This is a genomic window from Flavobacterium sp. PL02, assembly GCF_035013205.1.
Classification (GTDB): Bacteria; Bacteroidota; Bacteroidia; order Flavobacteriales; family Flavobacteriaceae; genus Flavobacterium.
Map to the genome: position 1 here is coordinate 57,672 of NZ_JAYGJP010000013.1, position 44,413 is coordinate 102,084.

Annotated in this window: 47 protein-coding genes, 1 tRNA gene and 1 riboswitch (1 of these 49 running past the window's edge); of the genes, 20 read left to right on the top strand and 28 right to left on the bottom strand. The window is 32.6% G+C overall.

What is annotated here, in order from left to right; translation table 11 throughout:
* The 3 genes from SHI72_RS22695 to SHI72_RS22705 all read right to left on the bottom strand — a co-directional run.
* Positions 1 to 152, bottom strand: partial view of a group III truncated hemoglobin gene (locus SHI72_RS22695; protein WP_323491494.1) — the beginning only. The gene continues 238 nt to the left of window position 1, outside the view; the window shows 152 of its 390 coding nt (coding positions 1-152); the start codon lies at positions 150 to 152; the stop codon falls past the left edge of the window.
* Between the two features lie 2 nt (positions 153 to 154).
* Positions 155 to 436 (bottom strand): hypothetical protein, encoded by a 282-nt coding sequence (locus SHI72_RS22700; RefSeq protein WP_039111840.1) that lies wholly within the window; start codon positions 434 to 436, stop codon positions 155 to 157.
* Positions 437 to 511: 75 nt separating this feature from the next.
* Positions 512 to 1,108 (bottom strand): Crp/Fnr family transcriptional regulator, encoded by a 597-nt coding sequence (locus SHI72_RS22705; protein WP_323491495.1) that lies wholly within the window; start codon positions 1,106 to 1,108, stop codon positions 512 to 514.
* Between the two features lie 95 nt (positions 1,109 to 1,203).
* Here SHI72_RS22705 and SHI72_RS22710 point away from each other — a divergent pair, with 95 nt between their 5' ends.
* The 5 genes from SHI72_RS22710 (at position 1,204) to SHI72_RS22730 (ending at position 7,527) form a co-directional block, all read left to right on the top strand.
* A complete protein-coding gene (locus SHI72_RS22710) occupies positions 1,204 to 1,932 on the top strand; it encodes a geranylgeranylglyceryl/heptaprenylglyceryl phosphate synthase (protein ID WP_039111842.1) in 729 nt (242 codons plus the stop codon).
* Positions 1,933 to 1,966: 34 nt separating this feature from the next.
* Entirely contained in the window at positions 1,967 to 2,590 is a 624-nt protein-coding gene (pnuC, locus tag SHI72_RS22715) for a nicotinamide riboside transporter PnuC (protein ID WP_323491496.1), read from the top strand.
* Positions 2,551 to 4,659 carry a DUF4301 family protein gene (locus SHI72_RS22720; RefSeq protein ID WP_323491497.1) on the top strand — a complete coding sequence of 703 codons (2,109 nt, stop codon included), beginning with the start codon at positions 2,551 to 2,553 and terminating at the stop codon, positions 4,657 to 4,659. Before pnuC ends, SHI72_RS22720 begins: the two co-directional genes overlap by 40 nt.
* Positions 4,659 to 5,063, top strand: coding sequence for an alternative ribosome rescue aminoacyl-tRNA hydrolase ArfB (arfB, locus tag SHI72_RS22725; RefSeq protein ID WP_323491498.1), 405 nt, complete (start codon positions 4,659 to 4,661; stop codon positions 5,061 to 5,063). Before SHI72_RS22720 ends, arfB begins: the two co-directional genes overlap by 1 nt.
* A gap of 283 nt (positions 5,064 to 5,346) precedes the next feature.
* Entirely contained in the window at positions 5,347 to 7,527 is a 2,181-nt protein-coding gene (locus SHI72_RS22730; RefSeq protein WP_323491499.1) for a TonB-dependent receptor, read from the top strand.
* A 59-nt stretch (positions 7,528 to 7,586) separates the two neighbouring features.
* Here SHI72_RS22730 and SHI72_RS22735 read toward each other — a convergent pair whose 3' ends face one another.
* The gene (locus SHI72_RS22735; RefSeq protein WP_086894860.1) at positions 7,587 to 8,003 is read right to left on the bottom strand and encodes a hypothetical protein; all 417 of its coding nucleotides are present in this window, start codon (positions 8,001 to 8,003) and stop codon (positions 7,587 to 7,589) included.
* Between the two features lie 155 nt (positions 8,004 to 8,158).
* On the opposite strand from SHI72_RS22735, the gene greA reads away from it, so the two are divergent.
* Both greA and SHI72_RS22745 read left to right on the top strand, forming a co-directional pair.
* Positions 8,159 to 8,635: a transcription elongation factor GreA gene (greA, locus tag SHI72_RS22740; protein WP_039111852.1), complete on the top strand. Its 477-nt coding sequence runs from the start codon at positions 8,159 to 8,161 to the stop codon at positions 8,633 to 8,635.
* A gap of 64 nt (positions 8,636 to 8,699) precedes the next feature.
* Entirely contained in the window at positions 8,700 to 9,086 is a 387-nt protein-coding gene (locus SHI72_RS22745) for an HIT family protein (RefSeq protein ID WP_039111853.1), read from the top strand.
* Between the two features lie 70 nt (positions 9,087 to 9,156).
* On the opposite strand, the gene SHI72_RS22750 is transcribed toward SHI72_RS22745, so the two are convergent.
* Positions 9,157 to 10,311 carry a HAMP domain-containing sensor histidine kinase gene (locus SHI72_RS22750; RefSeq protein ID WP_323491500.1) on the bottom strand — a complete coding sequence of 385 codons (1,155 nt, stop codon included), beginning with the start codon at positions 10,309 to 10,311 and terminating at the stop codon, positions 9,157 to 9,159.
* A 157-nt stretch (positions 10,312 to 10,468) separates the two neighbouring features.
* Here SHI72_RS22750 and SHI72_RS22755 point away from each other — a divergent pair, with 157 nt between their 5' ends.
* The 4 genes from SHI72_RS22755 to SHI72_RS22770 all read left to right on the top strand — a co-directional run bounded on the left by SHI72_RS22755 (position 10,469) and on the right by SHI72_RS22770 (position 13,253).
* Positions 10,469 to 11,353 (top strand): flavin reductase family protein, encoded by an 885-nt coding sequence (locus SHI72_RS22755; protein ID WP_323491501.1) that lies wholly within the window; start codon positions 10,469 to 10,471, stop codon positions 11,351 to 11,353.
* A 23-nt stretch (positions 11,354 to 11,376) separates the two neighbouring features.
* Positions 11,377 to 11,748, top strand: a complete 372-nt coding sequence (locus SHI72_RS22760; protein WP_039111856.1) for a DUF3127 domain-containing protein — start codon at positions 11,377 to 11,379, stop codon at positions 11,746 to 11,748.
* Between the two features lie 76 nt (positions 11,749 to 11,824).
* Positions 11,825 to 12,469 carry a leucyl/phenylalanyl-tRNA--protein transferase gene (gene aat / locus SHI72_RS22765; protein ID WP_323491502.1) on the top strand — a complete coding sequence of 215 codons (645 nt, stop codon included), beginning with the start codon at positions 11,825 to 11,827 and terminating at the stop codon, positions 12,467 to 12,469.
* Complete coding sequence (locus SHI72_RS22770) at positions 12,456 to 13,253, top strand: MOSC domain-containing protein (protein ID WP_323491503.1); 798 nt, start codon at positions 12,456 to 12,458, stop codon at positions 13,251 to 13,253. Before aat ends, SHI72_RS22770 begins: the two co-directional genes overlap by 14 nt.
* Here the strand turns inward: SHI72_RS22770 and SHI72_RS22775 are convergent.
* The 12 genes from SHI72_RS22775 to SHI72_RS22830 form a co-directional block, all read right to left on the bottom strand.
* Positions 13,250 to 13,960: a HesA/MoeB/ThiF family protein gene (locus tag SHI72_RS22775; protein WP_323491504.1), complete on the bottom strand. Its 711-nt coding sequence runs from the start codon at positions 13,958 to 13,960 to the stop codon at positions 13,250 to 13,252. The genes SHI72_RS22770 and SHI72_RS22775 overlap by 4 nt on opposite strands.
* A 71-nt stretch (positions 13,961 to 14,031) precedes the next feature.
* A complete protein-coding gene (gene thiH, locus SHI72_RS22780; protein WP_323491505.1) occupies positions 14,032 to 15,153 on the bottom strand; it encodes a 2-iminoacetate synthase ThiH in 1,122 nt (373 codons plus the stop codon).
* A 167-nt stretch (positions 15,154 to 15,320) separates the two neighbouring features.
* A complete protein-coding gene (locus tag SHI72_RS22785; RefSeq protein WP_323491506.1) occupies positions 15,321 to 16,097 on the bottom strand; it encodes a thiazole synthase in 777 nt (258 codons plus the stop codon).
* Complete coding sequence (locus SHI72_RS22790; RefSeq protein ID WP_323491507.1) at positions 16,078 to 16,716, bottom strand: thiamine phosphate synthase; 639 nt, start codon at positions 16,714 to 16,716, stop codon at positions 16,078 to 16,080. The genes SHI72_RS22785 and SHI72_RS22790 overlap by 20 nt, the downstream gene beginning before the upstream one ends.
* On the bottom strand, positions 16,709 to 17,461 hold the full coding sequence (locus SHI72_RS22795; protein ID WP_323491508.1) for a hydroxymethylpyrimidine/phosphomethylpyrimidine kinase: 753 nt from the start codon (positions 17,459 to 17,461) through the stop codon (positions 16,709 to 16,711). The genes SHI72_RS22790 and SHI72_RS22795 overlap by 8 nt, the downstream gene beginning before the upstream one ends.
* Positions 17,428 to 18,042 (bottom strand): thiamine phosphate synthase, encoded by a 615-nt coding sequence (locus tag SHI72_RS22800; RefSeq protein ID WP_323491509.1) that lies wholly within the window; start codon positions 18,040 to 18,042, stop codon positions 17,428 to 17,430. The genes SHI72_RS22795 and SHI72_RS22800 overlap by 34 nt, the downstream gene beginning before the upstream one ends.
* Before the next feature lie 59 nt (positions 18,043 to 18,101).
* On the bottom strand, positions 18,102 to 19,925 hold the full coding sequence (thiC, locus tag SHI72_RS22805) for a phosphomethylpyrimidine synthase ThiC (protein WP_323491510.1): 1,824 nt from the start codon (positions 19,923 to 19,925) through the stop codon (positions 18,102 to 18,104).
* Positions 19,926 to 20,042: 117 nt separating this feature from the next.
* Positions 20,043 to 20,249: a sulfur carrier protein ThiS gene (gene thiS / locus SHI72_RS22810; RefSeq protein ID WP_039117505.1), complete on the bottom strand. Its 207-nt coding sequence runs from the start codon at positions 20,247 to 20,249 to the stop codon at positions 20,043 to 20,045.
* 63 nt (positions 20,250 to 20,312) lie between these two features.
* A riboswitch (TPP riboswitch) is annotated at positions 20,313 to 20,410 on the bottom strand.
* 176 nt (positions 20,411 to 20,586) lie between these two features.
* On the bottom strand, positions 20,587 to 21,147 hold the full coding sequence (locus SHI72_RS22815; protein ID WP_323491511.1) for a DNA-3-methyladenine glycosylase I: 561 nt from the start codon (positions 21,145 to 21,147) through the stop codon (positions 20,587 to 20,589).
* Positions 21,148 to 21,154: 7 nt separating this feature from the next.
* Positions 21,155 to 21,619: a lipocalin family protein gene (locus SHI72_RS22820; RefSeq protein ID WP_323491512.1), complete on the bottom strand. Its 465-nt coding sequence runs from the start codon at positions 21,617 to 21,619 to the stop codon at positions 21,155 to 21,157.
* An 81-nt stretch (positions 21,620 to 21,700) separates the two neighbouring features.
* Positions 21,701 to 22,345 carry a hypothetical protein gene (locus SHI72_RS22825; RefSeq protein WP_323491513.1) on the bottom strand — a complete coding sequence of 215 codons (645 nt, stop codon included), beginning with the start codon at positions 22,343 to 22,345 and terminating at the stop codon, positions 21,701 to 21,703.
* Positions 22,342 to 23,022, bottom strand: coding sequence for a queuosine precursor transporter (locus SHI72_RS22830; RefSeq protein ID WP_323491514.1), 681 nt, complete (start codon positions 23,020 to 23,022; stop codon positions 22,342 to 22,344). Before SHI72_RS22830 ends, SHI72_RS22825 begins: the two co-directional genes overlap by 4 nt.
* Before the next feature lie 166 nt (positions 23,023 to 23,188).
* Between SHI72_RS22830 and SHI72_RS22835 the strand changes: the two genes are divergently transcribed.
* A complete protein-coding gene (locus SHI72_RS22835; RefSeq protein WP_323491515.1) occupies positions 23,189 to 25,318 on the top strand; it encodes a M3 family metallopeptidase in 2,130 nt (709 codons plus the stop codon).
* Positions 25,319 to 25,380: 62 nt separating this feature from the next.
* Here SHI72_RS22835 and tsf read toward each other — a convergent pair whose 3' ends face one another.
* From tsf to SHI72_RS22865, 6 genes are all read right to left on the bottom strand, one after another.
* The gene (gene tsf, locus SHI72_RS22840) at positions 25,381 to 26,343 is read right to left on the bottom strand and encodes a translation elongation factor Ts (RefSeq protein ID WP_039111871.1); all 963 of its coding nucleotides are present in this window, start codon (positions 26,341 to 26,343) and stop codon (positions 25,381 to 25,383) included.
* 137 nt (positions 26,344 to 26,480) lie between these two features.
* Positions 26,481 to 27,263 (bottom strand): 30S ribosomal protein S2, encoded by a 783-nt coding sequence (rpsB, locus tag SHI72_RS22845; RefSeq protein WP_039111872.1) that lies wholly within the window; start codon positions 27,261 to 27,263, stop codon positions 26,481 to 26,483.
* Positions 27,264 to 27,437: 174 nt separating this feature from the next.
* Positions 27,438 to 27,824 carry a 30S ribosomal protein S9 gene (gene rpsI / locus SHI72_RS22850; protein WP_007808909.1) on the bottom strand — a complete coding sequence of 129 codons (387 nt, stop codon included), beginning with the start codon at positions 27,822 to 27,824 and terminating at the stop codon, positions 27,438 to 27,440.
* A complete protein-coding gene (gene rplM / locus SHI72_RS22855) occupies positions 27,824 to 28,279 on the bottom strand; it encodes a 50S ribosomal protein L13 (RefSeq protein WP_039111873.1) in 456 nt (151 codons plus the stop codon). The genes rpsI and rplM overlap by 1 nt, the downstream gene beginning before the upstream one ends.
* Before the next feature lie 192 nt (positions 28,280 to 28,471).
* Entirely contained in the window at positions 28,472 to 29,284 is an 813-nt protein-coding gene (locus tag SHI72_RS22860) for a ferritin-like domain-containing protein (RefSeq protein ID WP_039111874.1), read from the bottom strand.
* 25 nt (positions 29,285 to 29,309) lie between these two features.
* Positions 29,310 to 30,062, bottom strand: a complete 753-nt coding sequence (locus SHI72_RS22865) for a ferritin-like domain-containing protein (protein ID WP_323491516.1) — start codon at positions 30,060 to 30,062, stop codon at positions 29,310 to 29,312.
* Between the two features lie 232 nt (positions 30,063 to 30,294).
* Between SHI72_RS22865 and SHI72_RS22870 the strand changes: the two genes are divergently transcribed.
* On the top strand, positions 30,295 to 31,323 hold the full coding sequence (locus SHI72_RS22870; protein ID WP_039111876.1) for a LacI family DNA-binding transcriptional regulator: 1,029 nt from the start codon (positions 30,295 to 30,297) through the stop codon (positions 31,321 to 31,323).
* A gap of 120 nt (positions 31,324 to 31,443) precedes the next feature.
* On the opposite strand, the gene SHI72_RS22875 is transcribed toward SHI72_RS22870, so the two are convergent.
* The 3 genes from SHI72_RS22875 to polA all read right to left on the bottom strand — a co-directional run bounded on the left by SHI72_RS22875 (position 31,444) and on the right by polA (position 34,989).
* Entirely contained in the window at positions 31,444 to 31,797 is a 354-nt protein-coding gene (locus SHI72_RS22875; RefSeq protein ID WP_039117510.1) for a hypothetical protein, read from the bottom strand.
* 12 nt (positions 31,798 to 31,809) lie between these two features.
* A complete protein-coding gene (locus SHI72_RS22880) occupies positions 31,810 to 32,010 on the bottom strand; it encodes a hypothetical protein (protein WP_123912103.1) in 201 nt (66 codons plus the stop codon).
* 132 nt (positions 32,011 to 32,142) lie between these two features.
* Positions 32,143 to 34,989 (bottom strand): DNA polymerase I, encoded by a 2,847-nt coding sequence (gene polA, locus SHI72_RS22885; RefSeq protein ID WP_323491517.1) that lies wholly within the window; start codon positions 34,987 to 34,989, stop codon positions 32,143 to 32,145.
* A gap of 329 nt (positions 34,990 to 35,318) precedes the next feature.
* Here polA and SHI72_RS22890 point away from each other — a divergent pair, with 329 nt between their 5' ends.
* From SHI72_RS22890 to SHI72_RS22915, 6 genes are all read left to right on the top strand, one after another.
* The gene (locus SHI72_RS22890) at positions 35,319 to 35,513 is read left to right on the top strand and encodes a hypothetical protein (RefSeq protein ID WP_039117512.1); all 195 of its coding nucleotides are present in this window, start codon (positions 35,319 to 35,321) and stop codon (positions 35,511 to 35,513) included.
* Between the two features lie 183 nt (positions 35,514 to 35,696).
* A complete protein-coding gene (locus SHI72_RS22895) occupies positions 35,697 to 36,371 on the top strand; it encodes a response regulator transcription factor (RefSeq protein WP_086894875.1) in 675 nt (224 codons plus the stop codon).
* A 10-nt stretch (positions 36,372 to 36,381) separates the two neighbouring features.
* Positions 36,382 to 37,716 carry a HAMP domain-containing sensor histidine kinase gene (locus SHI72_RS22900; protein WP_323491518.1) on the top strand — a complete coding sequence of 445 codons (1,335 nt, stop codon included), beginning with the start codon at positions 36,382 to 36,384 and terminating at the stop codon, positions 37,714 to 37,716.
* Between the two features lie 109 nt (positions 37,717 to 37,825).
* Positions 37,826 to 38,020, top strand: coding sequence for a hypothetical protein (locus SHI72_RS22905; protein WP_039117514.1), 195 nt, complete (start codon positions 37,826 to 37,828; stop codon positions 38,018 to 38,020).
* 197 nt (positions 38,021 to 38,217) lie between these two features.
* Positions 38,218 to 39,459, top strand: coding sequence for a metallophosphoesterase (locus SHI72_RS22910; RefSeq protein WP_323491519.1), 1,242 nt, complete (start codon positions 38,218 to 38,220; stop codon positions 39,457 to 39,459).
* A 73-nt stretch (positions 39,460 to 39,532) separates the two neighbouring features.
* Positions 39,533 to 39,829, top strand: a complete 297-nt coding sequence (locus SHI72_RS22915; RefSeq protein ID WP_035623602.1) for a thioredoxin family protein — start codon at positions 39,533 to 39,535, stop codon at positions 39,827 to 39,829.
* Between the two features lie 59 nt (positions 39,830 to 39,888).
* Here the strand turns inward: SHI72_RS22915 and SHI72_RS22920 are convergent, their stop codons facing one another.
* Together SHI72_RS22920 and SHI72_RS22925 are read right to left on the bottom strand one after the other, a co-directional pair.
* Entirely contained in the window at positions 39,889 to 40,533 is a 645-nt protein-coding gene (locus tag SHI72_RS22920) for a polysaccharide deacetylase family protein (protein ID WP_323491520.1), read from the bottom strand.
* A gap of 93 nt (positions 40,534 to 40,626) precedes the next feature.
* A complete protein-coding gene (locus tag SHI72_RS22925) occupies positions 40,627 to 43,902 on the bottom strand; it encodes a DUF2723 domain-containing protein (protein WP_323491521.1) in 3,276 nt (1,091 codons plus the stop codon).
* Positions 43,903 to 44,147: 245 nt separating this feature from the next.
* Between SHI72_RS22925 and SHI72_RS22930 the strand changes: the two genes are divergently transcribed.
* A tRNA-Gln gene (locus tag SHI72_RS22930) sits at positions 44,148 to 44,218 on the top strand.
* The last annotated feature ends 195 nt before the right edge of the window (positions 44,219 to 44,413 follow it).

Below are 44,413 nucleotides of genomic sequence, written 5' to 3' on the forward strand. Positions count from 1 at the left end.
TCCCAAAAATCAGTTAGTTTCTCCAGGTGTTCATCCCAATCTTTAATCATATTATTAAAATAAAAGCCAATCTCAGTATTGGCTCTTATTTTTGTATAGAAAGTGTTTACCAGAAGCGATATATCTTCTCTGTTTTCTATTTGTTTTTTCATAACTAAATGTTATTTATAATAATAAACAAGATACTAAAAAAGACGCTTGTTATAATTAGGTTAAAAACCGTTTTATGGCTCATTTGTGCCAGGATAGAAGTATTAGCAATGATATTAGCAAATACAATTATTGCAAGCTGAATCATTTGTGTTACCGATGTTCCATTAGCCAGAACAAACATTGCTGCAGCTGCACCAAGACAGCTTTGTCCAATAATTGCCATAGTTGCAGAGCCAATGTAACTTTTATTAAAATTTTCGAATGTTGAGTTATAAAGTGTCATGATATATAATTTTAGAGTAACAAAGTTACGGTTCACATATATCTTACATTTATGACTCAAATCATAAAGCAAAAACTATCGGTACACTTTCCGGTTTATAATTTTTAATTCGCCTTTCTTCTCCAAGGATTTTATAGCACGTATAACAGTCTCAACTCGAAGCCCAGATAAATCACCAATTTGTTGCCTGGTAAAATTGATGAGGTAACCGTTTGCATCTTTCTTGAAATTAAAATTTGCAATAGCATAGTCAATCAATCGTAATACACGATGTTCGGGTTCATGAGTAGATATTTCGGCAGCCATTACCGATTTGTAATACAACCGTTGTGCTAAGTTTTCGATGATTTTAATACTTATCGCAGGGTTTTCATTTAATAATTTCATGAAACTTTCCTTAGGAACACAAAGTATTTCGGCATCTTCTACAACAACAGCACTAGCGGGATACTTTTGATTTAAGAATAAAGGAGGTTCTCCAAATGATTGACCTTTATAGAAAATTCCCTGAATAAATTCCCGACCATCATCGTTATAATTATTCATTTTTACCTCGCCCGAAAGAATTTGATAATAATACGTTGGCAATTTTCCTTCTTTAAAAATAACAGTCGTTTTTGTGAATTTTTTCTGTATTGCGTCGTATTTTTCAAGTAATTCAATAGCAATCATAGGTTTGTTTCTTTCGTTAGTTAAAGCGAATACACAAATATAATTGATTCGAAATAGTTCTCTTGCATAAAAAAACTTTTACTTTTACGCTCGCTATGGGACAAAAATTACAAAACATATATAAAGAAATACGTTTGGCCAAAGTTGAGAATCGAAAATTACTTGCGATTCTTTTAGATCCAGATAAAATTACTTGGCAAAACCTTGATAGCTTATTGCAAAAAATCAATCAATCACCAGCAACACATATTTTTGTAGGAGGTAGTTTGGTCGAAAGTACTGTTTTGGAAGATTTAGTTTTTCAGTTAAAATTAAAAACTAATTTGCCAGTTATGATTTTTCCTGGAGACCCATCGCAAATTTCACCACAAGCAGATGCAATTTTGTTTTTATCATTATTGTCGGGTAGAAACCCAGATTATTTAATCGAATATCAGGTTCAGGCAGCGCCAATCTTAAAAAAAATGAATCTGGAGATTATTTCAACAGGATATATTTTAATTGAAAGCGGCAATGAAACTGCGGTTGCACGAGTAAGCAAAACAAAACCATTAGATAGAACAAATCTTGATTTGGCATTAGCAACAGCTCTGGCAGGCGAAATGTTAGGGAATAAATTAATTTACTTAGAAGCAGGAAGTGGGGCAAAGCAAGCCGTTCCGTTAGAAATGATTCAGCTGATTTCTCAAAATGTAAATATTCCAGTAATTGTTGGCGGTGGAATTGTAGCTTTGTCACAAATTCAGAAAGTGTATGAAATGGGAGCAGACCTTGTAGTTATAGGAACAGCTTTTGAAAACGATATTCATTTTTTTGAATCCTAAAATTCAATTTAAGTAATAAAAACAGACAAGCTCAATGATTGATTTTTTTCTTAATGCGTATAAAAATGTTCCGCTTTGGCATATTGGCTTGGAATTTCTTGTTTTTGTGTTTGGAATTTTAAGTGTTTGGTTTGCCAAAAAAGAAAATATTTGGGTATATCCTACAGGATTAATAGCCACAGTAATTTCGGTTTATTTGCTTTATATAGCAGGTTATTTAGGCGATATGATGATTAATGGATATTTCTCTATTATGAGTATTTACGGTTGGTACAACTGGGCAAAAGGAACAAATCAAGAAGATAATTTACCAATTACACGTACAAATAATCAAGAAAAAATAATAGGCATAGGCTTATTCTTTATTACAATTTTTGTAGTTTTCGGCATCTATAAATTTTTCGATTACGAGTTACATAAAGATAATTATATTGATATTCTTGCCTCTGGCATATTCTTTACAGGAATGTGGTATATGGCAAAGAAAAAGATAGAAAATTGGACCCTTTGGATTATCGGCGATATTATTGTAGTGCCTTTATATGCTTATCGTGGGTTAGGAATGTTATCATTCCAATATTTAATTTTTACAATTTTGGCTATTTCAGCTTATTTAGAATGGAAGAAAATCTTAAACAACAAGATACAAGAATATTAAAATTTGCTTTGTTCGGTCCGGAGAGTACTGGTAAAACAACTTTAGCCAAGCAACTTGCCTCGTATTATGAAACGGAGTGGGTTCCTGAGTTTGCACGTGATTATCTTCAGGAAAGATGGGAAGAGAATCAGCATATTTGTGTTGAAGAAGATATGATGCCAATTGCTTATGGACAAACAAAATTAGAAAACGAAAAATTAGCTTTAGCAAATAAGTATTTATTTTGCGATACCAATCTTATGGTAACCAAGGTATTCTCAGAGATGTACTATGGTTTTTGTAATCCATTATTAAATGAAGCTGCACTAGAACACGAATACGATTTGTTTTTCCTTACCGATATAGATGTTCCTTGGGAAAAAGATGATATTCGGGATAGTCCAAAAGAACGAGAAAGTGTTTTCTCCGTTTTTAAAGAAACAGTAATCAATACCCAAAAACCGTATATAACCCTATCAGGAAATAAAAAATCACGCTTGGCCAAAGCAATAGAAATAATTAATGATTTGACGATTGCTAAAGAATTAGGTTTTTCTTCGGCCGATTTTGTACAAATTTACGAGCACGGAATTCCTTTTGAAAAAATTAAAAAGCAATTAGCGATTTTTAAAAACGGAATAGGCAAAAGTATTTTAATAAGCCCAGCGACAGTTTTAAACGGGATTTTGAATTTATCAGAGGCTGATTTTGAAACAAAAGCGGCTATGTTTGATGCTAATAAATCGAATTTAAAATTAAAAAAATTCGTTCCGGCTTCTGGGGCAGCAAGCAGAATGTTTAAATTCTTGAATGCATTTCTAAATGATTTTAATATCGAAAAGGAAAGCATTAATGCCTATATCAACAGAAAAAAAGAAAGCCAATTATCTCTTTTTATTATAGGGATGGATAAGTTTCCTTTTTTTGAAGCTGTAGATAAAAAATTAAGGGAAGTATATCCTGATTTTGATTCTTTGAGTACAGATTATAAAAATTATTATTTTATAAAAATGTTATTGGCTTCGGATTGTTTTGATTTTGCAAATAAACCAAAAGCGGTCTTACCTTTTCATCAATATAAAACTCATATTGCAAATCCTATCGAGGAACATTTGCATGAATGTGCTTATTATGCCAGTTCAAATTCTGTTTCTAATTTGCATTTTACAGTTTCAGAAATTCATCAGAGTCAATTTGAAGAGTGTGTTGCTGCTGTTAAAACAAAAATTGAGAAAGAGTCAGGGACAAAAATTGGGATCAGTTATTCTTATCAAAATAAAAGTACCGATTCAATTACAGTTGATTTAGAAAATCAACCAGTAAGAACGGATGACGGACAATTGGTTTTTAGACCAGGCGGACATGGTGCTTTAATAGAAAATTTAAATAATCTGGATGCTGATGTTATTTTTATCAAGAACATCGATAATGTAATCCAAAATCATATAGAGAAAATTGCTTTGTATAAAAAAGCATTAGCAGGTATTTTAATAGAATTGCAAAATAAAGTTTTTGGTTACCTAAATGATATTGAAAATCAACAGATAACTGAAGGAAAAATCGCTGAGGTAGTTTTGTTTTTAAAACAAAATCTAAACATAGAAGTAGCTATTGAAAAACTCACTTTTGAAAATAAAATAAATCGAATAAAAGAAGTTCTGGATAGGCCAATTCGCGTATGCGGAATGGTGAAGAATGAAGGAGAACCAGGAGGAGGGCCATTTTGGGTTCAGGACGAAGAGGGAGTAATTTCGCTTCAGATTGTAGAAGCTTCTCAGGTAGATTTAGCAGACAAAAACCAAGCAGCTATTTTAGCAAATGCAACTCATTTTAATCCGGTTGATCTAGTTTGTGGGATTAAAAATTATAAAAGCGAAAAGTTTGATTTAGCAAAATTTATAAATCATAATGCAGGTTTTATAGTCGAAAAAAGTGCTGGCAAAAATACTGTAAAAGGATATGAATTACCAGGATTATGGAATGGTGCAATGGCAAAATGGTTAACCGTTTTTGTTGCAGTACCGATAATTACTTTTAATCCTGTAAAAACGGTAAACGATTTATTAAAACCAGCACATCAACCACAATAATGGAAATAGAAAAGATTGTTACAGAACTAACCTATAAAGCTGTTCGTAGTAGTGGTGCTGGCGGACAGAATGTAAACAAAGTATCCTCGAAGGTTGTTTTGAGCTTTGATTTGCGAAATTCGCAAGCTTTATCTGAAGAAGAGAAAATACTTTTGGAAATAAAATTAGGAACAAGATTAACATTAGATACAGTTTTAATCTTGAATTGTGATGAAGATAGAAGTCAGCTAAAAAACAAAAGTATCGTAACAAAACGATTTTTGGAATTGATTAAAAACGCTTTAATAATCCATAAACCTCGAAAAGCGACTAAGATTCCAAAATCAGTAATTCGTAAACGTATCAAGGATAAAAAGAACGTTTCGGAGATTAAGCAATCTCGAAAGAAACCAAATTTAGAATAAAATCCCAAAAATTAAATTCCAAATTCTAATAAAGATGACAGTAAAAACGAGTTTTTGGAATTTGGAATTTAATTTTTGAAATTTGTTTTTTAACACTACATTTGCATCGTCTCAAAGGGGTGCTCTAAATAACGAGCTGAGATCATACCCAAAGAACCTGAGCGAGTAATGTCGCTAAGGGAAAAAACGACAAGTCATAGCGTGCACACTATATTTTGTCGTGAAACATTTATTAATTTAACAAAAAGAATAATTCCCCCTTTTATTCGTAATTTTTTTACGGATGAAAATATTTTTTAAAGGTACTGAGGTACTAAGTTGCAAAGGTTTAAAGTTGAAAAACTATAAGCCATCTCTCTTTTTTCTATTCTCTTTTTTCTATTCTCTTTCTTCTTTTGCACAAGTACAAGATACAACTAAAGTTAATCAGCTAGATAATGTGTTGGTTTCGGCAGTACGTGTTACGACGAAAACCCCAGTAAGTTTTAGTAATTTAACTAAAAAAGACATTAAATTCAGAAATTTAGGTCAGGATATTCCTGTTCTTATGAATTATATGCCATCGGTTGTTACGACTTCAGATGCTGGAAACGGAGTAGGTTATTCAGGAATACGCGTACGAGGTAGTGATGCTACGAGAGTAAATGTTACCATAAACGGAATTCCGTATAATGATGCCGAGAGCCAAGGAACGTTTTGGGTAAATATGCCTGATTTTGCTTCATCAGTAGAGAGTTTACAACTACAAAGAGGTGTTGGTACCTCAACAAACGGTTCGAGCGCTTTTGGAGCAAGTTTAAACTTATTGACAGATAATTATGCTACAAAAGCTACAGGAGAAATTGCTACTTCATTTGGTTCATTCAATACATTAAAAAACACAGTTAAGTTTAGTACTGGTTTATTAAATGACCATTTTGAAATTGGAGGACGTTTATCGACCATAAAATCAGATGGATATATAGATAGAGCAAGCACAGATTTAAAATCCTATTTCTTGCAAGGAGCGTATGTGGGTAAAACAACCTTAATTAAAGCTTTGGTTTTTGGAGGAACCGAAAAAACGTATCAAGCCTGGAACGGAATCGATGCAGAAACTCTAAATACTGAAAGAACCTACAACTCTGCAGGAAAGTTTAAAGATGCATTAGGGAATACTCGTTTTTATGATAATGAAACCGATAATTATAATCAAAACCATTATCAGTTACATTGGAGTGAATTTGTGTCCGAAAAATGGAGTACAAATCTTGCAGCACATTATACAAAAGGAAAAGGGTATTATGAAAATTATAAATATGATGAACCCGTTGAAGGTTATGGAGGGATTGAACCGACTAAACTAGTATATAATGATTTAGGAGAATTAGTTCCGGGAACAGATTTAATTCGCCAAAAATGGTTGGATAATGATTTTTATGGAACTACATTTTCTGCAAAATATGTTACAGATAAACTAGATGTAATTTTAGGGGGAGGCTGGAATAGATATGAAGGCGATCATTTTGGTAAAGTCATTTGGGCAAGAAATGCTTCTCAAACAGAACTTGGAGATCATTATTATGATGATCATTCGGTTAAAACAGACGGGAATATTTTTGCGAAAGCAAATTATCAATTAACCGATAAATTTAGTTTTTATGGTGATTTACAATATAGAAGCGTACAGTATAAAGCCAATAGCAAAGAAACTGGTTTGGTCGATGATAATTTTAATTTCTTTAATCCAAAAGCAGGATTAAATTATGAAATAAACTTAAAAAACACCTTGTATTTCTCTTATGCAAGAGCCAATCGTGAACCAAATAGAACAGATTATGAAGGAGGAAATGTAAAACCTGAGAAATTAAATGACTTTGAATTAGGATGGAGGTATAATTCAGAGAAAGTACAATTGACTTCAAATGTGTATTATATGGCATACAAAGATCAATTGATTTTAACAGGAAGGTTAGATGATGTTGGTGCTTCAATTCGTGCTAATACCGAAAAAAGCTACCGTTTAGGGCTAGAAGTAGATGCTACGATTGCCTTGTCGGAGAAGTTTATAATAAGACCTAATTTTACATTAAGTAGTAACAAAAATGTTGATTTGGCTGTAGATGGGGAGTATTATGGAACTACAAGTATTGCCTATTCTCCAGAAGTAATAGTAGGGAACATTATTGTTTATAAACCAATCGAAGGGTTATATGTTTCGCTATTGCAAAAGTATGTTGGAGAACAATTCATGAATAATATAGAATTGCCAGCTGCAAAACTAGCAGATTATTTTACAAACGATTTGAATATTGCTTACGAGATAAAACCAAAATCTATATTTAAATCGATTACTATAACTGGTTTAGTAAATAATATTCTGGATAAAAAATATGTTTCAAACGGAGCTATGTGGGATATCTATCCGTCGTATTATCCACAAGCAGGAATTAATTTCTTAGCTGGATTAACGCTCAAGTTTTAAATCGACTTAGTTTTATATTTAAAAAGCCTGAAAGTTTAAACTTTCAGGCTTTTTGTTTTTTAGTTATATATACGTAATGTACTTCCGGCTACATCTACACGATATTGTTTCATAGGATACTCTTTATCCCCTAGTCCTGTAAATAAACTATAAACGCTTTTGTCGCAAGAACAAACAGCATTTATGCCATCGATAGTCATAGCTACGCAACTTGATATCGCTTCATTAGGGCAAGCAGCATCAAAAACATTATATGAGGTTTCGCCAACTTTCATTACAATTAAACCTTTTGCTCCATAGTTAGGAATATATACAGGGTTGCTTATAAATTTAAGATTAGAATAGGCAGGCAAATTCGTATCAATGGTAAGATTTACCGAATAATTTGGAATATTAGGATTTTTACTTCTGTCACGACTATCACTACAAGACATGAGCAGAACAACAAACAGGGATAAAAGCCAGAATTTTTTCATTATTATAAAAAGAATTAGTGAAACAAAATTAATTTAATTAGATTTGAAATCTATATGATTAACATATAATTATGTACTATTAAAAATAATAGTATCTTTGTAATAAGAAATCCCGTCCCGATGGGATTTTTTCTATTTATATAAACGATGAAGTTATGAGTAAAGTATCTTATTATACAGCAGAAGGATTAAAAAAATTAAAAGATGAATTGGAGCACTTAAAAAGTGTAATGCGTCCAAAGGCATCTCAAGATATAGCCGAAGCAAGAGATAAAGGTGATTTATCTGAAAACGCCGAATATGATGCAGCCAAAGAAGCACAAGGCCTACTTGAAATGCGAATTTCTAAGATGGAAGAAGTGTATTCGAATGCAAGATTAATAGATGAATCGCAATTAGATGTTTCTAAAGCGTTGGTGCTTTCTAATGTGAAAATTAAAAATCAAAGCAACGGTATGGAAATGAAATATACGCTTGTTGCAGAAAGTGAAGCAGATTTAAAAACTGGAAAAATATCAGTTACTTCTCCAATAGGAAAAGGGTTACTTGGAAAATCAGTTGGTGAAGTTGCAGAAATCACAGTACCAAACGGAGTTTTGAAATTTGAAATTCTTGAAATTACAAGAGACTAAATTTTTAGTTTAACTGTTTAATCGTTAAATCGGTTAAACGATTAACCAAATAAACGAATAAACAATGTCAATATTTACCAAAATAGTAAACGGAGAAATTCCAAGTTATAAAATTACCGAAGATGATAATTTTTTGGCGTTTCTGGATGTAAATCCAAATGCCAAAGGACACACGCTTTGCATCCCGAAGAAAGAAATCGATAAGATTTTTGATATGGATGATGAATTATATCTAGGATTAATGCAGTTTTCTAAAAAAGTTGCAATTGCTCTGGAGAAAACAGTTCCATGTAAAAGAGTAGGAATGGCAGTAGTAGGACTTGAAGTTCCTCATGCACACGTACACTTGATTCCGCTTAACGAAATGGATGAAATGCGTTTCCATAATAAAGTATCACTTAGTAAAGAAGAATTTGAGGCTTTGGCCAAAAGTATTCAGGCTAATTTATAAGTCTTAAATAAGTATCTTTTAAATAAAATAAAACCACAAATTCAATTCATGAGTTTGTGGTTTTTTATTTTTAAGCTGGAGAATTTATTTTGTAATTAAGTTGGATGATTGTTCCCTTTCCTATTTCAGATTGTAAAACCCTTATCTTTCCGCTATGATACTCCTCGACAATTCTTTTTGTTAATGAAAGACCTAATCCCCAACCTCTTTTTTTGGTTGTAAAACCAGGTTCGAATATGGTTTTAAATTGTTTTTTAGGAATCCCGATTCCAGTGTCCGAAACATTTATTTTTACTAAGTTTCCGTCTTGCTCAATTTTCAATGACAAATTGCCTTTTCCTTTCATAGCATCAATGGCATTTTTTACCAAATTCTCAATAGTCCAACTATGAAGAATAGGATTAATCATAACCATAATTGGATTCTCAGGCGTCTGGCAAGAAAAATTTACTTGTTTAGAGAAACGAGATTGTAAATAATCATAGGTATTTACTGTTTCCTGTACAATATCTTTATTTTCAAGAACTGGTGTAGATCCTATTTTCGAGAAACGATCGGTAATAGTTTGTAAACGCTCAATATCTTTCTCAATCTCTAAAGTAATTGATTGGTCAATATTTTCAGTCTTTAAAAACTCGACCCAACCAATCAGAGATGATAATGGAGTTCCTATTTGATGTGCTGTTTCTTTTGCCATTCCTGCCCAAAGTTTATTTTGGGTAGCCATTTTGGTACTTCTGTAAAAGTTATAAACCAAGCCTCCAAACAAAAAGATAATCAATAATAAAGCAATTGGATAATACTTAAGTTTATTTAATAATTCGGAGTTACCATAATATAGTTCCTGATGTTTTCCAGGAGCATACTCAATTACAATTGCCTCATTCTCCCGTTTTAGTTTGTTTAAAAAAGAACTAGCCTTTTGTTTATCTTTTATAACGGTTTCATCAATATTTACTGCACTTATAATACTGTCCTTCTCAGTTAAAATAATAGGAATCGAAGTGTTGTTGCTAAATATTTGTAATGGTAATTCGACATCGGTATTTTCATCAGCATTAATCAATGTTTTTTGAGCATTAGCCCAAAGATTCATTTTTAAGCGTTCCTCATTTTTAAAAATCTGAAAAAAGGTATAAGTGTTCCAAAGAATTAAGGAAATAATCAAAAAGGAAGCACAAATAATGATCCATCGGGTTGTATTTCTTCTTTCTGAAAAAAACATAAATTAAATTTTGAGGTATAAATATAACGAAATAAACATAGTATATATTTTGTACGGGTACAAAGATTTTTATTTTTAAAATGAATAGACTTCTTTCGAAACTTAAACGATTTATGTACTTTTGTTGTCTTCTAAAAATGATTAGAAAAATAAAAGTATGATTAGTATTGATCCAAAGGAAATTCCGACCGCAAAAGTGCAAGGTTATTTACAAAGTGCAGTTGGACCAAGGCCTATTGCTTTTGCAAGTACTATAGATAAAGACGGAAATCCGAATTTATCGCCATTTAGTTTCTTCAATGTTTTTAGCGCCAATCCGCCAATTTTAGTTTTTTCACCCTCTCGAAGAGTACGTGACAATTCTATAAAACATACTTTGATAAATGCCGAAGCTACACGCGAAGTTGTTATTAACGTGGTTAATTATGATATTGTACAACAAACATCGCTTGCTAGTACAGAATATGCCGATGGTGTAAACGAATTTATAAAATCGGGATTAACACAAATCCCATCGGATATTGTAAAACCGTATAGAGTAAAAGAGTCGCCAGTACAGTTTGAATGTAAAGTAACTCAAATTATTCCGTTAGGGACAGAAGGAGGAGCAGGGAATCTTATTCTTTGTGAGGTGGTAAAAATTCATATTCACGAAGCAATTTTGGATGAGAATGGAGCAATCGATCAACATAAAATAGACTTGGTTTCCCGCTTAGGAAGTAATTGGTATTCAAGATCGAATCAAGGACTTTTTGAAGTCGAAAAACCACTTACAACTCTAGGAGTAGGAGTAGATGCGATACCTGATTATGTAAAGGAAAGTCCTGTTTTTGACGGGAATGATTTAGGTAAATTAGGGAATATTGAAGCCTTGCCTACAACAGAAGAAGTTAGTATATTTGTGAAAGAAAACTTTTCTGTGAAGGGAGTATTGAGCTCAGATGATGATGTAAAAGTGCATCAAAAAGCTAAAAAGTATCTTAATGAAAACGATGTAATATCGGCTTGGAAAGTACTTTTGGCTAAGAAAATAAAAAAATAAATAACAATTAAATAAAAACGGAGATGGAAGTTACAGGAAAAGTAAAAGTTGTTAATCCAGAACAACAAGTTAGTGCATCATTCAAAAAAAGAGAACTTGTAGTTACTACAGAAGAGCAATATCCTCAACACATCATGATCGAATTTACTCAAGATAAATGCGATTTGTTGAGTAGCTATAAAACAGGAGATCCAGTAAAAGTTTCAATTAACTTAAGAGGAAGAGAATGGGTTAATCCACAAGGAGAAACTAAATACTTTAATAGTATCCAAGGATGGAGAATCGAAAGATTAGATACAGCTGCTCCAGCTCAAACTCCACCAATGCCTGCTGCAGAAGCTTTTGCTCCAGCAACAAACTTAAATGAAGACGAACCAGACGATTTACCATTTTAATCAATAGGTTTTGATTTTATAATAAACAAACCCGGCAATTTTTTCAAATTTGTCGGGTTTTATATTTTAGTTAAAAATGTATCATTTATCCGAAGTTTTATTTTTTCCGCCAGTTTCAGAAGCCAATTATGATGGTATTTTGGCAATTGGAGGTGATTTATCTCCAGAACGATTACAACTAGCTTATCGAAGCGGAATTTTTCCATGGTTTAATGAAGGAGAACCAATATTATGGTGGTCGCCAAATCCTAGAATGGTTTTGTTTTTAGATGAATTGATTGTGACTAAAAGCATGCGCAATATTCTTAATCGAAATCTCTTTAAAGTTACTTTCAATCAGAATTTTAGAGATGTAATTTCAAATTGCCAGAAGATAAAACGTGATGGTCAAAACGGAACTTGGATTTCTAATAACATGATTGAATCCTATTGTAAACTTCATGAGATGGGTTTTGCAAAATCGGTTGAGGTATGGGAGAATGATGTATTGGTAGGTGGTTTATATGGTGTAGATTTAGGACATGTTTTTTGTGGAGAAAGTATGTTCTCTAAAGTGTCTAATGCATCCAAAGTTGCTTTTATAGCTTTAGTAAATAAATTAAAAAATGAGAATTATAAACTCTTAGATTGTCAGGTTTATAATCCACATCTTGAAAGTTTAGGATGTCGGGAAATTGAACGTGATGTTTTTATGCAAATTTTAAATAATGATGAGTACTAGTTACATTGTAAAGGAACTTTATATCTATCCTATCAAAAGTTTGGCAGGAATTAGTTGTAAAAGCGCTAGGGCAGAAGAAATGGGGTTTGAAAATGACCGCAGATGGATGCTTGTTGATGAGTTTAATCAATTTATTACCCAAAGAGAATATCCTTTTTTAAGTCAGTTCTATCCACAAATTTCGGATGGGAAAATGTCAATAACATATCTAGACAAAAAACATGAGTTTTTTATTGATGAAAACTTAGGAACACCTATTTCTTCGATGGTATGGGATGATAAAAGCGAAGTTGTTGAGGTAAATAAAACAACTTCTGAATGGTTTACTGCTCAGTTAGGATTTACTTGTAAACTAGTCAAAATTATTAATAGCGGAGATAGAAAACATACAAATTCAAAACTAGATACCACATTTAATGTTAGTCTTGCCGATGGTTATCCGTACTTATTAATCGGAAGCGAAAGTCTAGATAATTTAAATGAAAAACTCCAAGAGAAAATAACTGTTTTAAGGTTCAGACCCAATATTGTAATTAGTACAGCAGTTGCACATGAAGAAGATACTTTCGAAGCTTTTCAGATTGGAAATGGCAAATTCAAAAATATAAAACCTTGCGGAAGATGTATTATGGTAAATAATGATCCTAGTAAAGGTGTTGTGAAAAAAGAACCGTTAAAAACATTAAGTAAGTACCGTAAAGTTGATAATTCAGTTTTCTTTGGTACAAATTTAGTGTGTCTGGAAAATGCTATTATTAATGTTGGAGATGCTATTGTTTTTTAGAAATTCAGTTTAGTAAAGTTCCAGTTTATCGTGTCAAAAAGAACTAATTCATTTTTTAATGTAGGTAAATCCAGAATTAGTTTTAATGTTTCGTGTGCCATCATTGTGCCGATTATTCCAGGTAATGTTCCAAGAACACCGTTAAGATTACAATTAGGCACATCCTTTGGATCGGGCATTTCAGGGAATAAATCGCGTAAGTTTTTACTTCCATTATGATTAAAAACAGCTACTTGTCCTTCAAATTTTAGAATACTTCCGTAAACCAATGTTTTGTTTAAATTCACACATGTGTCATTAACGAGATATCGTGTTTTAAAATTATCCGAACCATCTACAATAATATCAAAATCCTGAATAATTTGAGATGCATTTTCTGGAGTTAATTTTTCTTCAAAAGCGATAACAGTAATTAATGGATTTAGTTTTTCGACCACAGTTTTAGCAGTCAGAGTTTTGGCTTGACCAACAGCTTCTTCGGTATATAAAATCTGGCGATGTAGATTATGAATTTCTATTATATCAAAATCTACAATACCAATAGTTCCCACTCCGGCAGTTGCTAAATATTGCAAAATAGGGCAACCCAAGCCACCTGCACCGATAACCAATACTTTTGCTTGTTTTATTTTTTCTTGCCCAATATCACCAATTTCAGGCAACATCATTTGGCGGTTATAGCGTAAAAAATCTTGTATAATACTCATTTTTTGTGTTTAAAGTGAAGAGGTGAAATGTGAAATGAAATTAAGATTCGAGAGTATCTGGTTTAATGACTTTAAGATATTTGACTATATGTTCTATCCCAATCTTTCCAAACTGGCTCATAACCTGATTCTTTGATGATTTTAGCGATTTCCTGAGCCGAACGTTCATCGCTAATCTCGAATTGCTCTAATGATTGTGGATCAACGACATATCCGCCAGGATTAGTTTTTGAACCTGCACTCATACTCGTCGTTCCAATCGGAATAATGTTATTTCTGAATTTTTCATTTTCACGTGTCGATATAGAAATTTCGAGATCTTCATTCCATAATCGGTACGCACAAATAAGTTGCGTTAAATCTTTATCATCCATAATGAAATTGGGTTCGATGATTCCTTCGGCAGGACGTAACCTGGGAAATGAAACGGAATACTTTGTTTGCCAATATTTTTTCTGGAGATAATCGATGTGCAAAGCATTAAAAAAACTATCGGTGCGCCAGTCTTCTAAACCTAATAAAACGCCTAATCCGATTTTATGAATACCCGCAGTTCCAATTCTGTCAGGAGTTTCCAGTCTAAAATCGAAATTTGATTTCTTGCCTTTTGTATGGTACTTTTTATAAACTTCCTGATGATACGTTTCCTGATAGACCAAAACGGAGTAAACTCCAGCTTCATGAAGTTTTTCATATTCTTCAGTAGAAAGCGGCTGGACTTCAACAGAAATAATCGAAAAATGTTCTCTTATTTGATTAATTGCATTCAGGAAATAATTAATATTTACAGTATAATTTGCTTCGCCAGTTACCAATAAAACATGGTCGAATCCAACATTTTTTAAAGCTTCAACTTCCAGTTTAATTTCAGGGTCCGAAAGTGTTTTCCGTTTGATTTTATTATCCAAACTAAAACCACAATAGGTACAAATGTTTTGACATTCGTTACTTAAATAAAGCGGTGCATACATTTGGATCGTTTTACCAAAACGTTTCTTAGTAAGTTCATGGCATTCTTGTGCCATTTGTTCTAAATAAGGTAAAGCTGCTGGTGAGATAAGTACCAGAAAATCATCAAGATTTCGTTTATTTTTAGTCAAAGCGCGTTCTACTTCCTGAGAGGAGGTTTGGTATATTTTGGATTGGATGGTATTCCAGTCGTATTGATTAAAAACAGATTTGAATGTGTTCATTTTATGTTGTATTTAACCGTAAAGAGGTTTTATCTGTAAATATTTTTTATCCGCAAAAGGTTTTAACCTCAAAGGGCACTAAGGGAAAACGCTAAGAACACAAAGCTTAGCGAACTTTGCGTAAAACTTTGCGCCCTTTGCGGTTAAAAAAACTGTGTTTAAATATATTAATCATATAAAAAAGAAGTCAATGGGCTCGAAGCTACAGCTTGATTATATTGTTTTCCTAGTTTAGCCTCAAATGCTTTTCTACCAGCAATTACAGCTTCTCTAAAAGCTTGAGCCATTAATTCTGGATTTCCGGCTACAGCAATCGCAGTATTAACTAGAACAGCATCAGCACCTAATTCCATTGCTTTTGCAGCGTCTGATGGAGCTCCGATTCCAGCATCTATAATTACAGGAACGTTGCTTTGTTCTATTATAATTTCTAGGAAATCGATTGTTTTTAAACCTTTATTACTGCCAATAGGAGAGCCCAAAGGCATTACAGCTGCTGTTCCTGCATCTTCCAATCGTTTGCATAAAACGGGGTCTGCATGTATGTACGGCAGAATAATAAAACCTAGTTTTGCTAATTCTTCGGTAGCTTTTAAAGTTTCGATCGCATCTGGCATTAAGTATTTTGGATCAGGATGAATTTCGAGTTTTAGCCAATTGGTTTCAAGTGCTTCACGTGCTAATTGCGCTGCGAATATTGCTTCTTTTGCATTTCTTGCCCCCGAAGTATTTGGTAATAAATTAATCCTTGGATGTTTTAAATGTGATAAAATAGCATCGGTTTCAGTTTCTAAATCAATACGTTTTAAAGCAACAGTAACCAATTCACTTCCCGAAGCCAAAATGGCTTTTTCCATTTCCAGATTTGAGCCAAATTTTCCTGTTCCCAAAAACAAACGGGATTCAAGTAATTTGTCGCCTATTTTAAATGATGACGTTTGCATATAATTTTTCGTTAAGTTGTGTAATGAGTTTTCCTTTTTCGGGACTTTTTGTAATTATTCCAGAAACAGCAATTCCATGAATTCCGGTTTCTATTAATTGATCAACGTTTTCTAATGTGATTCCGCCAATAGCATAAATAGGAATTTCGAGATTGTTGGATTTGATTTTTTGTATGATTTCATGATATCCTTCTATGCCTAGAATCGGACTTAATTTATCTTTGGTTTCTGTGAACTGAAATGGACCAAGACCAATATAATCACAACCATTTTTTATATGCTTGGTGATATCTTCGAATGTATTGGCTGTTGCCCCAATGATTTTTGTATTGCCTAATATGGTTCGGGCTTCGTCTATTTTTGTGTCCGAAAGTCCTAGATGTACACCATCTGCGGCAATTTGTTGAGCGAGATACACATTATCATTTATAATGAAATTGGCGAGATATTCTTCGCATAAAAATTTTACAGCTTCTGCTAAAGCAAAAGAATTCTTTGCTGTTTGGTTTTTAAAACGCATTTGTACCCAATCACAGCCATTATCTAACGCCTGATGAATATTGTACAATTGTGCCTCGATTGTATTTCCTTGTGAGATGTATTGTAGTTTATTATACATAGTGATAGCCGATTAAGGTTGAAGTTGAATTCAAGTATTTTTCGATATAATTTTTGGCATTTATACAGGCTGATTTTAAATCTTGGTCCAAAGCCAAATTAGCAGCAATAGCCGATGATAATACACAACCTGAACCATGTTTTGCGTAACATTTGGTGTTATTTGGCGAAAGCACGAAAACTTCATTTTGGTTATATAAATAATCAGTTCCAATTGCTTTATTATTATGTCCACCTTTTAATAAAATAGCCGTTGGGATTCGTTTATTTAATTGACTTGCGTCAAAATTGAAATCAGGAAATAGCTTTTTCACTTCATTATAATTTGGTGTAATCAAATCAATTTTGGAAAGTATCTCGTTTAAATCTGATTTGTTTTCGATGGTAATAAAATCAAATTCGGTTGTAGATTTTAAAACTGTATCCCAGACTATTTGAGTTTTAGGAGAAAGTTTTTTTATATTAAAAATAATTTCTTTTAAATAATGTAGAGAAGGCACAATCCCGATTTTCACAATCTTTATATCATAATTTTCAAAAAGTGTTTTTATGGAACGTAACACAAAATCAAGAGATGTCCATTCTATTTTAAAGAATTCTTTTTCTGTCTGAATTGTATTTCCTGTATTGATGGCAAGTCCAGAAACTTGATGTTGCTCAAAAGTTTTGCAATCTGCCAAAACTCCTGCGCCACCAGAAGGATCAAAACCAGCTATTGTAAGGACGAAAGGACGATTTCCTGACATGATTTAAAATTTTTAATTGGATTTTCTGCATTCCAAATACTACCTAATAAAGCAACATTATCAAAGCCACTTATCAGTGTTTTTTCTATGTTTTCAGTATTAATTCCTCCCAAAGCAATTAGTTTAGTTTTTACATTAGTTCTGTTCTTTATGGCTTCAAATAAATCTGTTTTAGGGAGATAATTCTCCTTAGAAATACTTGGATAAACAGGACTCAAAAAAGCATATTCAAATTCTGGAGCTAATGAATTAAAATCTGAAATTGAATGTGTTGATGTTGATAAAACTATATTTTTAGACCTACATGGTTTTGTAAATCTTGCAGGAAAACCAAGATTGTTTTTTCTTTTTTCCTCTGTAAAATGAATTCGGTTAATCTTAAAGTTTTCTATCGATTCATGATGACTATGTAATACCAATCGAGATCGGAATTCGGGACTTATCTGTTCGACAAACGAAATCATTTCCTTTAGCGAATAATCTGGTTTTCGCACATGAAACAATTGTAATCCTTCCTCAAAAAGAGAATGGATTACATTGATTTCATTTGATATTGCTGTTGGATTTGATAGAACTATCATAATCTTTCTTCTTTCCTCTATTTCTTGACTTTCTTTTCTCTTGCTTCTTTATTCTGAAATTAAATATAAATCTCTTTTCCTTGCTCAATAAACTCTTCTGATTTCTCTTGCATTCCTTTTTCGGCTGCAGCCACATCACGTATTTCCTGAGATATTTTCATGGAGCAGAATTTTGGTCCACACATCGAGCAGAAATGAGCAATTTTTGCACCTTCGGCAGGAAGAGTTTCATCGTGGAATTCTCTTGCTGTGTCTGGATCTAGTGATAAATTAAATTGATCTTCCCAACGGAATTCGAAACGGGCTTTGCTCAATGCATTGTCACGATATTGTGCTCCGGGATGTCCTTTGGCTAAATCGGCAGCATGAGCTGAAATTTTATAAGTGATAACGCCATCTTTTACATCTTTTTTATTAGGTAAACCAAGATGTTCTTTTGGGGTAACATAACAAAGCATTGCGCAACCGTACCAACCAATCATTGCAGCTCCAATAGCCGAGGTAATGTGGTCGTAACCTGGTGCAATATCTGTAGTTAATGGTCCAAGAGTATAAAACGGAGCTTCGTTACAATGCTCTAATTGCTTGTCCATGTTTTCTTTTATCATGTGCATTGGCACGTGACCAGGACCTTCTATAAACACTTGAACATCGTGTTTCCAAGCAATTTTTGCTAATTCTCCAAGAGTTTCTAATTCGGCAAATTGTGCAGCATCATTGGCATCGGCAATAGAACCTGGGCGTAAACCATCGCCTAGAGAAAATGCTACATCATATTGTTTCATGATTTCGCAGATTTCTTCAAAATGAGTATATAAGAAGTTTTCCTTATGATGAAACAAACACCACTTTGCCATTATCGATCCACCACGAGATACAATTCCTGTAACACGTTCGGCAGTAAGATGAATGTAACGCAATAAAACACCAGCATGAATAGTAAAATAGGAAACACCTTGTTCGGCTTGCTCGATAAGAGTATCGCGGAAAACTTCCCAAGTTAAATCTTCGGCGATTCCTTTTACTTTTTCTAAAGCCTGATAAATAGGTACTGTCCCGATTGGTACTGGCGAATTACGAATAATCCATTCTCTGGTTTCATGAATGTTCTTTCCTGTAGATAAATCCATTATGGTATCTGCTCCCCAGCGACAAGCCCAAACAGCTTTTTCAACTTCTTCCTCAATGGTCGATGTTACAGCGCTATTACCAATATTAGCATTTATTTTCACTAAGAAATTACGCCCTACAATCATAGGTTCACTTTCGGGATGGTTAATGTTGTTCGGGATAATAGCACGACCAATTGCTACTTCACTACGTACAAATTCTGGAGTTATCTTGCTTTTTGGAGTATTAGCACCAAAACTATGTCCAGTATGTTGGCATTGCATGGCTTTAGTTTGTTCATTTAATAACTCAATGCGCTGGTTTTCACGAATCGCAATATATTCCATTTCGGGAGTAATGATTCCTTGTTTAGCGTAATAAAGTTGTGTTACGTTTGCGCCTTTTTTTGCACGTTTTGGTTGATGTAAATATTCGAAACGCAAATGATTTAAACTCTCGTCGTTTAATCGTATTTGTCCGTAATCTGAGCTGATTTCGTCAAGGATTTCTACATCATTTCGACCTAAAATCCATTCTTCTCTTAAGCGAGGTAATCCTTTTCGAATGTCTATTTCAATATTTGGATCTGTATAAGGACCCGATGTGTCGTAAATAGTTACGGAAGGATTTTTTTCGATTCCGCCATTAGAAAGTCTGGTGTCGCTAAGTATTACCTCGCGCATTGCCACTTTTATAGGATGTATTTCTCCGTTAACATATACTTTATTAGAGTTAGGAAAAGGAGTTCTGGATATTTTTTCTTCGTTAGTCATATTTTTTTTATTGAAAGATTGAAATATTGAAGGATTAAAAAATCAAGAGCAAAACTTTTGAAATAAGTTTGTAGCTGCAATTTTTAAATCTTTAAATTTTTGAATAATTAAATTAATTTATCCTCCCTGAGTAGCAGAAATAATTAAGATTTCGTCGGTTTCGTTTAGGATATGAGTATTCCAGATAGGTTTTGGAATAACGGTGTTGTTTATGGCAACGGCAATGCCATTTTGTTTGTTGGGAATTTCGAGATCGAGCAATGCCTGAACGCTAAGAGATTCAGCATTGAATTGTTTGGTTTGTTGGTTGATTTTTAGTTCCATTCCTCTAGAATTTAGTATATAGTTATACTTTAGGAATGGCTACAATGGCATATAGATATGCACGGAAGTCATCTTACTTTTCCCTACGCTAGTATGAACTAGATCAGGTTCAGAGGGTAAAATCTCAGCCTACTTTATTGTAGACACCCCTAAAGTGTGAAGCAAATGTAATAATTTTTTGTTTAAACGTTTAATGTTTAACGTTTAAAGTTGAAGAACAGTTTTTGTAGTTTAAAAAAAGCTACAAAAATATTTTTGAACCATTAAGAAATATAAGTGGAATTAAGTTTTTCTGAAACTGAAAACTGTGACTGCAAACTGTAACTATGACTGCAAACTATTTTTTTCTTGTCCAGCAATCTTCGATATGATCATTGATCATTCCTGTGGCTTGCATTTGAGCGTAAATAACGGTTGAGCCCACAAATTTAAAACCTCTCTTTTTTAAATCTTTACTAATAGCGTCAGAAAGTGGAGTAGTGGCGGGGACATCTTTTAAGGTTTTCGGATTGTTAATGATGGGTTTTCCATCGGTAAATTTCCAGATATAATCAGAAAAACTTCCAAATTCTTCTTGTATTTTTATAAATGCCTGTGCGTTGCTAACTGCCGAACGTATTTTTAATTTATTACGGATTATTCCTGTATCCTGTAGTAAGGATTCTATTTTATCTTCGGAATATTGTGCGATTTTTTTGTAATCAAAATTGTCAAAAGCAGTTCTAAAATTTTCTCTTTTGTTTAATATCGTTATCCAACTTAATCCTGCCTGAAAGGTTTCGAGAGTTAGAAACTCAAATAATGATGCATCGTCGTAAACAGGAATACCCCATTCTTCGTCATGGTATTTTTTATATAAATCACTTGCTGAACACCAGCCACATCTTATTGGTTCCATTTTTTAATTATATTTTTTTAAATATTGAAATTTGTGAAACTGTTTCCTTTTCAGTTTTAGTTAAAATTCTAATTTTTAATGTGCTTTTGTTTAGTACTATAATTTCTGAGTTTGCAGGTTCTGATTCTATGATATGCTCAGAGTCTTGTATATATTTTATAAGAGAAAGAGTGGATTCATTTTTTATGTATTTTCCATTGTCTTCGATAGTATAGCATTCTTCTTTGTGTTTACTAAATAGTATGACTTTATATGTTCCGTCAGATAGGAATTCTATATAATCTTTACCGCATTCTGTTACATTGACACGGTCTGTAAAAATCTCGTGATCAATGGGGCCAATTCCGTATTGTAAAATTTCCCATTTACCGACAATTGAAGCGTTGTCATCGTTATCACTATCGCTACTACATGATGAAATTGATAATCCCAGTACTGTTACAAATAAGAATAGAATGTAGTTTTTTTTCATTTTAGTTTTGGTTTTAAAGAATAAATTAACAAGCAGTTTTTGTATGTTAATATTTGATTGTAATAAAGTTGAGTTATAAAATTACTTTCCAATTTTCCAATGGTAACCCTTTACAGAAGGGATGTAGGCAGAGGTTCCAATGATGATTAAGTCGTTATAAATTCTCTTATTGTATTTTATCCCGATAGCTTTCCCTGAAGTATACATTTTGTTTGCTTCAAATTTAATTTTCATTCGAGCATCAGCAAATTTAGCATCCGAAATTTTCTCAATAAACCAAGTAGAATTCCATTTGATATCGATTTCATCTTCGGCAGTTTTAGTTATGCTTTTTATTAATTTAACTCCTTCTTTTGGGATGTTATGGTCTTCAATTAATTCTTTTTGGGTTAGTGTTTCTCCTGTTTTGCATACAGAAAGTAATTTTTTAAAATAGGTAAAACCTTTAAGTTTTTCAGTTTCTAAGTTTTCTATCCTTATGCTATCTTTTATAACAGAACCTTCTTCTGTAATGGTTTCGTTATTTTTTGTTTTGTTAGGCGTGAATATAGTTTTTGTAATGGAATCTTTAGCCGAAGTTATAGTTTCTATTGTACTTTTTGAGATGTCTTTTATTTTTTCGGAAACAGTTGTTGTTGACTCTAATAATTGATCTCTGTCATTTTTATTACAACTAGACAAGCAGCATAAAATTAAAATCAATAAAAATATATTGTGATGTTTCATGCGGTATGGTTGTTTTTCTTTTCTTCGGAATTATCTTCTTCCAGATATTTTTTAATCAAATGATGACCAGCATATATCAGTGGAGTTAATACTATTGCCAAAGTAAGTTTGAATGTATAGCCAGTTAAAGCTGATGATATAAAAGTATCGAAATTTATTTTTCCAGGTAACCAAAAAGCAATTCCTAAAACAATAAAAGAATCAAATAATTGTGAAATTACTGTTGAACCTGTTGTTCTAAGCCATATTTTATTTTCTCCTGTTCTTTTTTTAAAAAACCAAAACATCCATACATCTATTAACTGAGATGCCATAAATGCAATAATGCTACCTACAATAATCCACATACTTTGTCCGAAAACAGCTTGAAATTGTTCGTCATTGACAGGGCTAATACCTTTTGCTGCAGGAATTACGATTGACATAAATAATATTAGAAAAGCATAAGCGATTAAACATGCTGTTATAAAAGAAAGTTTTTTAACTCCTTTTTCTCCAAAATACTCATTAATCAAGTCGGTTGTTAAAAAAACAATAGGCCAAGGTAGGATTCCGATACTCATTACAAATGGACCAATTTGGATTAATTTTCCCCCAATTAGCTCTGCTACAACTGCATTGGTAATAAAAATTCCGGCGAGGATAACAAAAACAATTTCTTTCTTGGTTTTAAACATAGATAAATTTTAATATGCCAAATTTAAGATATTATTCGGAGTATTTATTTTTATAAAAAACATTGTTGAGATGTATTTAAGATGTGGCTTTTTTCTTCGTTAGCTATTCTAATTATTGGCTATATTTGGGAATTGCATTTATTTTATAAAATATTAAATAACGTACATGAAAAAAATTGTTACTATTCTAATTATGGCTACATCTTTAACTTCTGTTCAGGCACAAACAAATTCACAAAATCCATTATTGCAAAAATGGACTGGTCCTTATGGTGGTGTACCTGCTTTTACAGAGTATAAAATAGCCGATTTTAAGCCCGCTTTTGATGTTGCTATCAAACAAAAAAGCAATGAGATTGATGCTATTGCTAATAATACAAAACCTGCTACTTTTGATAATACAATTGCCGAATTGGAACGTTCTGGCAAAACGTTGTCGAGAATTATGACGGCTTATGGAATTTATTCTTCAAATATTAGTACTCCTGAATTTGCATCGATACAAAAAGATATTGAGCCATTACTTGCTGCTCAATCTACTGAGTTTTATCAAAACAGAAAACTATTTGGCAGAATAGAAAAGTTATATAATTCTCCAGATAAAAAGAAACTAACCGGAGAGCAACAAAGACTTATTTGGGTTTATTATACGGAGTTTAATAAACAAGGGGCAAATTTAAGTGATGCCGATAAAGCTAAAGTTGGAGAAATCAATAAGCAATTATCAACGTTATTTTCTAAGTTTAGCCAGAATTTATTGGCAGAAGAAAATAACCAATATGTTGCTTTGGTAACCGATGCAGATTTTGATGGTTTGCCTGACGGAATAAAAAAAGCTGCTATGGCCGATGCTAAAGAAAGAAAACTTTCGGCATTGGGTTGTATTGCTAATACACGTTCTTTTGTAGAGCCTTTTTTAACTTTTTCTACCAATAGAGCGTTGAGAGAAAAAGTTTGGAGAATGTTTATAAACAGAGGAGATAACGGAGATGAATATGATAATAAATCGACTTTGGTTGAAATTTTACAGCTTCGTGCTGCTAAAGCAAAACTTTTAGGTTATCCTACTTTTGCTCATTGGAATTTAACTAACAGAATGGCTAAAACTCCTGAAAGAGCTATGGCTTTAATGGAAGCTGTTTGGGAGCCAGCTGTAAATCAGGTTCATAAAGATGTAGCTGATATGCAGAAGATTGTTGTTGCCGAAGGAGGGAAGTTTCAGATTGAACCTTGGGATTATCGTTATTATGCTGAAAAAGTTAGAAAAGCAAAATATGACTTAGATCAAAATGTAGTTAAGGAATATCTTCAATTAGAAAAATTACGAGAAGGAATGTTTTGGGTTGCGGGAGAATTATTTGATTTAAAATTTAAACAAATAACAGATGTTCCTGTATATCATCCAGATGTTAGAGTTTGGGAAGTCTCAAATATAAAGACGGGTAAAGTAGTAGGCTTATGGTATTTTGATCCTTACGCCCGTAAAGGAAAGCGTTCTGGTGCTTGGATGAATGCGTATAGAAAGCAACAAAAACTAGACGAAAATGTTCTCACGATAGTTTCTAATAATAGTAATTTTATAAAAGGAAATGATAATGAGCCAGTTTTGATTTCATGGTCAGATGCAACTACTCTATTTCATGAATTCGGACATGCATTACATGGTTTATGTTCAGATGTTACCTATCCTACATTATCAGGAACTGCAGTTGCAAGAGATTATGTAGAGTTTCCATCTCAAATCTTAGAACGTTGGTTAGAAACTCCTGAGGTATTGAATAAATTTGCTTTAAATTATAAAACAGGAAAGCCTATTCCTAAAGATTTGGTTGAGCGTATTGCAAAAGCAGCAACATTTAATGAAGGATTTTCTACTGTTGAGACAATTTCAAGTTCACTTATTGATATGAAATTACATTTAGCAGGAGATTCTGTTATTGATCCTACAGTTTTTGAGAAAGAAACATTGGCTAAACTTAATATGCCTAAAGAAATTGTAATGCGTCATCGTATTCCTCAATTTGGCCACATTTTCTCTAGTGATGGGTATGCGAGCGGATATTATAGTTATTTATGGGCAGATGTTATTAGTGCGGATGCTTATGAGGCATTTACAGAGGCAAAAGGACCTTATGATAAAGATGTTGCTAAAAGATTACACGATAAGATATTTAGTGTAGGTAATACAACGGATCAAGAGGAAGCTTATAAATCTTTTAGAGGACATAATCCTGAGATTAATGCTTTAATGAAAGCTAGAGGTTTTGAAGCTCCAGTTACAAAATCAAACAAATAGTTATAATAAAAAAGAGAGACCGTTAAGTCTCTCTTTTTTTATATGCGAATCTAGAATATAGATTATCCTAAAGTAACTCTTTTGAAACCTGTAATTTCAACGTTGAATCCTTTAACATAATCACCAACTTTTTTACTATCATCTTTGATGAAGTTTTGATCCAATAAAGCTTTTTCTTGATCTAAAGTAGTATTGTCAGAGATGAAACGTTGAACTTTTCCTGGAATAATTTTATCCCAAATTTGTTCTGGTTTACCTTCAGCTTTTAATTCAGCTTTAGCATCTTCTTCAGCTTGTTTTATAACTTCTTCAGTTAATTGAGAGAAAGAGATATATTTAGGAACATTTTTTAAAGTTTTTCCTAAACGTTTTGCTTCTTCATTTTCTTTTTCGATTACAGCAATACGAGCAGCAAGTTCAGAAGCAACGAAAGCAGGATCAAAATCTTTGTAAGATAATGTATCAGCTCCCATAGATGCTACTTGCATAGAGATGTCTTTAGTTAAAACTTCAGCGTTATCAATTGGTGCAGAAATTGCAGTTAATGCAGCAATTTTGTTAACGTGAACATAAGATCCAACGAAAGCTCCTTCTAAAATTTCAAAACCACCGATTTCGATTTTTTCACCAATAACACCAGTTTGCTCAATTAACTTTTCAGCAACAGTCATTCCGTTGAAATCTGAAGCTAAGAATTCTTCTTTAGAAGAGAAGTTTATTGCTTTTTCAACTAATTCTTTAGCTAAATTTACGAAGTTTTCATTTTTACCTACGAAATCTGTTTCGCAGTTTAAAGTGATGATAGCTCCTTTAGTTTTGTCAGCATTAATAAAAGAAACAGCAGCTCCTTCAGAAGACTCACGGTCAGAACGATTAGCAGCAACTTTTTGACCTTTTTCTCTAAGGTTTTGTATAGCTTTATCGAAATCTCCTTCAGCTTCAACTAAAGCTTTTTTACAGTCCATCATTCCGGCACCTGTAGTTTGTCTTAATTTATTTACGTCTGCAGCAGTAATTGTTGCCATATTGTATGATTTTTTATGAGTTAAAAGTAAAAATTCCAATCTTTAAATCTCAAATTCCAGTTTTATCAAATTATCAACTTAACGTTTCTAATTTTTTATGGGATTTGGAATTTAAAAATTGGAATTTAAATGTTTATTTATTCTTTTGTTTCAGCAGGAGCTTCAACAGCCTCAGCAGCTGGAGTTGCTTCTTCTGTAGCAGGTAACAATGATTCAGCCTCTTTGTCAGAACCTCTGTCAGAAAGACCTTCAACGATTGCAGCTGTAACTAAAGATAAAATTTTATCAATTGATTTAGAAGCATCATCATTTGATGGGATAACATACTCTACTTCTCTAGGATCAGAGTTAGTATCTACCATTGCAAAAACTGGAATGTTTAATTTTTGTGCTTCTTTTATTGCGATATGTTCAGCTTTGATATCTACTACGAACAATGCTGCAGGTAGTCTAGACATGTCTGCGATTGAACCTAAGTTTTTCTCTAATTTAGCACGAAGACGATCTACTTGTAAACGCTCTTTCTTAGAAAGTGTCATGAAAGTACCGTCTTTCTTCATTTTATCAATAGTAGCCATTTTTTTAACAGCTTTACGGATAGTTACGAAGTTAGTTAGCATTCCACCAGGCCATCTTTCAGTGATATAAGGCATGTTTGCAGCTTTTGCTTTATCAGCAACGATGTCTTTAGCTTGTTTTTTGGTAGCAACGAATAATATTTTTCTACCTGATGCAGCGATTTTTTTCAAAGCTTCATTAGCCTCTTCAATTTTTGCTGCAGTTTTATATAGATTGATAATGTGAATACCATTACGCTCCATATAAATGTAAGGAGCCATGTTTGGATCCCATTTTCTAGTCATGTGTCCAAAGTGAACACCTGCTTCTAGTAATTCTTTTACTTCTACTTTGTTTGCCATTTTTGTACTAGTTTACGTTCTGTTGATTAGCAATGCATAAATGGCGATTTTGTCGGCTTTATACATTTAGATGCTAAACTATTTCCTACCTCGATAGGAGAGCAACAACAACTGTGTTTTTTAAATTCAATAATAATTGATATGCCTTGTTCCAAATGAACAAGACAGGTAATATTAACGTTTAGAGAATTGGAATCTCTTACGAGCTTTCTTCTGACCGAATTTCTTACGTTCAACCATTCTTGGATCTCTTGTTAATAAACCTTCTGGTTTCAAGATAGCTCTGTTTTCAGCATTTACTTCACACATAACACGTGCTAATGCCATTCTTACAGCTTCTGCTTGACCAGTTGAACCACCTCCGTAAACGTTTACTTTTACATCAAAGTTGTTTACATTTTCTGTCATAGACATTGGTTGTAAAACTTTGTACTGTAAAGTTGCAGTTGGGAAATAGGTTGCGAATTCTTTTTTGTTTACAGTGATTTTTCCTGTTCCTTCTGAAACATAAACACGTGCAACAGCGGTTTTTCTTCTACCGATTTTGTGAATAACTCCCATTACTTAAGATCGTTTAGGTTAACAGTTCTAGGTTTTTGAGCTCCTTGTTTGTGCTCAGATCCTACAACAACATTTAAATTTCTGAAAAGTTCAGCTCCTAATTTGTTCTTAGGTAACATTCCTTTTACTGCTTTCTCTACTAATAATGCAGGGTTTTTTGCTTGCAATACTTTAGCAGTTAAAGTTCTTTGACCTCCTGGGTAACCTGTATGACGCATGTAAATTTTGTCATCCATTTTTGTACCTGTAAGGTTAATTTTTTCTGAGTTGATAACAATTACGTTATCTCCACAGTCAACGTGCGGTGTGTAACTTGGTTTGTACTTACCTCTTAAGATCATTGCAACCTTTGAAGCAAGACGTCCTAAGTTATGACCTTCAGCGTCAACAACAATCCACTCTTTAGTTACAGTGGCTTTGCTAGCTGAAACTGTTTTGTAGCTTAATGCGTCCATAATATTATTTTAATTAAACATTCCATCCCCAATAAAGGGGTTGCAAAAGTACAATTAATTATTTTAAAACCAAATACCTTAAAAGATTATTTTAACTACTGAAAATCAGGAGATATCTTTTTATTTAAAAGAATAAAAAAACCACCTTTACAATTAAGTAGAGATGGTTTGGATTTTTGCGACTATATTTTGTTACACAATAAACAAATTTGCTATGTCTACAACCTGTTGCGTAGTAAGTGGTTCATCATAGGCTTCTGAGCCTGCTGCGGCTCCAAATAAGGTTGCGGTATTGTATCCTGCCTGTACAGTTAATTCTTCTCCATTATATACTGCTTGAGTCGCAGATGGCATTCCTGCGCCTCTTTCATTTCCGCTTATCCATCCTTTAAGGCCGCGTAATCGTCGTACTTCGGATGCGTGACGTGCTTCTACCGAATGTATTTGCAGTGCAGCTGTTAGTAAATCTGGCGTAGAAATTAAATTTCCTGCCTGACCTTTATAGGCTCTTACTCCTGTATCCTCAAATGCTTGTGCCAAAGCTAAAAATGTTGGATAATCACCAAATGGATCAAAAGCACCACCAACAGTAAAGTCAAAAGTAGGTTTAGGAACAAAGTTTGCACTTGCTGTTCCTCCCAATCCTGCAATTAAAAAATTTACATGGCTTGATTCGTGAGCAGCAATTTGTTGAAAAACTTTTAAATCGCGTCCGCCATTTTCAGATGCTGGAATAACTCCTGAATCTAATGCCATAGCATAAAATTCGTTTTCAAGATATTCTAAGGTTAATGCAAATTGTAACGCTCCAATTGGTGTTGCTGGAGTTGCAGTTATATCTTTGGCTAAAGCTTTATTGGCCAATGAAGATAATCCGAATGGAATTGAGGCTATTGCCAAAGTCTTTCCGATATTTCCAAATTGTGTAAAGCTATCTCTTCTTGAGCCCGTGCTTCTCATTGCGCTTTCGTCGGCAAAGGTTTCTATAAATTTTAATATATTCATAATTTCTAGATTTTATGGGTTGTGGTTATGGTAAATATTTTGCTGTGAATGGAGTTGTTATAAATCCTCCCGCAACAGCTAAGATTTTAGATGGATCTTTCGCTACATCTAAACCAGTTGTGGCATTTACCACATCATCGCCTGCAAAATCTTTAGAATTTGGGTTTATTAAACTTCTAATTGCCGCAGCATGCCTTGCTTCTACAGAAACAATTTTCCCTGCCAATACCAAATAATCTGTACTTTTAATTAGTTTTCCTGCGCCATTATATGCGGCAACTCCTGTATCCTCAAGAGCTTTAGCAGTTGCAAGTACTTCTGTACGACTGTTAAAATTCATAGATCCGTAATTAAATGCCAAGCTAGGAAGTAATTGTGTGCTTGGATTAGGAAGTGCTCCGCTTAAAGCTGCCTTAAAAAAATCTCTGTGAATCACTTCGTGATGATATAAATCAGTAAGTACCTGACGTTCGATATCACTAAAAACACTATTGAAGTTTGATGCATTTACAACCTTAGTGTAAAAGTCGGCTTCTAGTTGTTCTAAGGCATATGCATAGGTTAATACACCGAAATCTCCAGAGCCTAAATCGAAGACACCATTTCTAATTCCAGGTAGTGAAGTGTCGTCAACAGGCATATTTTCATCATCGTCATCGTGATTACATCCTGCCAAAAGTAAGCCAGTGCCAACAATGGTTAAGCCACTGATCTTAAGAAAACTCCTTCTGTTGTTAAGTAAGGGGTTAACTTCATGGATTTTAACTTCGTTTTTCATAATTCAATTTCTTTAAGTGGTTGTTAATAGCAAATTATAATTATATGTAAATAGGTATAAACGAAATTTTTGGATGGGCGGTTTTAGATTTTGGCTTTTTTTTAATTTTTTGTTTAAATTATTTTAAGAAGGAGATGTAATTACTTGAAAATTTAAAGCATGTTTTGACTTGTTTTTGTTTTAATTTCCTTAATTCTACTATATTTGTATTAATTCAATAAAATTATCTTAAATGAAAGCTAAAGCAACTTTAAAACAAATCGCAAAAGAACTTAACGTTTCTGTGTCTACAGTTTCTAAGGCACTTAATGATAGTCCTGAAATTAGTGAGCAAACTAAAATTAAAATTAAAGAGTATGCTAAACTAAAAAACTATAAGCCGAATGTTATTGGTTTGAATTTAAAGAACCGTAAAACAAAAACTATTGGAGTTATTATACCTAATATATTAAACTCATTTTTTGCTAAAGTTTTTAGTGGTATCGAGAAAGTAGCAGATAAAAAGGGATATAATGTTATTACATGTATTTCTAATGAGTCTTTGGAAAAAGAAATTCATACGCTTGAAATGTTGAGTAATGGAACTATTGATGGTTTTATATTATCGGTTTCTGAAGAAGCTCAGAAATTACAAGAATACAATCACTTTAAAGAAATTATAAACGACGGAACACCAATTGTAATGTTCGATAGGATTGCAGAAGGTGTAGAGTGTGATAAAGTGGTAGTAGATGATTTTGATTCAGCATTAAATTCAACGCAACATTTAATTAATTTAGGATGTAAAAATATAGCCTTGATTTCATCTGTAGATAATTTAAGTGTTGGAAAATTGAGAGCAGATGGATATCTAAAAGCTTTAAATGACAATAATATTCCTGTAAACGAAAATATCATTCTTCGTACAGATTCTGAAGAGGATATGAAAAGTAAAATAGATGCCATTTTTGATCATAAAATAGATGCTATTTTTGCTTTAGATGAAAATGATTCTGTTGCAGCTTTAAGGGTTAGTTTGAAAAAAGGATATAAAGTTCCAGAAGATATATCGATAATAGGTTTTGCAGACGGAATTTTGGCTTCGAGACGTTTATCACCAAGTTTAACCACAATAAGCCAACACGGAATAGAAATTGGTGAAGTTGCTGCCAAACGATTAATCTCAAGATTAGAAGAAAAAGAAGGGGAGAGCAGCGATTACGAAACCATAGTAATCAAAACCAAACTGAAAGAAAGAGAATCATCAAGAAAATCTAAATAATAAAAAAATCCATTAGCCGCAGCTAATGGATTTTTTTTAGTTTATGTTTTTATTAAATGAAAGCTCATTATAATTGGTTTAAATTCAATGTCTTTTTTATAATTACATTGTAAATTTTATTTAAGAATTTCTTCCAATTATAATTAATCCCAATATAAAAGGGAGGGCATAAAAAGCTAATATGACATAATTAGTATTTCTCAGATATATTTTATTCTTTTTATTAAGGTTAGAAGCCTCAATTAAAAGGGCAACAATTATTAAAAAAAGGATAAAAAGGGAGATAAAAAAAACTATATATGCTATTCCTATGTTGCCTGAATAATCTACAATCGAGTATAATAGAAAAAATACAAAAAGTGGAATAACTATTCTGATCACGAAGTGAACAATTATGTTGAATAGATCTGAGTCTGTATCTTCTTCTGGTTGAGTATTTTTAATCTCAAAAAGTTTATTTAATTCTTCATTCATGATGATTTTTATTTATTGTTTTTTGTATAATGCTACAAAAAAAGGCAATAATCCGGCATACGCTATAAGCTCTAGAAACCCTATGATTTGTGATAACCGATAGTGTACTTCTGGATCTATTGATATTGATGCAGTAGATTGTATAAACCAAAATAAATTTACTGTTGCAAGTATGCAAATTGATATTATTGCTAATAAGGTGTTTTTTTTCATTTTTATTTTAGAGAAGATTAGTCTTATTATTTTATATTTTTTTGCAATGTATGAATTTTCTTGTTCATTATTTTGGTTTTTTAATGAAGAGATTCAATTGAGAAATAAATGTAATAAACATTTTTTTGTTTTTTAATGTGCCTCTAACCAATCTTTCCCTAAACCTAATTCTACTTCTAGTGGAACTGCCATTATAAATGCGTTCTCCATTTCGTGTTTAATCATGGGTTGGATTTTTTCAAGTTCATCGTTGTGTACATCAAACACAAGCTCATCATGTACTTGAAGCAACATTTTAGATTTCCAATTTTCAGATGTTAGTTTCTTGTGGATATTAATCATCGCAATCTTAATAACATCGGCAGCACTTCCTTGTATTGGTGCGTTTACGGCATTTCTTTCGGCTCCACCACGAACAACTGCGTTTTGAGAATTAATATCTTTTAAATAACGACGACGACCCAGAATAGTTTGTACATAACCATTTTCTCTCGCAAATTCTATTTGTTCCTGAATGTATGATTTTAATCTTGGGTATGTTTTATAGTATGCTTCAATCAATGTAGCGCTTTCGCTTCTTGATAATGAAGTTTGGTTGCTTAATCCAAAAGCCGAAACACCATAGATAATACCAAAGTTTACAGTTTTGGCGTGGCTACGTTGTTCGCGAGTTACTTCATCCAGAGCTACATTAAATACTTTAGAAGCAGTAGATTTATGAATGTCTTCATGATTCTGGAATGCTTTTATCATATTCTCTTCACCACTTAAAGCAGCAATGATTCGTAATTCTATTTGAGAATAATCGGCAGATATTAAGGTATAATTTTCGTCGCGAGCAATAAAAGCTTTACGTATTTGTCTTCCTCTTTCGGTACGAATTGGAATATTCTGTAAGTTAGGATTGTTTGAACTTAAACGACCAGTTGCAGCTACAGTTTGCATATAATCGGTATGAACTCTTTTAGAAACTGGATCTACCTGTAATGGTAAAGCTTCTACATAGGTATTTTGCAATTTTACAAGAGAACGCCAATCTAAGATTGCAGCAACAATCTCATTGTCTTTGGCTAAATAGCTTAAGATTTCTTCGCCAGTTGCGTATTGACCAGTTTTAGTTTTCTTTTGCTTTGCTCCGCCAATTTTTAATTTATCAAATAAGATATCTCCTAATTGTTTAGGTGATGCAAGGTTAAATTGTTCTCCTGCGATTTCGTAAATTTTAGCTTCTAATGTTTTAATATCCTTACCTAATTCTTCAGATAATGATTTTAAAAAGTCAACATCAAGTCTAATTCCTTCAGTTTCCATCGCAGCCAAAACACTAACCAACGGAATTTCGATTTCGTCGAATAATTTTTTAGTTCCGGTTTTGTCTAATTCTGTGGTGAATATCTCTTTAAGTTGCAACGTTACATCGGCATCTTCAGCAGCGTATTCCTTTATATCTTCGAGTGCAACATCGCGCATCGATTTTTGATTCTTTCCTTTTTTACCAATTAAATCTTCAATTGATTTTGGAGAATATTTTAAATATGTTTCTGATAAAATATCCATATTATGACGCATGTCTGGATTGATCAGGTAATGCGCAATCATAGTGTCAAATAATTTTCCTTTTACAGAAACACCATAATTCAATAATATTTTTAAATCATATTTTAAATTCTGACCAATCTTTTCGATTGCTTCATTCTCAAAAAACGGAATAAATTTTTCAATCAATGCTTTTGCTTCTTCTTGGTTTTCTGGAAACGGAACATAGAATCCTTTTCCTTTTTCGTAAGAAAATGAAATTCCAACCAATTCGGCGTGTAAAGCATCTAATCCTGTAGTTTCGGTATCAAAACAAACCGAAGTTTGGTTTTGTAAATTTTGTAAAAGCAATTTTAAACCTAAATCTCCTTGAATAATTTGATAAGAGTGAGGCGTGTTTTCTAGATTATTGTAAAAAGAAGTTCTTTGCGCTTCTGGATTTTCTTCATCAGTAGTAGCACTTCCGAAAAGATCAAATTGATCATCATTTTTCGGTTGTGGTTTTTTGTATAGTTTAGCATCAGGAGCAGTTGCAGTAGCTGTTAATCCACTTCCATCTGCTTTAAAAAGATTGTCAAATTGTTCTGCCATTCTTCTAAATTCCAATTCTTGAAAAATAGCATCCGTTTTTTCGATATCAGGACGAGTTAATTCATAATCAGATTCGTTAAAAGTTACAGGACAATCAAGTAGGATAGTTGCCAATGTTTTAGATAGTAAGCCTTTCTCAGCGTTAGCCTCGATATTCTCTTTCATTTTTCCTTTTAGCTTGTCAGTATTTGCCAAAAGGTTTTCCATTGAACCATATTCTTTCAATAGTTTTTTGGCAGTAACTTCTCCAACTCCTGGAAGCCCCGGGATATTATCGGCAGCATCGCCCATCATACCAATAAAATCAATTACTTGTTCCGGACGTTCGATTTCAAATTTTGCCAATACTTCAGGAACACCCCAAATTTCTATTCCGTTACCCATTCGGGCTGGTTTGTACATAAATATATTCTCAGATACTAATTGTGCAAAATCCTTATCTGGCGTTACCATAAATACTTTATAGTTTTCTTTTTCGGCTTGCTTTGCAATAGTTCCAATTAAATCATCGGCTTCAAAACCCGCAACTTCTATAATCGGGATATGCATTGCTTTTAATAATTCATGTATATAAGGTACAGCAATTTTTATAGCTTCGGGAGTTACATCACGATTGGCTTTGTACTCAGGGAATATCTCATTACGCAAAGCACTTCCTCCTTTATCAAAAGCTACTGCTAAATGATCTGGTTTTTCTCTTTTTATCACATCCAAAAGTGAGTTCATGAACCCCATAATTGCAGAGGTATCCATTCCTTTGGAGTTAATTCGCGGGTTTTTTATAAAAGCATAATAGCCACGAAAAATTAAAGCGTAAGCATCAAGAAGAAAAAGGCGTTTTTGAGTTGACATAAAAAAAATATTAGTCTGTAAAAATAAACAATTGGGTTTTAAAAACGATTCGGTTCTTGAAAATTTAATCTGGATAAACTCAAATTAGAATTGAAATGTTTTATTAGAGATGCTTTTTTGCTATCTATAGAATCGTACAGTAGTGCGTCTTTGGTAATGCTATTGTATTACTTTATTCGTAAAAGTCCTGTAAGATTGAATATTAAGTACCAAAAGTTAATGTCAAGTTAAAATTTTCAGATGATTGTTTTCTTCATTTTGTCTTCATATTACAGATGTAAATTTGGTGTATAAAATAAGAGATAATTAACTTTTAAATATTAGAAATCATGAGAAATTTAGTAATGTTATTAGTAGCAGTTTTAGGTACAAGTGCAATGGTTAGCGCAGCTACAACTCCGGTTAAAGCAACTCCAACAAAAGAAGTTAAAGCAACCAAACACCCAAAAGCAAAAACAGATAAAAAAACAAAATCTGAGAAAAAAGCAGCTCCAAAAGCAGAACCAATGAAAGCTAAAAAATAGATGTCGTTTTTGTTTTGCTTTAAATGAAGGTTGATAGCGGTAGGCAAAACAAAAAGGATAATTATTGATAAGGCTGATAAAGAAATTTATCAGCCTTTTTTGTTCGTACAGGCGTTAAATTTTTAATAATTAAAAAATTACGTTTTCATTATTTGCTTACTTTTAATTTATAAAATACAGTTTATGAATATTCTTATTGTCGAAGATAATAAAGAGCTTGCCATCGAGGTTAAAGATTTTTTGAGTGATGGTGGTTATGTATGTAAAATTGCTAATACGTGTAATGAAGCATTAGATGAAATTGGCGGAAATGATTATGATGCCATGCTGCTTGATTTAGGTTTGCCAGATGGAGATGGTTTTGATGTTTTAAAAGCAGTTCGAAAAACCAAATCCAAAATTGCAGTAATTGTTATTACCGCTCGTGGAGAATTAGATGACAGGATTGATGGGTTGCATCTTGGTGCCGATGATTATCTTACCAAGCCATTTGCGCTAACAGAGTTAAGTGCACGTTTGTTTGCTGTTATTCGTAGAATGCATGGGTATACTTTAAATGATTTAATAATACATGGATTTTCGTTGCAATTGCAAGATTACAAAGTAAGTTATGATGGAACGCCGATTAATTTGACCAAGAAAGAATTTGATATTTTTCAATATTTAGTATTAAATAAAAATCGTGTAATTACCAGATTACAATTAACAGAACATATTTGGGGAGATATTCTGGAGATAAATTCAGATTCGAATTTTATTGATGTTCACGTTCGTAACCTTCGAAAAAAATTAGACAAACACACTACTATTGATTGGTTTGAAACAGTAAGAAATGTTGGATATCGAATTAATACCTAGATAAAGTAATATGAAAATAAAGCATCAATTAGCCATTTTTAATGCACTAACGCGATTGTTAGTGATTTTGATTTTATGGTTAATGCTGCCTATTTTAGTTCAGAATGTGGTTTATAGACACATTAATAATGGACTTATCGAAAAAAAGAAAAAGTTTATTGAGCATTTAAATCAAAATGAAATTGATGATTTTATCGAAAATGCAGATGATTCTACTGAAACTTATTCGCAATTTTCGACTTTACATAGTGAGTTTTTGGTACTATCAAGATTGCCGAAATTACCAAATCTAGAAAAGACCACTTTTGTTAATGAGAATAGGATTATCGAAGGTGAAGAAAATGAGTATAGGATATTACGATATTATTTTACTTACGAAAATATAGGATATCAGTTAGAGATAGGAAGCAGTTTGGCGGAAATAAAAGATCTTACTTTTATTATTAAGCTCTTTATTATTATTGTCTTAGTTGTAATTGTTTTGATAACATTCTTGGCAGATACTTTTTATATAGAGTATTTACTCAAGCCTTTTTATAAAATAATAGATACTAAAATACGTAGAGTAAATGAGCCCGAAGCTTTTGATCACACTCCGATTAAAGCGCATTCGGCAGATTTTAGAGAATTAGATTCGGTTTTAAACCAAATGATGGATAGGATAGGAGAGCTTTTTAAAAAAGAAAAGCAATTTATATCCAATGTTTCTCATGAGCTTTTAACCCCGATTGCATTATTAAAAAATAAATTCGAGAACTTATTGCAAAATGAATCTTTGGATGATAATGCAGTTGATAAAATTGCAGGCTCACTCAGGACATTGGATATGCTGAAGAAAATAATAAATAACTTATTGCTAATTTCCAGAATCGAGAATAATCAATATGCCGCCAATGAAGCTATCGATTTTTATGAAATCGTAAGCGGATTGTACGATGATTTACAAGATAGGATTGATGATAAAGGATTGCAATTCTCTAATAAAATGGAGCATGATTTTAATTTTATGGGTAACAATACGCTCATGCATATCCTATTGTATAATCTAGTTACCAATGCAATAAAATATAATAAAGAGAACGGAAGTATTACTATTAGCGATGGGTTTTTAAATCAACATTACTATTTGTCTATTTCTGATTCGGGAATAGGAATGAATGAAACCCAAGTCGAAAAGATATTTAATCGATTTACCCGAATTAGCTCTGATCAGGATGGTCAAGGTTTAGGCTTGGCTATAGCCGATAGTATAGCTTCTTTTCATCATATAGAGATTAAGGTAACCTCGACTCCTAATGAGGGTACTACGTTTTTGTTATTGTTTCCAAATAGCGTCAAAGCCTAATTAAAAGTTAAAATTTTTAGGCAAGGTAAATCTTCATTTAATCTTCATTTAGCAGATATATCTTTGACCTATAAATAATGAAATAATAATAATCATAAAACTAACAATCATGAAAAAAGTATTAATGCTAGCTATAGCAGTTTTAGGAACAACAGCAATGGTAAATGCTCAAACAACTCCAGCTCAAACGACTCCAACAAAAGAAGTGAAAGCTACTAAACATGCTAAAAAGAAAGCAGATAAAAAAGCTGAAGCTACAAAAACTGAAGTAGCTAAACCAGAGGCTGCAAAAGCTAAAAAATAAGGGTTTGATTAATATTCTACTTACTATAAATTAGGGTTAATAATTTATATAAGGGGGTAGGTAGGATAATAGTTTTAGTAGGTGGAAAGCTGGTGAGTAAAATCACCAGCTTTTTTTGTTATTGTTTGCGTTAAAATTTTGATAACAAAAAGTTTTCACATATTCATTCTTTGTTACTTTGCTTAAAAATTTTTCCAATGGTCATTCGTTTTATAATTATTTGTGCTCTTTTTTTATTTATAGAGTTTTATTCTTTTCAGGCTGTTAGAACATTAATTAAGCTAAGATGGCTCCTGATAAGTTACCAAATAATAAGTTTACTACTTTTTATATTTATAATATATTCCTTTACGCAATTTGACCGTTCTATTGGGCAAACTAAGCAAACCATGTTTACAATGGGGTTGATGTTGGTCGTTTATGTACCAAAAATTGTAATAACATTAGTGCTTTTGGGCGAAGACATTTTTCGTGTAGGAGCTGGATTAGTTAATTATTTTATCGAGAATCCTAACTTAACGAAAGATAGCGTAATTCCGAGCCGAAGAAAATTTGTGAGTCAATTGGCAGTTGGTTTGGCAGCAGTTCCTTTTCTGTCTTTAATTTATGGAATTTTTGAAGGAAAATATAATTTTAAAGTAATCAGGCAAACTGTATTTTTTCCAGATTTACCAGATGCTTTTGATGGATTTACGATTACACAAATATCTGATGTGCATTCGGGAAGCTTTGATAATCCAGAGAAAATAAGCTATGCCGTTGATTTAGTAAATGAACAAAACTCGGATATGATTTTGTTTACGGGAGATATTGTTAATACGCATGCTACCGAAATGCATCCTTGGTTAGAGACTTTTAATAAAATAAAAGATCCTAAATTTGGTAAATATGCGGTTTTAGGAAATCATGATTATGGCGAATATGTTACTTGGCCATCTGAACAAAAGAAAGATGAAAACTTTAAAGCTATAAAAAGCTTATACGGACAAATTGGTTTTCAATTATTATTGAATGAACATACTTACATTCAAAAAGGAGAGGATAAAATTGCTTTGGTAGGTGTTGAAAATTGGGGACATAATTTTAAAAAAGCGGGTGATTTAAATAAAGCTTCGCAAGGTGTTCAACAAGATGATTTTAAGGTATTAATGAGTCATGATCCTAGTCATTGGGAGTATGAAATAAAAAATCATCCTAAGAATTTTCATCTTACTTTGTCAGGACATACTCATGGAATGCAGTTTGGGATTGAAATTCCGGGCTATTTTAAATGGAGCTTGGCACAATATGTGTATAAACAATGGGCTGGCTTGTATGAAAACGCAGGTCGCTATGTATATGTAAATCGTGGTTTTGGATTTCATGCTTATCCAGGACGTGTAGGGATTATGCCCGAAATAACCGTGATTGAACTAAAAAAAGGGAAGGATGTGGCATAATTCGTTAAAAATGCTACATTTGTATATAATAATCTCTTTTTAGTAGATTTAAAAAGATTAAATAGTTGATTTTATGTCAAAATTTGGAGAACTTATAAATGCTCAAGTTCCAGTGTTAATTGATTTTTACACCGATTGGAACGAATCATCTGTGTCAATGCATCCTGTAATAAAAGATGTTGCAGCTGCGCTAGGCGATAAAGCCAAAGTCATTAAAATTGATGTGGATAAAAATCAGGAATTGGCTGATGCACTAAGAATAAAAGGACTACCTACTTTAATGATTTATAAAGAAGGTCAAATGATTTGGAGGCAATCCGGCGAATTGGATGCAAATACTATTATAGGGATTGTACAAGAACAATTCTAATTTCTTCTGGATACTAAACTTGTAGTATTCTTTATATGTTTTATTAAATGACCGTATGTTTAATAAATAACATCAAATATAAAATTGTTTTCCTTTAAATAATCTAATGTTTTTGGTAATGCAAATTTAAGGTTTTGCGATGCTTTAATGCTATCGTGAAAAACAATTACGCTTCCTGATTTTACATTTTTTATTACATTCTGTAAGCACTTTTCCGGAGATATGCTTCGGTCAAAATCTGCGCTTAAAACATCCCACATTATTATTTTATACCCCAATTGGCGTAATTGTGTCGATTGTGATTTGGTGATTTTGCCATAAGGAGGACGAAAAATCTTAGGCTGAAGATTTTCAGTAGAAGATTTCTGGATTTGTTTGCCGCATAAAAGACTATTGTCTAAATACATTTTTGTGGTCGTTTTCCAGCCTTTTAAGTGGTCATAAGTGTGATTTCCTATCGAATGACCTTCGGTGATTACTTTCTTGAAAATTTCGGGGTGTTTTTCGATGTTATTGCCAATGCAAAAGAAAGTAGCTCTGGCATCGCGTTTTTTTAGTTCAGATAAAACCCATTCTGTGATTTCGGGAGTTGGACCGTCATCAAAAGTTAAATAAACCTTATTCTCCTTATTAGGGATGTCCCAATAATAGTTAGAGAAGAATCGTTTTATCAGCTTGTTCGTCTTAATCCAGTAAAAACTCATTTTCTGAAATTTTAGTTTATGTAAAAATAAAAAATGTAGCGGTATTTTTCAATAGCGCTACATTTTTTAATTATTATATTTTTAGAATATTATTTATTCTTTTTCACGACCAAATCGCTCGAAAACATTTACATAAGTATTGAAAATTGCTTTTTGCTTGTTGTAAAAAGGTAAATCTTTACTTTCTTTCATTACTTGCAATAAGCTTCTGTATCTTTCGATATCAGTAATTATATCAATAGCCAGACTTGTTTGTTCAGATGGGTCTAAATGGCTGTAATAATCTAGATTTTCTTTGTATTTGTTTATTAACTTTTCTAGTAAATCATGTGCTTTGGCTTTTTCGCCAACATCATAATATCCTTTAGCAAAAGGCTCAACTAATGAGTAATAACCAAATTTATCTAATGGCATTTTTGTCATAGCTAAATTGATAATATTTTTGGCTTTGTCAATTTTACCTTCAGTAATTAATTGTTTCATTAATCTGGAAAGATTAGTACGATACGTGATACTGTTACGTCTTGTTTCTGGATCATGATAAATTTTATCGCTTTCGCTATTACCCCAATCCCATTTCATTACGATATCATACATTTTATCGGCATCAATTTGCCCCATGTCCATTGGTCCGCCATCTTTATTAGGAACGGTTTTAATTGGTACAAGTTTATACACCATTCCGTCTAATTGTAGATAGTTTTTTAGCCATAAATAATCTTCATCATCAAAAGCACCACCACTAAAATAAATTGGTCTTTTCCAATCGTTATTAGCTAATATATCAAGCATCATTAAACGATTTTTGTATAAAGCACTTCCTTTAATATCAATGTCGATATAAGGAACAATAGAGTCGTAATACTTAGGAGCAACTACTTTATTCTTGATAATATTATCCTTGTTTATAGTAAGACGGAGTTTATTAGTTGGATAAAAGTGAATCGTTTGTCCGTTTTGCATTTCAACTGTTGACTTAGGGTTTTTTATAAAATCAATAAAACCTTTAATGTCCCAACGACTATCTATTTTTGGAATATGTGCCACATAATCTAATTTATCACCTACATATTGTTCGTGAACAAAAGATATTGGTAATGCATTCGATTCGTATGTTTTTGTTTTCATCTGATCGATATACCAATCGGTCATGAATAGACTTGTATTTACGATTTTAACATCGGTTCTTATTTTCTCTATTTCCTGAGCGTACCATAATGGGAAGGTATCATTATCTCCAATGGTATATAAAATCGCATTAGGATCGCATGAGTTTAAATACGCTTTAGCCATTGCTACAGCAGTGTATTTATTAGATCTATCATGATCATCCCAGTTTTGAGAAGCCATAAGTATCGGAGCAGCAAGTAAGCTTCCGGCAATAACTATAGGTCCGGCAATTCTTGGTGCTATATATTTCTGCAGGGTTTCATAGAGTGCGTAGACCCCAAATCCTATCCAGATTGCAAATACATAAAAGGATCCTACTAATGCATAATCTCTCTCTCGAGGTTCAAAAGGTCTTTCGTTTAGGTAAATTTTTAATGCTAAACCAGTAAATAAGAATAAAGCTAATAAGACATAGAAACTTTTTAAATCTTTATTTGCATGGTACATTAAACCGATTAAACCAAGGATGAAAGGCAAGAAGAAGTAAACATTTCTTCCTTTATTATTTAATACATCCGATGGTAAATTGTCTTGAGAACCTAAATGAATTGAATCCATAAATTTGATTCCGCTAATCCAGTTTCCATCTAAATTATCATATTTCCCTTGGGTGTCACTTTGGCGACCTACAAAGTTCCACATTAAATATCTCCAGTACATATATCCGAATTGGTATTCGAACATAAAGCTAAAGTTGTCTACAGTTGTTGGTTTTTCAACAATTAAATAATCACCATAACTTCTTAAGAATTTCACATAACCCTCATTATCAATTTGTTTTTGAGCGTATGCTTTTCTGAATTCAGTAATTGTTTTTTCAACTTCATGTCTAAGTTGAGCAGTTGCTTTGTTGAACTCATCTTCGGATAATTGACTTGGGTCGATACCGTATTTTTGCAAATCATCTTCATAAGGATAATTTGGGTTTATCTTAAATGCAGGAGGATTAGTAAAGTTAATGTAGTTTTCTACATGCTCAGTACTCCACATTCTTGGTAAAAAAGCTTTTTGTGCATCGTCAGTATTTTGTACTGCATTTTTATAATTATTGGTAATAATATATTTACCAGTTTTATAGTCTCTTTCGTAATTCGGTTTTTTGTCAAGATAAGGAGTGTTTTTATCTAATCCTGCAAAAACTTCCGTGTATTGAGGTCCGTAAAATAATGGGTTTACACCGTATTGTTCACGATTGTAATAAGCAAGTACTTCCGTCGCATCCGAAGGTTTGTTTTCGTTAATTACAGTATTAGCATTTGCTCTGATAGGTAGCATTAACCAAGTAGAGAATCCAATTAAAATGAATAAGATACAAAGAATTATAGTGTTGTAAAAAACAAGTCCTTTTTGTTTTGTGTAACGTAATCCAAAATAAAAGAAAGCGATAAAAGCTAAGGCAACAAATATAGTTCCTGAGTTAAAAGGTAATCCCATTTCGTTAACCATGAAAATCTCGGTTTTACCAAAGAAAGCCATCGTTAAAGGAAGTAATAATATGAAGATAAATAATAAGACAGCTACAACTACTATATTGGCAACAATGAAGTTTTTGATAGTAACTTTTTCGTAATTTTTAAAGAAATAAAGAAATCCAATTGCAGGAATTGTAAGTAATGCCATGAAGTGTACTCCAAAAGAAAGACCTACTACCAAAGATATAATTAGTAACCATTTATTTCCTCTTGGGGTGTTCATGTCTTGTTCCCAACGTAATCCCAACCAAAAAAGTAAAGCAATTAATAAGGATGCCATGGCGTAAACCTCTGCTTCGACAGCATTAAACCAAAAACTATCAGAAAAAGTATAAGCTAGAGCCCCTACAAAAGAACTTCCTAAAATTACAATAGCGTTATTTTGATTTACTTCGGCAAAACGACCAACTAATTTTTTAAGGATAATAGAGGACGACCAGAACATGAATAATATTGTAAAGGCACTTGAAAAAACAGACATCATATTAACCATTAATGCCACATGCTGGTTATCTATTGCAAACATTGCAAAGAAAGCACCCATCATTTGGTATAAAGGGGCACCAGGAGGGTGACCAACTTCAAGCTTTGCTGCTGTAGCGATGTACTCGCCACAATCCCAAAAACTCATGGTAGGTTCGACAGTTAGGGTGTAAGTTATTAAAGCGATTGTAAATGTTAACCAACCAATAATTGTATTCCATTTATTAAAGTTGAATTGTGCCATATTTAGGTATTAAAAATTTGTCCTTATTTTATCTTACAAAGAAAATGTTTTTTTATGTAATCAAACTAGCATTAACAAATTTTTCTAAAAAAGTAATTACAAAAACTAACATGTTGTTTTTGAATAGGTTTCGAGAAACGGCGGAGCTTTGTTCGAAAAAAAATCAATTTTTTTTCAAATTTTTGTTCAAAAAGTTTGCGCAAACTAAAAAAAGCTCTAAATTTGCACTCGCTTAACAGCACTGCTGGTCTATGGTGTAATGGTAACACAACTGTTTTTGGTGCAGTCTTTCAAGGTTCGAGTCCTTGTAGACCAACATAAGAAGCCTCTCAATCGAGAGGCTTTTTTTATGGAATTAAGTCAGATTTCTTAGGAGATTTAAAAAAAAAGGATCAGGTGCAAAAGTTGGGGATTAAGCAAAAAGATTAGATAATCTGAATAAGAAGAAATCAATATTTCTTACACCTCTAAATTGGCTTCTAAATGCTTTTATTTTTGCATTAAAAGATTC

Bases quoted from the DNA above. Each gene is read 5' to 3' on its own strand.
- SHI72_RS22865 (WP_323491516.1), bottom strand. From the start codon at position 30,062: ATGAAAAACGAAGTTAAAATCCATGAAGTTAACCCCTTACTTAACAAC.
- SHI72_RS22775 (WP_323491504.1), bottom strand. From the start codon at position 13,960: ATGAGTATTATACAAGATTTTTTACGCTATAACCGCCAAATGATGTTG.
- SHI72_RS22770 (WP_323491503.1), top strand. From the start codon at position 12,456: ATGATGAGTACTAGTTACATTGTAAAGGAACTTTATATCTATCCTATC.
- SHI72_RS22720 (WP_323491497.1), top strand. From the start codon at position 2,551: ATGGAAGAAAATCTTAAACAACAAGATACAAGAATATTAAAATTTGCT.
- SHI72_RS22825 (WP_323491513.1), bottom strand. From the start codon at position 22,345: ATGAAACATCACAATATATTTTTATTGATTTTAATTTTATGCTGCTTG.
- thiC (WP_323491510.1), bottom strand. From the start codon at position 19,925: ATGACTAACGAAGAAAAAATATCCAGAACTCCTTTTCCTAACTCTAAT.
- SHI72_RS22795 (WP_323491508.1), bottom strand. From the start codon at position 17,461: ATGTCAGGAAATCGTCCTTTCGTCCTTACAATAGCTGGTTTTGATCCT.
- SHI72_RS22820 (WP_323491512.1), bottom strand. From the start codon at position 21,619: ATGAAAAAAAACTACATTCTATTCTTATTTGTAACAGTACTGGGATTA.
- SHI72_RS22915 (WP_035623602.1), top strand. From the start codon at position 39,533: ATGTCAAAATTTGGAGAACTTATAAATGCTCAAGTTCCAGTGTTAATT.
- SHI72_RS22735 (WP_086894860.1), bottom strand. From the start codon at position 8,003: ATGAAAAAATTCTGGCTTTTATCCCTGTTTGTTGTTCTGCTCATGTCT.
- tsf (WP_039111871.1), bottom strand. From the start codon at position 26,343: ATGGCAACAATTACTGCTGCAGACGTAAATAAATTAAGACAAACTACA.
- SHI72_RS22910 (WP_323491519.1), top strand. From the start codon at position 38,218: ATGGTCATTCGTTTTATAATTATTTGTGCTCTTTTTTTATTTATAGAG.
- SHI72_RS22920 (WP_323491520.1), bottom strand. From the start codon at position 40,533: ATGAGTTTTTACTGGATTAAGACGAACAAGCTGATAAAACGATTCTTC.
- SHI72_RS22700 (WP_039111840.1), bottom strand. From the start codon at position 436: ATGACACTTTATAACTCAACATTCGAAAATTTTAATAAAAGTTACATT.
- thiH (WP_323491505.1), bottom strand. From the start codon at position 15,153: ATGAACACATTCAAATCTGTTTTTAATCAATACGACTGGAATACCATC.
- SHI72_RS22800 (WP_323491509.1), bottom strand. From the start codon at position 18,042: ATGATAGTTCTATCAAATCCAACAGCAATATCAAATGAAATCAATGTA.
- SHI72_RS22755 (WP_323491501.1), top strand. From the start codon at position 10,469: ATGATTAGTATTGATCCAAAGGAAATTCCGACCGCAAAAGTGCAAGGT.
- pnuC (WP_323491496.1), top strand. From the start codon at position 1,967: ATGATTGATTTTTTTCTTAATGCGTATAAAAATGTTCCGCTTTGGCAT.
- aat (WP_323491502.1), top strand. From the start codon at position 11,825: ATGTATCATTTATCCGAAGTTTTATTTTTTCCGCCAGTTTCAGAAGCC.
- greA (WP_039111852.1), top strand. From the start codon at position 8,159: ATGAGTAAAGTATCTTATTATACAGCAGAAGGATTAAAAAAATTAAAA.
- rplM (WP_039111873.1), bottom strand. From the start codon at position 28,279: ATGGACGCATTAAGCTACAAAACAGTTTCAGCTAGCAAAGCCACTGTA.
- SHI72_RS22745 (WP_039111853.1), top strand. From the start codon at position 8,700: ATGTCAATATTTACCAAAATAGTAAACGGAGAAATTCCAAGTTATAAA.
- SHI72_RS22830 (WP_323491514.1), bottom strand. From the start codon at position 23,022: ATGTTTAAAACCAAGAAAGAAATTGTTTTTGTTATCCTCGCCGGAATT.
- SHI72_RS22815 (WP_323491511.1), bottom strand. From the start codon at position 21,147: ATGGAACCAATAAGATGTGGCTGGTGTTCAGCAAGTGATTTATATAAA.
- SHI72_RS22900 (WP_323491518.1), top strand. From the start codon at position 36,382: ATGAAAATAAAGCATCAATTAGCCATTTTTAATGCACTAACGCGATTG.
- SHI72_RS22710 (WP_039111842.1), top strand. From the start codon at position 1,204: ATGGGACAAAAATTACAAAACATATATAAAGAAATACGTTTGGCCAAA.
- SHI72_RS22895 (WP_086894875.1), top strand. From the start codon at position 35,697: ATGAATATTCTTATTGTCGAAGATAATAAAGAGCTTGCCATCGAGGTT.
- thiS (WP_039117505.1), bottom strand. From the start codon at position 20,249: ATGGAACTAAAAATCAACCAACAAACCAAACAATTCAATGCTGAATCT.
- SHI72_RS22705 (WP_323491495.1), bottom strand. From the start codon at position 1,108: ATGATTGCTATTGAATTACTTGAAAAATACGACGCAATACAGAAAAAA.
- SHI72_RS22925 (WP_323491521.1), bottom strand. From the start codon at position 43,902: ATGGCACAATTCAACTTTAATAAATGGAATACAATTATTGGTTGGTTA.
- SHI72_RS22790 (WP_323491507.1), bottom strand. From the start codon at position 16,716: ATGTATAATAAACTACAATACATCTCACAAGGAAATACAATCGAGGCA.
- SHI72_RS22750 (WP_323491500.1), bottom strand. From the start codon at position 10,311: ATGTTTTTTTCAGAAAGAAGAAATACAACCCGATGGATCATTATTTGT.
- SHI72_RS22835 (WP_323491515.1), top strand. From the start codon at position 23,189: ATGAAAAAAATTGTTACTATTCTAATTATGGCTACATCTTTAACTTCT.
- SHI72_RS22730 (WP_323491499.1), top strand. From the start codon at position 5,347: ATGAAAATATTTTTTAAAGGTACTGAGGTACTAAGTTGCAAAGGTTTA.
- SHI72_RS22875 (WP_039117510.1), bottom strand. From the start codon at position 31,797: ATGAATGAAGAATTAAATAAACTTTTTGAGATTAAAAATACTCAACCA.
- SHI72_RS22890 (WP_039117512.1), top strand. From the start codon at position 35,319: ATGAGAAATTTAGTAATGTTATTAGTAGCAGTTTTAGGTACAAGTGCA.
- SHI72_RS22785 (WP_323491506.1), bottom strand. From the start codon at position 16,097: ATGCAAACGTCATCATTTAAAATAGGCGACAAATTACTTGAATCCCGT.
- SHI72_RS22880 (WP_123912103.1), bottom strand. From the start codon at position 32,010: ATGAAAAAAAACACCTTATTAGCAATAATATCAATTTGCATACTTGCA.
- SHI72_RS22870 (WP_039111876.1), top strand. From the start codon at position 30,295: ATGAAAGCTAAAGCAACTTTAAAACAAATCGCAAAAGAACTTAACGTT.
- SHI72_RS22860 (WP_039111874.1), bottom strand. From the start codon at position 29,284: ATGAATATATTAAAATTTATAGAAACCTTTGCCGACGAAAGCGCAATG.
- polA (WP_323491517.1), bottom strand. From the start codon at position 34,989: ATGTCAACTCAAAAACGCCTTTTTCTTCTTGATGCTTACGCTTTAATT.
- SHI72_RS22905 (WP_039117514.1), top strand. From the start codon at position 37,826: ATGAAAAAAGTATTAATGCTAGCTATAGCAGTTTTAGGAACAACAGCA.
- rpsI (WP_007808909.1), bottom strand. From the start codon at position 27,824: ATGGGAGTTATTCACAAAATCGGTAGAAGAAAAACCGCTGTTGCACGT.
- rpsB (WP_039111872.1), bottom strand. From the start codon at position 27,263: ATGGCAAACAAAGTAGAAGTAAAAGAATTACTAGAAGCAGGTGTTCAC.
- SHI72_RS22760 (WP_039111856.1), top strand. From the start codon at position 11,377: ATGGAAGTTACAGGAAAAGTAAAAGTTGTTAATCCAGAACAACAAGTT.
- arfB (WP_323491498.1), top strand. From the start codon at position 4,659: ATGGAAATAGAAAAGATTGTTACAGAACTAACCTATAAAGCTGTTCGT.